General features: G+C 71.5%; 47 protein-coding genes and 2 pseudogenes (1 of these 49 cut by a window edge). 25 read left to right on the top strand and 24 right to left on the bottom strand.

Going from position 1 to position 57,543, the window contains the following annotated elements:
* Positions 1–905, top strand: partial view of a pyruvate, phosphate dikinase gene (gene ppdK, locus ACQ0O7_RS27680; protein ID WP_430785860.1) — the 3' end only. The gene continues 1,774 nt to the left of window position 1, outside the view; the window shows 905 of its 2,679 coding nt (coding positions 1,775–2,679); the start codon falls outside the window, past its left edge; its stop codon occupies positions 903–905.
* Between the two features lie 313 nt (positions 906–1,218).
* A complete protein-coding gene (locus ACQ0O7_RS27675; RefSeq protein ID WP_430785858.1) occupies positions 1,219–1,620 on the top strand; it encodes a VOC family protein in 402 nt (133 codons plus the stop codon).
* Positions 1,621–1,624: 4 nt separating this feature from the next.
* Here the strand turns inward: ACQ0O7_RS27675 and ACQ0O7_RS27670 are convergent, their stop codons facing one another.
* The gene (locus ACQ0O7_RS27670) at positions 1,625–2,086 is read right to left on the bottom strand and encodes a DUF4259 domain-containing protein (protein WP_430785856.1); all 462 of its coding nucleotides are present in this window, start codon (positions 2,084–2,086) and stop codon (positions 1,625–1,627) included.
* A 371-nt stretch (positions 2,087–2,457) separates the two neighbouring features.
* Between ACQ0O7_RS27670 and ACQ0O7_RS27665 the strand changes: the two genes are divergently transcribed.
* On the top strand, positions 2,458–3,171 hold the full coding sequence (locus tag ACQ0O7_RS27665; RefSeq protein WP_430786295.1) for a YceI family protein: 714 nt from the start codon (positions 2,458–2,460) through the stop codon (positions 3,169–3,171).
* 232 nt (positions 3,172–3,403) lie between these two features.
* Here ACQ0O7_RS27665 and recQ read toward each other — a convergent pair whose 3' ends face one another.
* Genes recQ through ACQ0O7_RS27650 form a run of 3 tightly spaced genes read right to left on the bottom strand, consistent with a single transcriptional unit; the run spans position 3,404 to position 8,277 of the window.
* Positions 3,404–5,605, bottom strand: coding sequence for a DNA helicase RecQ (gene recQ / locus ACQ0O7_RS27660; RefSeq protein ID WP_430785854.1), 2,202 nt, complete (start codon positions 5,603–5,605; stop codon positions 3,404–3,406).
* Positions 5,606–5,641: 36 nt separating this feature from the next.
* Positions 5,642–7,558 carry a SpoIIE family protein phosphatase gene (locus ACQ0O7_RS27655; RefSeq protein WP_430785852.1) on the bottom strand — a complete coding sequence of 639 codons (1,917 nt, stop codon included), beginning with the start codon at positions 7,556–7,558 and terminating at the stop codon, positions 5,642–5,644.
* 50 nt (positions 7,559–7,608) lie between these two features.
* The gene (locus tag ACQ0O7_RS27650; RefSeq protein WP_430785850.1) at positions 7,609–8,277 is read right to left on the bottom strand and encodes a GTP cyclohydrolase II; all 669 of its coding nucleotides are present in this window, start codon (positions 8,275–8,277) and stop codon (positions 7,609–7,611) included.
* A gap of 113 nt (positions 8,278–8,390) precedes the next feature.
* On the opposite strand from ACQ0O7_RS27650, the gene ACQ0O7_RS27645 reads away from it, so the two are divergent.
* Positions 8,391–9,101, top strand: a complete 711-nt coding sequence (locus tag ACQ0O7_RS27645; RefSeq protein ID WP_430785848.1) for a RibD family protein — start codon at positions 8,391–8,393, stop codon at positions 9,099–9,101.
* Between the two features lie 215 nt (positions 9,102–9,316).
* On the opposite strand, the pseudogene ACQ0O7_RS27640 reads toward ACQ0O7_RS27645, so the two are convergent.
* The 5 genes and pseudogenes from ACQ0O7_RS27640 to ACQ0O7_RS27620 form a co-directional block, all read right to left on the bottom strand.
* Positions 9,317–10,234: pseudogene (locus ACQ0O7_RS27640) on the bottom strand (lysylphosphatidylglycerol synthase transmembrane domain-containing protein); the annotation flags it as partial.
* Between the two features lie 57 nt (positions 10,235–10,291).
* Complete coding sequence (locus ACQ0O7_RS27635) at positions 10,292–11,176, bottom strand: class I SAM-dependent methyltransferase (protein WP_430785846.1); 885 nt, start codon at positions 11,174–11,176, stop codon at positions 10,292–10,294.
* 451 nt (positions 11,177–11,627) lie between these two features.
* A pseudogene (locus tag ACQ0O7_RS27630) lies at positions 11,628–11,837 on the bottom strand (glycosyltransferase); the annotation flags it as partial.
* A gap of 1,106 nt (positions 11,838–12,943) precedes the next feature.
* Positions 12,944–13,342 (bottom strand): 6-pyruvoyl trahydropterin synthase family protein, encoded by a 399-nt coding sequence (locus ACQ0O7_RS27625; protein ID WP_430785844.1) that lies wholly within the window; start codon positions 13,340–13,342, stop codon positions 12,944–12,946.
* 58 nt (positions 13,343–13,400) lie between these two features.
* On the bottom strand, positions 13,401–14,363 hold the full coding sequence (locus ACQ0O7_RS27620) for a zinc-dependent alcohol dehydrogenase (RefSeq protein ID WP_430785842.1): 963 nt from the start codon (positions 14,361–14,363) through the stop codon (positions 13,401–13,403).
* A gap of 87 nt (positions 14,364–14,450) precedes the next feature.
* Between ACQ0O7_RS27620 and ACQ0O7_RS27615 the strand changes: the two genes are divergently transcribed.
* From ACQ0O7_RS27615 to ACQ0O7_RS27605, 3 genes are all read left to right on the top strand, one after another.
* Entirely contained in the window at positions 14,451–15,203 is a 753-nt protein-coding gene (locus tag ACQ0O7_RS27615) for a CDP-alcohol phosphatidyltransferase family protein (RefSeq protein WP_430785840.1), read from the top strand.
* A gap of 21 nt (positions 15,204–15,224) precedes the next feature.
* On the top strand, positions 15,225–16,481 hold the full coding sequence (locus ACQ0O7_RS27610; protein WP_430785838.1) for a hypothetical protein: 1,257 nt from the start codon (positions 15,225–15,227) through the stop codon (positions 16,479–16,481).
* A 909-nt stretch (positions 16,482–17,390) separates the two neighbouring features.
* On the top strand, positions 17,391–17,897 hold the full coding sequence (locus tag ACQ0O7_RS27605) for a hypothetical protein (protein ID WP_430785836.1): 507 nt from the start codon (positions 17,391–17,393) through the stop codon (positions 17,895–17,897).
* Positions 17,898–18,276: 379 nt separating this feature from the next.
* On the opposite strand, the gene ACQ0O7_RS27600 is transcribed toward ACQ0O7_RS27605, so the two are convergent.
* Positions 18,277–18,489 (bottom strand): hypothetical protein, encoded by a 213-nt coding sequence (locus ACQ0O7_RS27600; protein WP_430785834.1) that lies wholly within the window; start codon positions 18,487–18,489, stop codon positions 18,277–18,279.
* 232 nt (positions 18,490–18,721) lie between these two features.
* Between ACQ0O7_RS27600 and ACQ0O7_RS27595 the strand changes: the two genes are divergently transcribed.
* From ACQ0O7_RS27595 to ACQ0O7_RS27585, 3 genes are all read left to right on the top strand, one after another.
* Positions 18,722–19,087 (top strand): hypothetical protein, encoded by a 366-nt coding sequence (locus tag ACQ0O7_RS27595; protein ID WP_430785832.1) that lies wholly within the window; start codon positions 18,722–18,724, stop codon positions 19,085–19,087.
* Positions 19,088–19,188: 101 nt separating this feature from the next.
* Positions 19,189–20,079 (top strand): alpha/beta fold hydrolase, encoded by an 891-nt coding sequence (locus tag ACQ0O7_RS27590; protein WP_430785830.1) that lies wholly within the window; start codon positions 19,189–19,191, stop codon positions 20,077–20,079.
* Between the two features lie 123 nt (positions 20,080–20,202).
* Positions 20,203–21,132: an endonuclease/exonuclease/phosphatase family protein gene (locus tag ACQ0O7_RS27585; protein WP_430785828.1), complete on the top strand. Its 930-nt coding sequence runs from the start codon at positions 20,203–20,205 to the stop codon at positions 21,130–21,132.
* Between the two features lie 140 nt (positions 21,133–21,272).
* On the opposite strand, the gene ACQ0O7_RS27580 is transcribed toward ACQ0O7_RS27585, so the two are convergent.
* Positions 21,273–21,905, bottom strand: coding sequence for an HAAS signaling domain-containing protein (locus ACQ0O7_RS27580; RefSeq protein ID WP_430785826.1), 633 nt, complete (start codon positions 21,903–21,905; stop codon positions 21,273–21,275).
* Positions 21,906–22,044: 139 nt separating this feature from the next.
* On the opposite strand from ACQ0O7_RS27580, the gene ACQ0O7_RS27575 reads away from it, so the two are divergent.
* Both ACQ0O7_RS27575 and htpG read left to right on the top strand, forming a co-directional pair.
* Positions 22,045–22,938, top strand: coding sequence for an ABC transporter substrate-binding protein (locus ACQ0O7_RS27575; RefSeq protein WP_430785824.1), 894 nt, complete (start codon positions 22,045–22,047; stop codon positions 22,936–22,938).
* Positions 22,939–23,043: 105 nt separating this feature from the next.
* Positions 23,044–24,879, top strand: coding sequence for a molecular chaperone HtpG (htpG, locus tag ACQ0O7_RS27570; RefSeq protein WP_430785822.1), 1,836 nt, complete (start codon positions 23,044–23,046; stop codon positions 24,877–24,879).
* 383 nt (positions 24,880–25,262) lie between these two features.
* Here the strand turns inward: htpG and ACQ0O7_RS27565 are convergent, their stop codons facing one another.
* Positions 25,263–26,132, bottom strand: coding sequence for a PfkB family carbohydrate kinase (locus tag ACQ0O7_RS27565; protein ID WP_430785820.1), 870 nt, complete (start codon positions 26,130–26,132; stop codon positions 25,263–25,265).
* Between the two features lie 3 nt (positions 26,133–26,135).
* Positions 26,136–26,297 carry a hypothetical protein gene (locus tag ACQ0O7_RS27560; RefSeq protein WP_430785818.1) on the bottom strand — a complete coding sequence of 54 codons (162 nt, stop codon included), beginning with the start codon at positions 26,295–26,297 and terminating at the stop codon, positions 26,136–26,138.
* Between the two features lie 136 nt (positions 26,298–26,433).
* On the opposite strand from ACQ0O7_RS27560, the gene ACQ0O7_RS27555 reads away from it, so the two are divergent.
* From ACQ0O7_RS27555 to ACQ0O7_RS27540, 4 genes are all read left to right on the top strand, one after another.
* Positions 26,434–27,933 (top strand): DHA2 family efflux MFS transporter permease subunit, encoded by a 1,500-nt coding sequence (locus ACQ0O7_RS27555; RefSeq protein ID WP_430785816.1) that lies wholly within the window; start codon positions 26,434–26,436, stop codon positions 27,931–27,933.
* A complete protein-coding gene (locus ACQ0O7_RS27550; RefSeq protein ID WP_430785814.1) occupies positions 27,930–28,541 on the top strand; it encodes a TetR family transcriptional regulator in 612 nt (203 codons plus the stop codon). The genes ACQ0O7_RS27555 and ACQ0O7_RS27550 overlap by 4 nt, the downstream gene beginning before the upstream one ends.
* 85 nt (positions 28,542–28,626) lie before the next feature.
* Entirely contained in the window at positions 28,627–30,153 is a 1,527-nt protein-coding gene (locus ACQ0O7_RS27545) for an alpha/beta hydrolase (RefSeq protein ID WP_430785812.1), read from the top strand.
* A 10-nt stretch (positions 30,154–30,163) separates the two neighbouring features.
* Complete coding sequence (locus ACQ0O7_RS27540) at positions 30,164–31,618, top strand: GntP family permease (protein ID WP_430785810.1); 1,455 nt, start codon at positions 30,164–30,166, stop codon at positions 31,616–31,618.
* On the opposite strand, the gene ACQ0O7_RS27535 is transcribed toward ACQ0O7_RS27540, so the two are convergent.
* Positions 31,593–32,351, bottom strand: a complete 759-nt coding sequence (locus tag ACQ0O7_RS27535) for an SDR family NAD(P)-dependent oxidoreductase (protein WP_430785808.1) — start codon at positions 32,349–32,351, stop codon at positions 31,593–31,595. The two genes, ACQ0O7_RS27540 and ACQ0O7_RS27535, sit on opposite strands and share 26 nt — an antisense overlap.
* A gap of 97 nt (positions 32,352–32,448) precedes the next feature.
* Between ACQ0O7_RS27535 and ACQ0O7_RS27530 the strand changes: the two genes are divergently transcribed.
* The 4 genes from ACQ0O7_RS27530 to ACQ0O7_RS27515 all read left to right on the top strand — a co-directional run bounded on the left by ACQ0O7_RS27530 (position 32,449) and on the right by ACQ0O7_RS27515 (position 39,553).
* Positions 32,449–33,726 (top strand): glycosyltransferase family 39 protein, encoded by a 1,278-nt coding sequence (locus ACQ0O7_RS27530; protein ID WP_430785806.1) that lies wholly within the window; start codon positions 32,449–32,451, stop codon positions 33,724–33,726.
* A gap of 296 nt (positions 33,727–34,022) precedes the next feature.
* Positions 34,023–34,961 carry a DUF1152 domain-containing protein gene (locus tag ACQ0O7_RS27525; RefSeq protein WP_430785804.1) on the top strand — a complete coding sequence of 313 codons (939 nt, stop codon included), beginning with the start codon at positions 34,023–34,025 and terminating at the stop codon, positions 34,959–34,961.
* 186 nt (positions 34,962–35,147) lie between these two features.
* Entirely contained in the window at positions 35,148–35,525 is a 378-nt protein-coding gene (locus ACQ0O7_RS27520) for a hypothetical protein (protein WP_430785802.1), read from the top strand.
* Between the two features lie 5 nt (positions 35,526–35,530).
* Positions 35,531–39,553 (top strand): hypothetical protein, encoded by a 4,023-nt coding sequence (locus ACQ0O7_RS27515; RefSeq protein ID WP_430785800.1) that lies wholly within the window; start codon positions 35,531–35,533, stop codon positions 39,551–39,553.
* Here ACQ0O7_RS27515 and ACQ0O7_RS27510 read toward each other — a convergent pair.
* From ACQ0O7_RS27510 to ACQ0O7_RS27480, 7 genes are all read right to left on the bottom strand, one after another.
* Positions 39,550–40,542, bottom strand: coding sequence for a hemolysin family protein (locus ACQ0O7_RS27510; protein WP_430785798.1), 993 nt, complete (start codon positions 40,540–40,542; stop codon positions 39,550–39,552). The two genes, ACQ0O7_RS27515 and ACQ0O7_RS27510, sit on opposite strands and share 4 nt — an antisense overlap.
* Positions 40,539–41,858: a hemolysin family protein gene (locus ACQ0O7_RS27505; RefSeq protein WP_430785796.1), complete on the bottom strand. Its 1,320-nt coding sequence runs from the start codon at positions 41,856–41,858 to the stop codon at positions 40,539–40,541. Before ACQ0O7_RS27505 ends, ACQ0O7_RS27510 begins: the two co-directional genes overlap by 4 nt.
* A 151-nt stretch (positions 41,859–42,009) precedes the next feature.
* Positions 42,010–42,996: an aldo/keto reductase gene (locus ACQ0O7_RS27500; protein WP_430785794.1), complete on the bottom strand. Its 987-nt coding sequence runs from the start codon at positions 42,994–42,996 to the stop codon at positions 42,010–42,012.
* A gap of 62 nt (positions 42,997–43,058) precedes the next feature.
* Positions 43,059–44,270 carry a sensor histidine kinase gene (locus ACQ0O7_RS27495; RefSeq protein ID WP_430785792.1) on the bottom strand — a complete coding sequence of 404 codons (1,212 nt, stop codon included), beginning with the start codon at positions 44,268–44,270 and terminating at the stop codon, positions 43,059–43,061.
* A 7-nt stretch (positions 44,271–44,277) separates the two neighbouring features.
* Complete coding sequence (locus ACQ0O7_RS27490) at positions 44,278–45,090, bottom strand: S1C family serine protease (RefSeq protein WP_430785790.1); 813 nt, start codon at positions 45,088–45,090, stop codon at positions 44,278–44,280.
* A gap of 12 nt (positions 45,091–45,102) precedes the next feature.
* Positions 45,103–46,053: a VWA domain-containing protein gene (locus ACQ0O7_RS27485; protein ID WP_430785788.1), complete on the bottom strand. Its 951-nt coding sequence runs from the start codon at positions 46,051–46,053 to the stop codon at positions 45,103–45,105.
* Positions 46,050–47,039, bottom strand: coding sequence for an AAA family ATPase (locus ACQ0O7_RS27480; protein WP_430785786.1), 990 nt, complete (start codon positions 47,037–47,039; stop codon positions 46,050–46,052). Before ACQ0O7_RS27480 ends, ACQ0O7_RS27485 begins: the two co-directional genes overlap by 4 nt.
* Positions 47,040–47,154: 115 nt before the next feature.
* Between ACQ0O7_RS27480 and ACQ0O7_RS27475 the strand changes: the two genes are divergently transcribed.
* Positions 47,155–48,840: an ABC transporter ATP-binding protein gene (locus tag ACQ0O7_RS27475; protein WP_430785784.1), complete on the top strand. Its 1,686-nt coding sequence runs from the start codon at positions 47,155–47,157 to the stop codon at positions 48,838–48,840.
* Positions 48,837–50,543: an ABC transporter ATP-binding protein gene (locus ACQ0O7_RS27470; RefSeq protein WP_430785782.1), complete on the top strand. Its 1,707-nt coding sequence runs from the start codon at positions 48,837–48,839 to the stop codon at positions 50,541–50,543. The genes ACQ0O7_RS27475 and ACQ0O7_RS27470 overlap by 4 nt, the downstream gene beginning before the upstream one ends.
* On the opposite strand, the gene ACQ0O7_RS27465 is transcribed toward ACQ0O7_RS27470, so the two are convergent.
* Positions 50,495–51,196 carry a TetR/AcrR family transcriptional regulator gene (locus ACQ0O7_RS27465; protein WP_430785780.1) on the bottom strand — a complete coding sequence of 234 codons (702 nt, stop codon included), beginning with the start codon at positions 51,194–51,196 and terminating at the stop codon, positions 50,495–50,497. The genes ACQ0O7_RS27470 and ACQ0O7_RS27465 overlap by 49 nt on opposite strands.
* 44 nt (positions 51,197–51,240) lie before the next feature.
* Between ACQ0O7_RS27465 and ACQ0O7_RS27460 the strand changes: the two genes are divergently transcribed.
* Complete coding sequence (locus ACQ0O7_RS27460) at positions 51,241–51,846, top strand: hypothetical protein (protein ID WP_430785778.1); 606 nt, start codon at positions 51,241–51,243, stop codon at positions 51,844–51,846.
* Between the two features lie 250 nt (positions 51,847–52,096).
* Here the strand turns inward: ACQ0O7_RS27460 and ACQ0O7_RS27455 are convergent, their stop codons facing one another.
* On the bottom strand, positions 52,097–52,861 hold the full coding sequence (locus ACQ0O7_RS27455; protein ID WP_430785776.1) for a hypothetical protein: 765 nt from the start codon (positions 52,859–52,861) through the stop codon (positions 52,097–52,099).
* 145 nt (positions 52,862–53,006) lie between these two features.
* On the opposite strand from ACQ0O7_RS27455, the gene ACQ0O7_RS27450 reads away from it, so the two are divergent.
* Entirely contained in the window at positions 53,007–55,607 is a 2,601-nt protein-coding gene (locus ACQ0O7_RS27450; RefSeq protein WP_430785774.1) for a sugar-binding protein, read from the top strand.
* 56 nt (positions 55,608–55,663) lie between these two features.
* Positions 55,664–56,449, top strand: coding sequence for a S1 family peptidase (locus ACQ0O7_RS27445; protein ID WP_430785772.1), 786 nt, complete (start codon positions 55,664–55,666; stop codon positions 56,447–56,449).
* A gap of 136 nt (positions 56,450–56,585) precedes the next feature.
* On the opposite strand, the gene ACQ0O7_RS27440 is transcribed toward ACQ0O7_RS27445, so the two are convergent.
* Entirely contained in the window at positions 56,586–57,356 is a 771-nt protein-coding gene (locus ACQ0O7_RS27440) for an LLM class F420-dependent oxidoreductase (RefSeq protein WP_430785770.1), read from the bottom strand.
* Between the last annotated feature and the right edge of the window lie 187 nt (positions 57,357–57,543).

Below are 57,543 nucleotides of genomic sequence, written 5' to 3'. Positions count from 1 at the left end.
GCAGCGATGCCGAACGTGCCGAGGCGCTGTCCGCTCTCCAGCCGCTGCAGCGCGCCGATTTCCTGGAGATCTTCCGGGAGATGAACGGGCTGCCGGTCACCGTCCGGCTGATCGACCCGCCGTTGCACGAGTTCCTGCCGTCGCTGGAGGAACTCGCGGTCAAAGTGGCCGTCCAGCAGGAACACGGCGAGCCGGACGAGAAGGACGAACAGTTGCTGGCCGCGGTCCGCCGGATGCACGAGCAGAATCCGATGCTGGGGCTGCGCGGCGTACGTCTCGGCCTGGTCATTCCGGGTCTCTTCGCGATGCAGGTCCGGGCCATCGCCGAGGCCGCCGTGGCCCTCGCCGCCGAGGGCGGCAATCCGCGTCCGGAGATCATGGTCCCGCTGGTGGGCGCCGTGCAGGAATTGGAAACGGTGCGCGCCGAGGCGGAAAGAATCATCGCCGAGGTGGTCGGTTCCGCGAATGTCCGGATCCTCATCGGCACCATGATCGAGGTGCCGCGTGCCGCCCTGACCGCCGGCCAGATCGCCGAGGCCGCCGAGTTCTTCTCCTTCGGCACCAACGACCTCACTCAGATGGGCTGGGGTTTCTCCCGCGACGACGTGGAGGGCGCGTTCTTCTGGCGCTATCTGGAACTCGGCATCTTCGGCATCTCACCCTTCGAGTCGATCGACGCCGACGGTGTCGGCCGCCTGGTCCGCATCGCCACCGACGAGGGTCGCGCCGCCCGCCCCGACCTGAAACTGGGCGTCTGCGGCGAGCATGGCGGCGACCCGGATTCCGTTCACTTCTTTCATCGGGTCGGTCTGGATTACGTCTCCTGCTCACCGTTCCGCGTGCCGATCGCCCGCCTGGAGGCCGGCCGTGCCGCGGTGACCGCAGAAGGCTCCGACCACCGCTGACGGTCCGGCGGGCCGGTGGCGGTTCGCCGCGGCCCGCCGTTCCTCAACCCATGATTCGGTACGGAACGGGCAGCCCCGCCGAAATCCACGGCATCCGTGGCAGCCGCGCGAGGTCTGCGGCCCCACCGGACCGTGCCGCGACCGCCGGGCGTGAGCGTCACCTCACCGTCACCCCACCGGCCCGCCGCGCGTCCCCGTTCGTGTGCCGATTTACGGCTCGAATCGAGCCGTAAATCGGCACATGTCCTGACCCCGGCCACGGAAGCTGTCTAGCGTCCGAGGTGACGGAGTCAACGACGACGATGGAGCTGCCATGACGTCCCGCCTCAACCCGTATCTGTCCTTCGACGGCCAGGCTCGCGAAGCCGTCGAGTTCTACCGGTCGGTCCTCGGTGGCGATCTGAAGATCAACACGTTCGGCGAGTTCGGTGCGCCCGAACCGGCCGCCCGGGACCTGGTGATGCACGCCCAGCTGGACACCCCGGAGGGCTACACGCTGATGGCGTCGGACACGCCTCCCGGGATGGACTACAAGCCGGGCGAGAACATCACGGTCAGCCTGAGCGGTGACGACGGCGCCCTGCTGCGCGGTTACTGGGAGGGGCTGTCCGCGGGCGCCGAGATCCGGGTGCCGTTGGAGAAGCAGATGTGGGGTGACGAGTTCGGGCAGCTGGTCGACCGGTTCGGCATCTCCTGGATGGTCAATATCAGCTGACGCTTCACCCGGCGCCCGGTTCTAGAGCGCCCGGTTCCAGAGCGCCCGGTTCCGGGGTGCCCGATTCCAGGGCGTCGCGGACCGGGCGGAGGGCGGCCAGTGCCTTGGGCAGGCCGTCCTCCCACAGCTCCGGCCATTCCGAGTCGGCGCCGGTGATCCGGTCGAGGGCGCGCAGCGCGAGGTCCGGCAGATCGTCCGGAAGCTCCAGGGTGCCGCCGCCGGTCAGGAAATCCGGCGCGTACGGCGTGGTCAGCGCGCTGCCGCCGGGCTGCAGCGAGGCGATGACGGCCGCCGCGGCGATGGCCCGCTCGGCGGGGCCGCTGTCCAGATACGCGCTCTCGTGCAGCACTTCGCCGAGTGTCTCCCGGATCAGGGCGACACGCCGCTCGGGCTTGGTGTCCTGAAGGTCCCCACTCCAGTCGGCGGCGGTGTCGTTGTCGAACGGCCCGAAATCCCAGGCGCCCATTCGTGTCCCTCCGGTGGCTTCCGGGCGTTTGTGCCCACGAAATGATCACACATCGGTGGATCCGGATCATTCGGTGCCACACCTCCCCGCGTTGACGTGACTGTGAACACGGAGTGCTCATAAGCACGTCCTTACTTTCCGTGTCGTTCATCCGACGCCAGTGGGCAGTCCGCTTTGTGCGACGTTTCCGAATTGTCGACGGAATGGTGACTCGACGGCACAAAATCCGGGCCGATTTGTCGAGAAACGTCGATCTTGGTCGGGGGGTTCTGATGTGGCGGCCAACACGTACGGCATTCCTCGGGGTGACTCTGCGAACAATGAGCTGCATAGAATCGCGGCTGATCAGCAATCGGAGCCAGGGGGCTCGTATGCCGCGACGCGGCGACGATGGAGCCGAGGGGGAGAACTACGTGACCATCGACCGGCCGGTCCGGGACTGGCAGGGACTGCTAATTCCGGATCCAGGGGTGTACACGCTGGATGAAGCTCACAAACGCATCGGTTTTGTGGCGCAGCACATGATGGTCAGCCCGGTTCGCGGAGAATTCGCGAAAGGAACGGCGACGATCGTGGTGGCCGAGGATCCACTGCGATCGTCGATCAGTGCGTCCATTCGTGCGGACAGCATCAACACGCACAATCCGGAACGGGACGCGCATCTGTCCAGTCCGGATTTCCTGGACGTCACCCGATTTCCGACGCTTGAGTACCGCAGCACCGGGATCACCTGGGAGGCGGACAACGACCCGATCTTCAACTGGGCGCGGCTGCGGAACAACCCGCTCAGCCGTCGCGGCACGGTCGCGGATCTGCCGCCCGCCGCCACCCGGGCCTCCGGCCGCTTCGTGATCAACGGGCACCTGACGGTTCGTGACGTCACCCGGCCGGTGTCGATGAACATGGAGTTCGGTGGGGCCCGGCGTGACCCGTACGACCGGGACATCTTCGGTTTCAGCGCCTCCGCCGAACTCGACCGCGAGTCCTTCGGCCTGGTCTGGAACGTCGCCCTGGAAGCCGGCGGCGTCCTGGTCGGCAAAAAGATCCGCATCGAGATCGCCGGCGAGGCCATCCGCGAATCCTGACCGTCCAGGCGCGGGAGGCCGGCCCGGACGGGAAATCGGCCAGGATCGGGAAACCGGACCCGGATCGGGAAACCGGCCTAGGAGCGGGAGGCGGACCCAGAAGCGGGAGGCCGGTCCAGGAGCGGAAGGCCGGCCCAGGAGTGGACGGGCTCGGCCGGAAGGGCAGCCCGCGTCGAGAAGAGCGGACCACCCGCCGGCCGGCCCAGGGGGAGCGGCCGCCCGCGGTCAGAGGTCAGTACTCATAGGCGCCCGGATCGTCGTCGAAGTCGGGCTCCGGCGGCAACGGAATGGAATTCAGGTCGTCGTCCGGGCTGACCACGGCGGGACGCGATCGTGGCGAGGCCGACCGCGTGGCCTTCGCCTCCGGACGGCCGGCGGCGGAGGCCTCATCGGCGGCCGAGCCCGCCGATGGCGAAGGCGCCCGGCCCGGGGAGGAAGTGCCCGGGGAAGAAGTGCCCGGGGAGGAAGTGCCCGCGGAGGAAGCGCCCGGGGAGGAAGCTCCCGGGGAGGAAGCGACCCCAGAAGAGGAGCCCGCGGAGAACAACGCGGCGTCCGCGGAAAGAGCGTCCGCCGAGGTGCCCGCCTCGGCGGAACCGGCGACCGCGGCCAGCACCTGGTCGCCGAACTTGGTCAGCTTGCTCTGGCCCACCCCGCTCACCGTGCCCAGCTCGGCCAGGGTCTTCGGGGCCAGCGCCGCGATCGCCCGCAGCGTGGCGTCGTGGAAGATTACGTAAGCCGGGACGCTCTGCTCCTTGGCGGTGGCGCCCCGCCAGGCCCGCAGCCGCTCGAACAGGTCGGCGGCGGCCGGCGACAGATCGGCCGGGGGAGCGGTGGCCGCGGCGGTCCGCCCGGTGGACTTGGCGGCGGTCCGGGGTGCCGGCACCTCCCGGCGCATCATCACCTTCCGCTCGCCCTTGAGGATCTCGCTGCTGCGCGGGGTGAGGGCGATCGTCCCGTACTCACCCTCGACCGCCAGGAACCCGCCGGCGAGCAGTTGCCGCACCACGCCGCGCCACTCCACCTCCTTGAGGTCCGCGCCGATCCCGAACACCGACAGCTCGTCGTGCCGGAACCGGCTGACCTTGTCGGTCCGCTTGCCGAGCAGGATGTCGATGGACTGCCCGGCCCCGAACTTCTGCCCCCGCTCCTTCTGCAGGCGGAACACCGTGGACAGCAGTTTCTGCGCGGGCACCGTCCCGTCCCAGGAGGACGGCGGGCTCAGGCAGGTGTCGCAGTTGCCGCAGGTCTCGGCGGCGGTCTGGCCGAAGTAGGAGAGGATCTGCGCCCGCCGGCAGGTGACGCTCTCGCACAGGGCCAGCATCGCCTCCAGATGCTGGGCGGCGTTGCGCCGGAACGCGAGATCCCCGTCCGAGCTCTCGATCATCTTGCGCTGCTGCATGACGTCCTGCAGCCCGTACGCCAGCCAGGCGGTGGACGGCTGCCCGTCCCGCCCGGCGCGCCCGGTCTCCTGGTAGTAGCCCTCCAGCGATTTCGGCAGGTCGAGGTGGGCCACGAACCGCACGTCGGGTTTGTCGATGCCCATGCCGAACGCGATGGTCGCCACCATCACCAGGCCGTCCTCGCGCAGGAAGCGGGACTGGTTGGTGAACCGGGTCCGCGCGTCGAGGCCGGCGTGGTACGGCAGGGCGGGGATCCCGTTCTGGCTGAGGAACTCGGCGTGTTTCTCCACCGAGGCCCGGGACAGGCAGTAGACGATGCCGGAGTCGCCGGGGTGCTCGGTGCGCAGCAGGTCGAGCAGCTGACGGGACGGGCTGTTCTTACCGACGATGCGGTACTGGATGTTGGGGCGGTCGAAGCTGGCGGTGAAGTGCCGCGCGCCGGTCAGCTGCAGCCGGGTGGCGATCTCGTCGCGGGTGGCCGGGGTGGCGGTGGCGGTCAGCGCGATCCGTGGCACGTCCGGCCAGCGCTCGTGCAGCATCGACAGGGCCAGATAGTCGGGCCGGAAGTCGTGCCCCCACTGCGCCACGCAGTGCGCCTCGTCGATCGCGAACAGGCTGATCGTGCCCCGGTCGAGCAGACGCTGCACCCCGGGGGTGCCCAGGCCCTCGGGTGCGACGTAGAGCAGGTCCAGCTCGCCGGCCAGGAACTCGGCCTCCACCACCCGCCGCTCGTCCAGATCCTGCGACGAGTTCAGGAAGTTGGCCCGCACACCCAGGGTGCGCAGCGCGTCCACCTGGTCCTGCATCAGCGCGATCAGCGGCGACACCACCACACCGGTGCCGGGGCGGACCAGTGCCGGGATCTGATAGCACAGCGACTTGCCGCCACCGGTCGGCATCAGCACCAGCGCGTCACCGCCGGCGATCACGTGCTCGACGATGTCGCCCTGCTGACCACGGAACGACGGATAGCCGAAGACACGGTTGAGAGCGTCGGTGGCACTGGACACGGAGATCGGAGGGGCGTCAGTCACCCCGCGAAGTCTAGAGAGCCGAACCGAAGATCGGATTCACCCTGTGGATGACGGGAGTCCGACCAGGTCGAGGATCCTGCGGGCCGGCGTTCCGGGCCCGGCGATCAGGGTCAGCGGAGCCTTCCCGGCCAGGTGCTGGGCGGCCACCTCGTGCAGGGCGGCCACCCCGGCACTGGCCAGATGGGCGATTCCGGACAGGTCGACGGTCATCGGCACGGTGCCGCCACGACTGCGGCGCAACAACTCGGTGCGTACGTCCGGTGCCGTCTCGGCGTCCAGGGGGCCCGTCACGCGTACCCGGGCCTCGTCGTCGTTGATCTCGGTGATCGTCGCCGCGCCGTCCCGCGACCGCTCCGGCGCCGGCCTCTCCACCCCGGGCAGCAGCCGGGCCGGCCGCAGCAGCGGATGCCGCACCGTCGCCACCGTGCCGACCCCGCCCGGCTCGACCCGCAGGCTCTGCACCAGCTGGGCGGTCAGCGCCAGCCCGCGCCCGCGCGTCTCCCGCCGCTCCGGCACCCGCCAGCCGCCGTGATCGGTAACGGTCGCCTCGACCAGACCGGACGCCAGCAGCCGCATCCGGATCTCCACCACGTCCCGCCCGAACACCCCGCCGAACGCGTGCTCGATAGCGTTGGTGGCCAGCTCACCGACGGCATGCTGCAGCACGAACACGTCGTTCTCGGCGGCCCCGGCGGCGGCCAGCCAGGCGGCCATCTCACCGCGGGCGCCCCGCAGCGCGGCCGGCTGCGCCGGAAGATCGAGGACCAGCTCCGGTACGGCCGGAACCCGCTGAGCCGCCAGCAGAGTGATGTCGTCGGCGTGCCCACCCGCACGGACCAGCAGCTCCAGCGTCTGCGTGCAGACCCGCTCGGCAGCGGTCGCCGACGGGTCACGCAGCGCCCGCCCGGCCGCCGCGTCCGCCGCCACCTGGGCGAACTCGGCCTCCGGATCAGCCGCCGCACCGGGCCGTTCCAGAATGCCGTCGGTGTAGAGCAGCAGCGTCTCCCCGGGACCGAGCCGGGCCGTGCGCACCGGGAAGGAGCCGCCGGTGCCGAGCGGTGACCCACGCGTACCGGCAAGGAATCGGGCCTTTCCGGAGACCGGGATCACCAACGGCGCCGGATGGCCCGCCGTGCAGTAGGACAGCTCGCCGCTGCCCGGATCAAGAACGGACAGACAGACCGTTGCTGCGTACGCCGCCCGCACCCGCCCCGCCAGCCGGTCCGCAGCGGCCAGCGCCTCGCCGATGGTGGCCCCGGCGTCGAGTCGCTCCTGAAGCACCGCCCGCAGCTGGCCCATCACCCCGGAGGCGGTCACCCCGTGCCCCACCACGTCCCCGGTGACCAGCGCGATCCGCCCGTCCGGAGTGGTCACCGCGTCGAACCAGTCGCCCCCGGCCCGGGTATCCGAATCGGCCAGCAGATAGCCGGCCGCCACCTGCAACCCGGGCAGCACCGGAAGCCCGGCCGGCAACAGCTCCCGCTGCAGCGCGTCGATCACCGTCCGGCTCTGCTCCCACCGCCGGCGCAGCCGCTCCGCCTCCGCCTCGGCCGCCTGCCGGTCCCGGGCCAGGGCGGTCACGTCGAACGCCGCCCCGACCACCCCACGCAACCGGCCGTCGGCATACCGCCACGGCACGATGGTGAAGGTGGCGAACATCTCGTGCACCGACCCGTCCGGCTGATCCAGATGGGCCCGCCACTGTCGGCCACTGACCGGCTTACCCGTCCGGAACACCTCGTAGTAGGCGTCCACGAACTGCTGACCGGCCAGATCGCTGATCACCTCACGGATCGGCCGGCCCAGCACGGCCCGCCCCGGCAGCACCGCCCGGGTCGCCGCGTTGCACGCCACCAGCAGCAGGTCCGGGCCCTCGCACACGGCGACGATGAAGGGCAGCTGATCGACGGCGGCGATCATCGCCGCCAGATCGCCGGCCTCCGGTATGTCCACTCCCGTCACCATGCCATCGTGCCGGACCCACCGCTAGAAGGCTCCGGACGTCACTCGGCCAGGGGGAGGTCGATGGTGTGCGCGGTGTGCGAGGCCTTCACGCTCAGGTACCGCACGTTGGCCGCCGACAGGTGCACCCCGGTCGGGATCCGCTGCGTCACGTCGATCCCCAGCTCGGCCAGCTGACCGGCCTTGTCCGGGTTGTTGCTGAGCAGCCGCACCCGGTCCACACCGATGCCGAGCAGCATCTGCGCGGCCGCGGTGTAGTCCCGCTCGTCCTCACCCCGGCCCAGCGCCACGTTCGCCTGATAGGTGTCCAGTCCGTCGTCCTGCAGCGCGTAGGCGTCCAGCTTCGCGTACAGGCCGATACCCCGGCCCTCCTGCCGCAGGTAGAGCAGGAAACCACCCTGCTCGGCGATCCGCTCCACCGCCTCCCGCAGCTGCGGCCCGCAGTCGCAGCGCTGACTGCCGAACACGTCCCCGGTCAGGCACTCGCTGTGCGGCCGGACCAGCGGCGCCCGGCCACCGGCCGCCGACTTGGTCAGCGCCCGTTGCCAGTCACCCAGCCCGAGCGCGAGATGCTCCTTGCCATCGTCGAGCCCGTCGAACGTCATCACCCGCGCCGTCGTGGCGTAGCCGTCCGGGAAACGCAACGGCACGGTCACCTGCCGCCGGATGGTGGCCTTGGTGACTACCGTGACTGCCGGGGCTTCGAACATCGGTCCTCCTCATTGGTTCCCGCCTGACTCGGCGTACCCGCTGATGCACTGCCCGGAGATCGGCCCCCGCACACAGGGAATATGGTGGGGGCCGATCGCGGGAGGAATCATCGGTGGCTGAGCGTCCTTACATCCTGCTGAGTTGTGGCATATCCATCGACGGTTATCTCGACGATGCCACGGCGGAGCGTCTGCTCCTGTCGAACGAGGCGGACTTCGACCGGGTCGACGCGGTCCGCGCGCGATGCGACGCGATCCTGGTCGGCGCCGGCACCATCCGTCAGGACAATCCGCGGCTGCTGATCCGTTCCGCCGAGCGCCGCGCCGCCCGGATCGCCCGGGGTGAGTCTCCCGACCCGGTCAAGGTCACCGTCACCGGGCGCTGCGACCTCGACCCGGAGGCGTCGTTCTTCACCGCCGGCGAGGCCGGGAAGCTCGTCTACTGCGCCACGCCGTCCGTCGCCGAGGCCCGTGAGCGTCTCGACGGCCGGGCCACCGTGGTCGACGGCGGTGATCCGGTCGACGTGCGCCTGGTCGCCACCGACCTGGCCGCGCGAGGGGTGCGCAGGCTGATGGTCGAGGGCGGCGGGCACATGCACACCCAGTTCCTCACCGCCGGGCTCGCCGACGAGCTGCACCTGGTGGTCGCCCCGTTCTTCGTCGGCGACTCGCGGGCCCCGCGGTTCGTCCACGACGGGAGGTTCCCCTGGGGGCCCGGCAACCGGGCCGGTCTCGCGGAGATCCGCCAGATCGGTGACGTGGTGCTGCTGCGCTACGCCCTGTCCGATCGGTTCGACGGTCAAGCCGCGACACCACCGGAGTAGGCGGGCTGCCGCACCGGCAACGGCACGACGATCGCCTGCGGGGCCGTTGCCGGTGCCGCGACCACCATCTGCGGGGCTGCCGGCTCCATCGCGGCGACCACCTGCGGGAGCACCGGCTGCGCCGCGATGACCGTCTGCGGGGCTGCCATCCGCGGGGCTGCCGCCTGCGGGGCTGCCGTCCCGGGGCGCGGGTCCTTCTCGGCGCGGCGGTTCGCGACCAGCCGGACCACCAGGATCGCGGCGCCCGGAGCGGCCGCCACGAAGGCCAGGATCCCGTAGGCCACCGCGATCGTCAGACCCTGTGCGGCGCTCAGCCCGGCGGCGCCGAACGCCCAGGCCATCACACCCTCACGCGGCCCCCAGCCACCCACGTTGACCGGCAGGCCCATCGCGATCAGCGCCAGCAGCAGCAGCGGGGCCAGCTCCAGGACGGTCGCCACGCTGCCGGCCGCCTTCGCCGCCACCAGGAACGTCGCCAGATGCCCGGCCAGCACCGCCGCCGACGCCAGCAGCACACCCGGCCCGCTGCGCCGCGACAGCAGACCCGAACGGATCTCCGCCAGCCCGGTCCGGGCCGCGCCCGCCACCTTCGACCGCCCGCCGCGCAGCTTGCGCATCACCAGGCAGACCAGCACGCCGGCCGCCGCGACACCCGCGGTCGTCGCCGCGACCACCGGCCCGTGCGCCGTCAGCAGATCAAGGACCGGCGACGGTACGGTCACCAGCACCGCTGCCCCGACCAGCAGCAGAACGAGCTGCCCCGCCGTACGCTCCAGCACCACCGCCCGCACACCGCGGCCCAGATCGCCCTCACCCTTGCCGTGGCGCACCGCCCGGCCGACGTCACCGAGAATCCCGCCGGGCAGCGCCGCGTTCAGGAACAGCGCCTGGTAGTAGTCGGCCGTCGCGTCCCGCAGCGACAGCCGCATGCCCAGGCCGCGCGCCACCAGGCACCACCGCCACGCGCTCAGCACCGTCGTCGCGGCGCCGATCCCCAGCGCCGCCAGCAGGGCACCCGTGTCCAGCACCCGCAGCCCGTCGACAAACGCGCCGGTCCCGAGGCGCCAGAGCACCAGCGCCAGGATCGCGGCGCCACCCAGCAGTCGCAGCCAGGCCCAGATCGATCGGTTCACGTCCGTAGTCCCCTCGTCGCTTTCGAGGACTAATACGCCTGGCTCACGGCCCAGGGTTCACTCGAAGATCGCTAAAACATCCTTGTGACCCACAGAAACATGCGGAAGTGAACCCAGACGGCGCTCCAGGTAGTCGTCGAGTGCCAGGTCAGGGCGCTCCTCCCGGGCCGCGCCGACCCAGCCGCGCAACCACTCGGCGGTCAGCTCCGGGCTGGCCGGCCCGAGACGCCAGGCACTCGGCCGGACGGTCACCCGGGCCCCCCGCTCCTGGAAAGCGGCCGCCGCGACGGCCGGGGCGTCCGGCCCCAGCAGGCGGCGCCCCTCGATCTCGCGCCGCTGGTGGGTGTTGAACGCGGCCTCCACCTCGGTGTCGAGCGGGTCGTCCGGGGCCAGCCGCACCTCGCCGGTCACCGACAGGGTGAACAGCACCGCCACCCCCGCCTCCGCGCACACCCCGGCCAGCCGGTGCACCTCCTCGGCGGTGAGCAGGTCCAGCAGCGCCGAACAGGTGATCAGATCGGTGCCGGCCAGATCAGCCGGGGTCAGATCGGCGACGTCCATCCGCTGGGTGCTCACCGTCACACCTGGTGGCATCCCGGCGGCCGCCCGGTCCAGCAGCTCCGGGTCGCGATCCGTCATGATCCAGTGCTGGCCGTCGCCCAGGTGCGGGGACAGCCAGCGGCCCAGCGAACCCGTGCCGCACCCCAGGTCCCGCACCGTCCGGACCCCGGCCGGCAGCCGCTCGACCAACTCCATCGATCGGGCCGCCGCGTCGGCCGGCTCCCGCAGGCTCAGCCAGGTGGCGCTGAATTCGCCCCCGGTATCGCCCGGTGCCGCCTCTCCCCGGCCGGCCGGGCCGGCTCCGGGAAGCGTCCCGCCCTGCCGCCCGGTCCCGGTGACCAGGGCGTCCGCGCCTTCGATCGTGCTGTGCGCCTCGGTCATGTGTGCCTCCTCGGCTTACATCGCCTGTAATCGGGTTATCGCGGTACGCCGCGTCAAGGGTTCACGATTTCGCGGGTGTGTTCTCCAGAACATCCCGCAACCGCCGGGCGGTCTCGTCCCACCCGGTCAGCGTCCGCCGCCGGGCCATCGCGCTTGCCCGCCAGCGCTCCCGCAGCGCGGGATCGGTCAGCCAGGCACGCAGGACATCGGCCAGGGCCCGCGGGTCGTCCGGCGGAATCAGCCGCCCGGGGATCCCGCCATCGTCCGCGTTCCCCGTGGTACCGCCGGCCGTGTTCTCGCCCGTAGCACCGACCGTACCGTCGACCGTGTTCCCGATCGCGTTCCCCGGCGCGCTGCCGGCCACCCTCCCAGGCATGCTGCCGGACAGGGTCTCGTCCGCATCGCCGGGCGGGTTTCCGGGATCGCCGCCGGATGCGCCGTCAGGGCCGCTTCCGGGCGTGTCTCCGGGCGCTCGGCCGAGTGCCTCCGGGACGCCGCCGACGTCGCTGGCCACCACCGGGATGCCGCGGGCCAGGGCCTCGGTGACCACCATGCCGTAGGTCTCGGCCCGTGACGGCAGGACGAAAAGATCCGCGTTCGCGTACGCGTCGTCCAGCGCACTCCCGGCCAGCGCTCCCACGAACCGGACGCTGCGACCCGCCGCCTCCTCATCCTCATCCTCCTCGGGCGAGGCTTCCCGCTCCTCGGGCGAGGCTTCCCGCCAGCCGGCGTGATCCGGCGTACAAGTCGCGTCCGGCCATAGCGGTGGCGTCTCGGCCAGGAGCAGAGTTGCCGGTGGGGCCAGATCCAGCTGGGGGCCGTTCGGCGGGGAGGTTTCCGGCGAGGCGTGGTTCAACGAGGGGTGGCTCAACCAGGCTTGATTCAGCGGGGAGATGTCCAGTGGGGGGATGCGGCCGGCACCGGCGACGGTGCAGGTCCATGACAGGTCGGGGAGGAGGCTCAATGCGGCCAACAGCACGTCCTGGCCTTTGCGGTGGGTCAGCGACGCGACGTTGAGGAGGCGGTGACCGCTGGGGGAGGGCGCGGCAGGCGGGGCCGGGGCGACTCCCGGGGGGATCGCGTGGACGCCGGAGACGGCGTGCAGTTCCTCGACGCGGCGGGCCGCCGGGGTGCTGGTGGCGATGACGGTCGCGGCCAGGCTGAGGGTGCGGGACTCCAGGGCGCGGAGTTCGGCGGCGTCATCGGCGGGCAGGCCGGTCTCGTCGCTGAGCGGCAGGTGTACCAGGACGGCCAGGCGCAGACGGTCGGCGTGCGGCTCCAGGACGTCCGGGACACCACCTGCGACGAGGCCGTCGAGCAGCACGATCGCGCCGTCGGGCACGGCTTCGAGGACGTCGGCGAGAGCCTGACGAGCGGTCGGCTCCGGTCGCGGCCAGGCCCCGGGCAGAAGCCGCTCGTGGACCTCGAAACCAGCAGCCGTGTCGTGCCCGCTGGGTGTGCCATGCCCGGCTGGTGAGCCGAGCACGGTGGGCGAGTCATGCCCGGCGGCCGAGCCATGTGCGATGGGCGAGTCATGCCCGGCGGGTGGGCTGAGCGCGATGGGCGCGTCATGCCCGGCGCGCGGGTCATACCCGGCTGGTGAGTCACGCCTGGGCGACCCGTGACCAGCGAGTGAGCCGGTTTCCGGGGATGAGGCGGGGGCGGGGGTTCCGAGACGGCGGAGTACCTCGCGGTCGTAACGGTTGCCGCCGCTCGGTGCTGCCGGGTCGTCGAGACCACCCGGCAGCACCGCGTACAGCGGACGACTCACAGAGCCCGCTCGTAGCTCGCCCATGCGATGTGCGACTCGTGCAGGGTGACCGAGATGCCGGTCAGCCCGGTGGCGCCGGGTCCCAGCTCGCCGGCCTGGGCGCGGACGGCCAGACGGTCGGCGATGATCTTGGCGAGGAACTCGGTGGACGTGTTGACGCCGGAGAACTCGGGGTCGTCGTCCAGGTTGCGGTAGCTGAGCCCGGAGCAGATGGTGTGCAACTGCTCGCTCGCCCGGCCGATGTCGACCACGATGTTGTCGTCGTCCAGCTCCGGACGGCGGAACGTGGCGTCGACGACGAACGTGGCGCCGTGCAGGCGCTGCGCCGGGCCGAACACCTCACCGGAGAAGCTGTGCGCGATCATGATGTGGTCGCGGACGGTGACGCTGAACAAGGGCTCATCTCCTATTTCTCGGTTCGAGGCGGTACTACGGGTACCCGCCCCGGAAAGATCAAATCGGGTAGTCGACGACGTGGCAGAGGGCTTTCAGGCTGCCGTCGGCGAGAGCGGGCAGCACTGTCGGCAGGTCCTCGAACGGGCTGTGCCCGGTGGTCAGCGCGTCGAACCTCGGATCTTTCAGCAGTTCCAGGGCGGTCTGGAAACGCTGGGCGTAGGTCCGGTGGCGTGTCGGGGCGATACCACCGACCTGCGAGCTGCGGATCGTGAGACGCTTCGAGTGGAAGAATTCGCCCAAAGGCACCGAGATGGCGTTGTCTCCGTACCAACTGAGCTCGACGACCGTACCCTCGGATCGAAGAAGTTCCAGGCTCTTCCGGAGCCCGGCCTCGGTGGCGCTGGCGTGGATCACGATGTCCCGATCGCCGGCCGCGTCGTCCGGGTGGGCGAAACCGACGCCCAGTGCCGCCGCCACCTCGGACCGCGCCGGGTCGACGTCGATCAGCTGGACGTCGGTCGCCGGCAGCCCGGCCAGGACCGCGGCCACCGAGGAGCCCACCATGCCTGCGCCGACCACGGTGATCCGGTCGCCGATCTGCGGCGCCGCGTCCCAGACGGCGTTGACCGCGGTCTCCACCGTCCCGGCGAGCACCGCGCGGGCGGCCGGCACCTCGTCCGGCACCACCGTGACACTCGACGCCGGCACCACGTAGTGGGTCTGATGCGGGTACAGGCAGAAGACGGTCCGCCCGATCAGCTCGGGCACTCCCGCCTCGACCACGCCGACGTTGAGGTACCCGTACTTGACCGGCGCCGGGAAGTCGCCCTCCTGGAACGGCGCCCGCATGGCCGCCCACTGGTTCTCCGGAACCCGCCCCTGGAACACCAGAGTCTCCGTGCCGCGGCTCACACCCGAGTGCAGTGTGCGCACCCGAACCTCGCCCTCCGCGGGATCCGTCACCTGCTCGGCGCGTATCTCGCCGGTTCCCGGGCAAGTCAACCAGAACGATTTCGCCAAGGATTCGTCCTTCCACACCTGAACCAAAACTCCCCGTAGAGCGTGTCAATCGGGGACAGCAGCTAGACCCTACGTCCAGGAGGAACGGTGACCATCAGTACCGCCACGACCACGATGAGCCCGTCCAAGGCTCCGCTGGCCGGGTTCGCCGCCCAGCTCCTGCTGCTGGCGGTTCTCGCGCTCACGGTCGGTCTCAGCACGTGGGGGTGGCTCGCCGGGGTGGTTTTCGGGGCGGTGCTGTGCGGGCTGCTGAAGGTGGCGCTGCACCGGGCCGGCATGACCACCATCGGATGGGCAAATTCGGTCACGCTCGGCCGGGCGATCCTCACCGGCGGGGTCACCGCGATGGTCGTCGGCTCGGACGCCCCGGCCCTGCTGATCGTCGCGATCGCCGCCGTGGCGCTGGCCATGGACGGCATCGACGGCCAGGTGGCCCGCCGCACCGGCACCACCACCGCCCTCGGCGCGCGTTTCGACATGGAGGTCGACGCGTTCCTGATCCTGATGCTGAGCGGCGCCGCCGCGATCGAGTACGGCTGGTGGGCGCTCGCCATCGGCGCCTTCCGCTACCTGTTCGTGGCCGCGTCGTGGGCGCTGCCCTGGCTGAACGCCGCGCTGCCGCCGAAGTTCAGCCGCAAGGTGGTCGCCGCCCAGCAGGGTGTGATGCTCGCCGTGGTGGTCAGCGGCCTGCTGCCGGCCGCCGTCGCGGTGTTCGCCCTGGCTGTCGCGCTGGCCAGCCTGACCTGGTCGTTCGGCCGGGACATCGGGTGGCTCTACCAGGCGTCCCGGGTGCGTGCCGTCTGGACCGCGCCGCGCGCGCACGCCCTGGCGGCTCGCTGAATCGGATATAGCCTTCTATGAATGGACCGGAATCTCTTCACCGAGCGGCTCCGGCAGGCGGCTGAGGCGGCACGGCAACTCGCCGCCCCGAGCCTCGTCGAACAGCTGCCTCAACAGTTGACCCTTCTCGTCAGATTCAACATGTCGTACGGCGAACGGCACTTCCCGTCCGACGACGGCCGTGTCGAACGGCTCCCGATCGACACGGCGGCCCACCGGCTGTGGCGCGACGGCCGGGTGCCCGAATGGATCGACGTGGCCGTGACCAGCGAGACCGGCACCGCCACCATCGTCGAGCTGACCTGCTGCGGCCGCTATGCCAGCCCCGGCCGCACCCCGTTCCACGTGGTCGGCCCGGTGCGGCCGCCAGCGGACCGGCGCCCGTTCAGCATCCACCACGACTTCGAGGTCCGCGACGCCGACAGCCTGCACCGCCTGACCGAGATCGCCCACCAGGTCCGGCGGCTGTTCATCGACACCGATCTGGATGTGCCGGTCCCTGCCGGCGTCCGGCTGGTCCGCGACACCCGCTGCCCGCACGGTTCCCTGGCCGCCTATGCCGGCCGGCCCGAGCTGAGCGTCCTGCAGATCGAGGCGCCCGGGCACTTCACCCTGGACGGCTCGCCGATCCCTGCCCTGACCAGCCTGCAGATCAAAGGCCTGCCGTCCCGGCCGTGGGGGATGCGGGCGCTGCCCACCCTGGCGCCGTCGCTGGTCCAGCTTTCCCTGTCGGCGGCGGGCGGCCTGTGGGCCGAGGGGCAGATCCCGATTACGGTACGCGAGATCGAGCTGGCCGGAACCCACCTGGTCATCGGCTCCTCCGGCACCCACCCGCAGCCGTCGCCGGGCCATCGCCCCGCCCCGTCCGCCCAGCCCGCTCCGGATCCGCGGCCTGTGCCGGAGCCTCGCCCCTCGTCGGACGATCTCGCCGCCTCGCCTCCGTTCCGGCTTCCGCCCCGCCTGGACTCGCTGGGCCTGCACTTCTCCGGCGGTCTCCCGGACCTGACCCCGCTGGACGGCCTCCATCAGGTGAAACACCTGTCGTTGCGCGGGACTCCGATCGCGGCCGCACTGGCCGACACCCTGATCACCCGGCTGAGCCCGGCCCGTGTCGACCTGACCCACACCCGCCTCGGCCCGACCGATCTGGATCGCCTGGAGTCGAGCCATCCCGGTGTCGAGCTGCTGCCTCGCCGGGGTCCGCTCCCGCCCTCCGTCTACGAGGGCATCACGATCCCGCTGAGCCAGTCCCTACCCCAGCCACCACACATCATCTGACTCGGGCGAACGACCGCGTGGTGATTTCCGGGGCGCTCCGCGCCGGAAATCACCACACAGCAGTCCGTCCTGTTCCCCACTTCCGGCACGCCCCACAGTCCTCCTCCCAGCCCAGAATCTGGTAGATCTGCCACTCCCCACAGCCTTGCTCTCGGCCGCCTGATTGCTTGCGGTCAATCCCTCGCGCGGGCGACCCGCTCAGCAGAATCTTGGTGTATTTACCACCTTTTCCGGTGATAAAGCCACCAAGATCGGCCAGGGCGGGGCTGGAGGCGGACACTCGCGCGCGGGATTGACCGCGGACGGCCCAGCAGCCGGAAAACTCCTCTGAGTTGTCTTCTGTCCCGTGCCGCGCTCTGGTCGGCCCTCGCCGGGGCGCCGATTCGGTCCCAGATCTCGGAGGATCTGCCACCGGAAAGTGCCGGCCTCCTCGGTCGGTGACTCGCTCACGGTCGATCTCTTCCATAAGCGACCGCAAATCTGCGATCTTGGTCGATTCACTGTCGAGATGAGTCTTTCTCTGGGCTGCTGGCCCGTCCGCGGTCAATTCCCCGCGCGAGTGTCCGCCTTCCGGCCTCGGACCTGGCCGATCTTGGTGGATTTACCACCGTTTCCGGTGGTAAATCCACCAAGATCTGTGCACAAAGGGTCGTCCGCGCGAGGGATTGACCGCAAGTGATCAGGCAGCTGAGAACAAGAGTCATTTCGGTGGAAAATCGACTAATATATGTTCGGGCCGCCCGTGCGAGGAACTGGCCGCGAGCGATTTGGTGACCAGGAAAAGACCCAAATGACGGTAAATGAGCCAATGCGTGGGGAGATGTGTGCGGGGAGACGTGTGCGCGGGAAGATGACGGCGCATGGTCAGGCCGCCGTGGATGAGACTCCAGTGTGGTGACTTTCGGGCGGTTGATCACCGGCCTGGGCTGCCGCGACTGGGAGGATGTGATCGTGGCGGATTTCGATGGGTTGCTTCCTCGGCAACGGACCCCACTGGACTATCTCAACCTGGTTGACGATCCTCGGCTGGATCGCCATGGATTGACGCTGCTCGCGGCCAGCCCGTACTCCTTCGTCCGCGACGCCGTGGCCCACTCGCCGCGCGCCGACGCGGCGACGCTGGCCGCGATCCCGCTGGCCGATCTGAACCGCTGGACCCGCAACCGCGTTCTCGCCGCGATCGCCCGTCACCCGAACGCCAACCGCGGGACCCTGCTGCATGTGCTGCGCGAAACGTCGGCCGCACTCGAACGCCCTGGCGAACGCCCGTATGCCGCGGCCCTGGCCCTGGCCACCCGCCCCGAACTCGCCGAGGCCGAGGTATCACCCCTGATGACCAGGCCCAACGCGTCCCGGCGGATGGCCGGTGGCTTACGCCGAGCCTTGGCGACCCGAACCGCCGCGGTCCACCGCTAGGCGGCTGGCCGGCGGGCTCGGCTGACCCTGGCGACCCGAAACCGCTGTGATCCACCATCAGCCCGAGTGTGCCGAATCGAGCGGCTTCCGCAGCGAGGGCGGCTCACCCCGGATGGCTCTTCTTTGAACAATTCGCACGAGAGGCCACGGTGACGGTGAGGTGCGGAAGGTGATCTAGGAGGGCGGGGTTCACCACCGTGATCATGCCGACGCCGGCGGAGGCCGCGATGGTCAGCAGGTTGTCGGTGCTGTCGAGTTCGATCCGGTGCGGGCCGCGGTGACCGGGGGAGCCCTAACGGGAAGTGGTTCCGCGGATTCTGGGGATGTTGTGTTTACCGCGGGAGTCGCCGCGTTGCGGCCCGGTGAAATCTTTCGATGTCTATCGGATGTCCGCGCAGCCCGGTCCGTCGGCGAGCCCGTCGACGACGCGGTACCGCGAGATGTCGCCGTGCACGTAACCGGTCAGTTGTGTGATGGAGGTCGGCGTCTTCCCGGTGTTCATCAGGTACCCGACGATCGCGGTGTCCACGGTTCGGCAGGTGGCCTGGTCGGCGACGGATTGGGCGCGTGACTCCAGCTGTCGTGGGTTCAACGCAGCGTAAGAAACGCCGACAATACTCACTGCGATGGCACTGGTCATAGCTAGTTCGATCAAACGCACTACCGCAGGCTAGTCATGATCACTGATCGTAGGCCAGTGGACCTTTCGGCTGAGATCAACAACGCTGAGTGATGATCAGTGGGGCGAATGAATAGACGTGAGGCACCCGGAAGGTGGTATTTTGGTTACTCGCAGCAACGGTCTGATCACGCTGGAGGATCCCATGCGTCGTGCCGCTGTCGTTCTCGCCGTCGTTCTCGCCGGCCTCTGGATCGCCGCCCCCGCCCAGGCTTTCGCGCACAACGCCGTGCACAACCCGGCCCTGCACACGCTGCTCGACGGGCTGACACTCCTGGTCGCGTCCGCCCCGGTGTGGACGGCACTGCTCTGGGCCGGCGGGCGCCGCTGGCTGCTCGCGGCTCTGATCGGGGTGGTGCAGATCCCGGTCGCGGTCATCGGGTTCGTGCCGATCGCGAACCCGTACCTGCATCTCACCCTGTTCGGCATCGCCCTCGGGCTGACCGCCGTCTCGTTGCGGGTGGTCCGCGCCCAGGCCCGGGAGGCGGCAGCCGTTCCGACCGCCGGCTGAGGCCGGGCGAACATCGGATGGCCGGAACCTCTCAGAGTCCCGGTCATCCGATGTGATGTCGGCGTAACCTCGCCGTCAGTGAGCCTGCCCACAATGAACCCGTGGTGCACGAGACGATGATGCCGATCAACGGCATCGAGATGTGCGTGGAGACCTTCGGCGAGCCCACCGAGCCCCCGCTGCTGCTCCTGGCCGCGGACGCCAGCTCGATGGACTGGTGGGACGACGAGTTCTGCCGGCGACTGGCCGCCGGCGGCCGGTTCGTGGTCCGCTACGACCACCGGGACACCGGCCGGTCCACCTCCTACCCAGCCGGGGCGCCGGACTATTCGGGTGCCGACCTGATGGAGGACGCGCTCGGCGTGCTCGACGCGCTGCGCCTGCCGGCCGCTCACCTGGTCGGCTTCTCGTTCGGGGGCGCGCTCGCCCAGCGGATGGCCGTCCACCACCCGTCGCGGGTGCTCAGTCTGACGTTGATCGCCGCGGCCGTCGACGACATCGCGGCCGAGCCGGCGACGGTCACCCTGAGCTGCCCTCTCACGGTTTCCGCGTCCCGGGTCACCACCGGCTTGCGTACGGTCGAAGCCCGCCCGTCCACCGACGAGACCGACTGGTCGAACCGCAAATCCGCGGTGTCCCGCATGATCGACGAGGTGCGCGCCCGGGGCGGTCCGTTCACTCCGGAGGAACCACACCTGCGCCGCCTGGCCGAACGGGTCTTCGACCGCTCCACGGACCTGGCCGCCACCCGTCTCAACCACCGCCTGGCCGGGTACGGCCCACCGGTCCGCGATCTGCTGTGCACCATCGAGACCCCCACCGTCGTCCTGCACGGCACTCTGGACCGCCGCTTCCCCGCCGACCACCCGGAGGAGTTGGCCCGCAGCATCCCCGGAGCCCGCCTGGTCTGGCTGGACGGGGTAGGCCACGAACTCCCACCCCGAGCGGTCTGGAACCAGGTCCTGGACGAGATCCTCGACCTGGCCGCCTGATCGCTCCCGCCTACGCGGTCCGACGCTCTCCCGCGGACCAGGCCGGAATCGAGCGCCGCCTGGGCGGTGCCGAGGGCGGCCAGTGCGAACGGGCTGGTTGATCGGCTGTGCGACCATCGCCCGGTGCGGATCTCTGGCTCGGCCGGGACGGACCGGCTCGGCCGGCTGGTCCTCGTTCCCGTGGCGGTGCTCACCGCTGCTCTGCTCGCTCTTCATCAGGTGATTCCCGGCGGCCGTCTGCTGCCCACCTTCCTCCCGTGGCTCGGTCTGGTCGTTCCGGTGCTGGCCGGTTTCGCGCTCTGGCGGCGGTCCCGGCCCGCGCTGATCGCCCCGGTGCTGCCGTTGGCAGCCTGGCTGGCGGTCTTCGGCGGGCACCTGATCCCGGACGGCCAGACCCGGTCCGATCTGGTCGCGGTCCAGCACAACGCCAGCGACGAGAACCTCGACCCGGCCGGTACGGTCCGGACACTCCTGGCCGCCGGGCCCGACCTGGTGGCGCTGGAGGAGGTCACCCCCGAGGCGCTTCCGGCCTACCTCGCCGCCTTCCCTGCCGAGTACTCCCATCACGCCGCCCACGGCACCGTCGCGCTCTGGTCCCGGTTCCCGCTCGCCGAGGCCGCGCCGCTGGACATCCGGCCGGCCGCGTTCGGCCCGGACTGGAACCGGGGCCTGCGCGCGGTCGCCCGCACCCCACGCGGTGACATCGCCGTCTACGTCGCCCACCTGCCGTCGATCCGTCCCGGCCCCACCGGTCTCCGCACCGGGAACCGCGACGACAGCGTCACCCGCCTGGCCGAGGCCCTGAAATCCGAGCCGGCCGAACGCGTCATCCTCCTCGGCGACCTGAACGCCACCACCCGCGACCACGGCCTGGAACCGCTCACCTCCCTCCTGAACACCGACGAGTCCGACTTCGCCTTCACCTTCCCGACCGCCCTGCCGATCGCCCGCATCGACCACGTGATGGCCCGTGGGATGACCGTGACCGCGGTCCGGACCCTCCCGCGCACCGGCAGCGACCACCTCCCGATCGCCGCCGACCTGACCTCGTGACCTGTGCCGGTGACGCCCGCGCGCCTCTGACCGACCCCCGATATGTGCCGGCCGACGACGTGCGGCAGTGGACCCGGGACACGGCGGACCCCGCGTCCCGGGTGACGGCCGGACGGCGCGACTTCCGGCCGTGACTCTGATCAGAGGCTGCGTCGCAGGGTCAGGCCCGCCGCGACCGAGCCCACCGTCATCGCCAGGTAGAAGGCCACCACGCTGACTCCGGAGAGCAGCGAGACCGCGGTCAGCACCGACAACGCCAGGAACAAGCCGGTCGCCGGGCCGGCCACCAGCAGCCACGCCGCCGCCTTCTCGGTGCGGGTCCACGCTGGGGACCGGGACACGATCAGCATCGCCGCGGCCTGTGCCGCCCCGGGCAGCACCAGCGCCCCACCGGCCAGCAAGCCGATCGCCGCCCGCTCGGAGCCGCGACCGGTCCGGCCCGGTCCGGACGCCACGGACGACGGCGCGATCGCTGACGCCCCTGATGGCCCGGCCGGCGGAACAGTCGACGGCCCGGCTGGGGCGACCGGCAACCGTAGATGCGTCGGAGTGCCGCTTCGCCGGACCGCCGCGACCAACTGGTCGGGTGGGCCCAGCCGGCTCACTGCCTCGGATCGCCCGCCGACCAGGTCCTGGCGCATCGCCAGGTAGCCGGCCACGGTGTTCATCAGGTCGTCGCGGACCTCTGGTGGCAGATCCTCCCCGGCCGCCCACAGCTCGGCCAGATAATCGAGAACGAGAACGTCGCCGGTGGTCGGTACGGCCGTCGTCATGTCAGCCCCTTCATGCCCGTCGGGAACCGGTGCGGACAGTTTTCCCTCCGGGACCACCGGCGCGCATCGGTCCATGGTGGTACTTCCGGGCTTGCCATATCGGCCTCAGGTAGTACTCCGGGAGTATGAGAAGAGGAGGATGAGGAGCATGCGCCTGGTCTCCCTGCTGCCGTCCGCCACCGAGATCGTCTACGCCCTCGGACTCGAGGACGACCTGGTCGGCGTCACGTTCGAGTGCGACGAACCGGCCGAGGCCCGCACCACCCGGGCGGTGGTGGTCGGCGGGCGCGACACCAGCGGCATGACCCCCGCCGAGATCGACACCTACGTGCGGACCCAGCTGTCCGCCGGTGGCGATCTCTACACACTGCACGCGGACGCCCTCGCCGGCCTGGCCCCCGATCTCATCCTCACCCAGGACCTGTGCCGGGTGTGCGCGCTGCCGTCGGGGCATGTGGACGAGGCACTGGCCCATCTCGGCTGCCGGGCCGAGGTACTGTCGCTGGACCCGTACCGTCTGGACGATGTGCTCGACACGTTCCTCCAGGTGGCCGCGGCGGTGGGCGTACCGGCGAGGGGTGTCGACCTGGTCGTTGATCTGAAGGAGCGGCTGGGCCGGGTGGCCGCGGCGGTCGCGGGGCGGGACCGGCCGAGGGTGGCGGTGGTGGAGTGGGTGGATCCGCCGTTCACCGCCGGTCACTGGGTGCCCGACCTGATCGACGCCGCCGGGGGTGAGGCGGTCGCGGCCCGGCCCGGACAGCGGTCGGTGCCGGTCAGCTGGGCCGAACTGGCCGCTCCCCGGCCGGAGATCGTGCTGGTCACGCCTTGCGGCTACCACCTGGACGGTGCGGTCCGCCAGGCGGAGACGGTGGTCCGGCACTTCCCCGGCGCCCAGGTCTGGGCGATCGACGGCGACGGATTGGTGGTACGCCCGGGACCCCGCCTGATCAGCGGCGTCGAGGCGATCGCTGCCGTGCTCCATCCCGGAACCGTGCCGGAGGCGCCACCCGGGACCGTGCAGCGGGTCGCCTGAACGTCATCCACAGGAGCGAGTTATCCACAGGAGCGCGATCCGGCGAACGGCACCCGCCCCGGGCGTCCTACGATCGGGAGCGAACACCGGACATGACGGAAACGGGTGACGATGGAGACGTTGGAGTTCCAGGCGGAGGCGCGCCAGCTACTGCAGTTGATGGTCCACTCGATCTATTCGAACAAGGACATCTTCCTGCGGGAGCTCATCTCGAACGCTTCCGACGCGCTGGACAAACTGCGCCTGGCGAAGCTGCAGGACGGCCTCGAGGCGGACACCTCCGACCTGCACATCGAGATCGAGGCGGACGCCGAGGCGCGCACACTGACCGTTCGCGACAACGGCATCGGCATGACTCGTGACGAGGTCGTCGAGCTGATCGGCACGATCGCCAAATCCGGCACGGCGGAGCTGCTCGGCAAGCTCAAGGAGGCCAAGGAGAGCCCCGAGCTGATCGGCCAGTTCGGTGTCGGCTTCTACTCGACCTTCATGGTCGCCGACAAGGTCACGCTGCTGACCCGCAAGGCCGGCACCGAGGGCCACGGAACCCGATGGGAGTCCGAGGGCGCCGGCACCTTCACCATCGAGGACGCCGAGGACGCGCCGGTCGGCACCACGGTGACCATGCACCTGCGTCCCAAGGACGAGGACGACGCCCTCTACGACTACACCGACGAGTGGAAGATCAAGGAGATCGTCAAGCGGTACTCCGACTTCATCTCGTTCCCGATCCGCAAGGGCGACGAGGTCCTCAACTCGCAGAAGGCGCTGTGGGCGCGCCCGCGCAGCGAGGTCACCGAGGAGGAGTACCACCAGTTCTACCGGCACATCAGCCACGACTGGACCGACCCGCTCGAGATCATCACGATGAAGGCGGAGGGCACCTTCGAGTACGAGGCGCTCCTCTTCATCCCGTCCCGGGCCCCGCACGACCTGTTCCAGCGTGACGCCCGCCGTGGTCTGCAGCTCTACGTCAAGCGCGTCTTCATCATGGACGACAGCAAGGAGCTGATCCCGGACTACCTGCGGTTCGTCAAGGGTGTGGTGGACGCGGCCGACCTGTCGCTGAACATCTCCCGCGAGATCCTGCAGCAGGACCGGCACATCCAGATGATCCGGCGCCGGCTGGTCAAGAAGGTGCTGTCCACCATCAAGGACCTGATGACCAGCGACGCGGAGAAGTACGCGACGTTCTGGCGCGAGTTCGGCCGGGCGGTCAAGGAGGGTCTGCTCGCCGAGCCGGACAACCACAAGCCGATCCTGGAGATCGCCTCGTTCGCCACCACCGAGGGGACCGAGCCGACCACGCTCGCCGCCTACGTGGAGCGGATGAAGGAGGGGCAGGAGGAGATCTACTACCTGACCGGTGAGAACCGGACCCAGGTGGAGAACTCGCCGCACATGGAGGCGTTCTCGGCCCAGGGGTACGAGGTGCTGATCCTCACCGATCCGGTCGACGAGATCTGGACCGATGTGGTCACCGAGTTCGACGGCAAGAAGCTGCGGTCGATCGCCCGGGGGTCCGTCGACCTGCCCAAGGACGAGGAGAAGCCGGAGCCGGAGGGGGACTTCGGGCCGCTGCTCGGGTTCCTCGGGACCAAGCTGGAGGAGCAGGTCAAGGAGGTGCGGCTGTCGCATCGTCTGACCACCTCGGCTGCCTGCCTGGTCAGCGATTCCGATGACATCACTCCGGCTCTGGAGAAGATGTACCGGGCGATGGGTCAGGACGGTCCCCGGGTCAAGCGGATCCTTGAGCTGAACCCGAATCACCCGCTGGTTTCGGGGCTTCGGGCTGCTCATGAGCGTGGGGCCGATGATCCGGGGCTGCCGGATACCGCTGAGCTTCTCTATGGGACGGCTCTTCTGGCCGAGGGTGGGGATCTTGAGGATCCTGCTCGGTTCGCCAAGCTCTTGGCTGATCGGCTGGCTCGGACGGTTTAGGCCCCTGATCGGGGCGGTTTTGGGGGGGGGGGGGGGGGGGGNTCTTGGCTGATCGGCTGGCTCGGACGGTTTAGGCCCCTGATCGGGGCGGTTTTGGGGGCGGCGGTGGCCACTCCGGGCGGTCAGGCTTGATCCCTCCGTGGCCACCGCCGCCCCCAAAACCTCGGTTGGCCTTTTGCTTTCGGTCTGCCGGCTATCGAGACCTTTTGGGGGTACGGATGACGGGTTCGCGGCGAACGGGGCGTTCTGTTTCGTCCGCGTGAGGTTCGCGGTGGACCGGATCGTTCGGCGGGCGCCGGGCGAATGCGGTGGTTGTCGGACTGACGCGCGGGTTGTCGGACTGACGCGGTGGTTGCTGGGCTGATGCGGTGGTTTCGGGGGTGTCAGCCTGTGTGGTGGTGTTCGGGTTGGAGGGCCTTCAGCCAGGATCTGGGGCCTGTGTGGGCTACCCGGACTGCGGCTGTTGCGGAGGCCTGCGTGATTGCGGCCTCCAAGTGGGCGCCGTTGGCCAGGGCTACGGCCAAGGCGCCGTGGAAGGCGTCTCCGGCTCCGGCGGTGTCCAGCGCGTTCACCTGGGGGACGGGGACCTCGCCGGTTTCCCCTGCGGTGAACCAGCGGACCGGGGCGGGGCCGTGGGTGATCACGACGTGAGGGGCCGCTATCGCCCGGGCTGTAGCCTCGTCGCCGCTGGTGGTGGCTTGGGGGTGGCGGAAGTCGGCTGAGCAGGCGACTGTCTCGGCGTAGGGGAAGAGATCGGTGAAGACCGGGCGCCAGCTGCCGGCGTCTATCAGGAGGCGTCGGGCGGCTCGGGCGGCCGCCAGGGCCAGGGTGGGGTGATGGCCGTCCACCAGGGTCAGGTCTGCTTCCGGCAGGCCCCCGGCCGGCAACTGTGCCTCGGTGGCGCCGGCGTTGCGGCTCACGATGGTTCGTTCGCCTGTGGTGGCGTGGACCGTCACCGCGGAGACCGGCGGGGGAGTCTCGGCGTCGGGGGTGGCGTCCAGCACTGTGATGCCGTGGGACTCCAGGTCGGCTCTCGCCAGAGCGCCCAACGGGTGTCCGCCCAGTGCTGTCAGCAGGGTTATCCGAGTGTTCCGGGATCGGGTCAGGGCTGCTGCCGTGATCGCGGCGTTGGCTGCCGGGCCGCCAGCCGCCAGGTCCACCGAATCGGACTGGATCTTCTCGTCGGCGGCGGGGAAACGGGTCACCCGCTGGATCAGGTCGACTGTGGTCAAACCGGTGAAGAGCAGGTGCACGGGTCAGCCGCCGTTGAAGAGCTCTACGAAGAACGTGCCGATGTTGCGGAAGATGTCGGCCACACCCTGGCCGATGCCCCGGGCCACCTCGGCGGCCGGACCGGGGTTCGTGCCTATCCAGAAGACGATCAGGAACAGCAGGACCCAGCCGAGGATCTTCTTCATGGGATAACGATCCTCCGCGAGCCGCCGGTGCCGAATGCCACCCAAGATCGTGGCACAAGGTCGCAATGAGCGTGTCCTGGCGCGCCGACCGTACAGAATCTGGAAGTTGATTGCTTTTGGCAGTTACTCTCAAAACATGGTTGCTTTCAGGAACGAACCCGATCGGCGGCGGTGGTACGCGCTGGCGGCACTCGCGCTCGCCACCGTGGCGATCGGGCTGGACAGCACTGTGCTCAGCGTCGCGCTGCCGACGCTCGCCGACGACCTCGGCGCGACCACTGCCGACCTGCAGTGGTTCACCACCTCCTACCTCCTGGTGCTGGCCGCGGCGCTGCTGCCGGCCGGCATGCTCGGAGACCGGTACGGGCGCAAGAGACTCCTGCTGGCCGCGATGGTGATCTTCGGAGTGGCGTCGACGGCCTGCGCGCTGGCCGGGACCACCGGGCAATTGATCGCGGCGCGGGCGGCGCTCGGGCTCGGATCGGCGATCATCATGTCGCTGATCGGAGCCACCCTCACCGTCCTCTTCGACGATCAGGAACGGCCACGGGCGATGACCGTCTGGATCACCGCCAACGCGCTCGGCATCCCACTCGGGCCACTGCTCGGCGGCTGGCTGCTGGACCACTTCCACTGGGGATCGGTGTTCCTGATCAACCTGCCGATCGTCGCGCTGGGACTGGCCGCGGTGGCGTTGCTGGTGACCGAGTCGTACGGGGACCGCGGGCGCCGGTTCGACATCCCCGGCATCGTGCTGTCCACGACAGGGCTGGTGGTTCTGACGTACGGGATGATCGAAATCGGTGATCGGGGATGGAGTGACCGGACCGCCCTCGCCGCCGTCGTCCTCGGGGTCGTCGCGCTCGGCGCGCTGATCGGCTGGCAGCGCCGGGCCACCGCGCCGCTGATCGACCTGGCCCTGTTCCGCAACCGGTCGTTCACCGGTGGCACCCTGATCGCCACCATCGCCGGATTCGCGCTGTTCGGGCTGCTGTTCGCGCTGCCGCAACTGTTCCAGGCGGTCTATGGCGCGGACGCGTTCGGCACCGGGCTCCGCCTGCTGCCGATCATCGGCGGCCTGATGATCGGAGCGCGTGCGGGGGAGTGGCTGGCCGGGCGGTTCGGGCCGAAACCGGTGATCGCCTCCGGTCTGGCGCTGATCGCCGGGAGCCTCGCCGTGGGTGCCGCCACCACTACGGCGGACACCGGGTACGGAGCGATCGCCGCCTGGATCACCATGACCGGAATCGGACTCGGCTGCACCATGCCGGTCGCGATGAACGTCACCATCGGCACCCTGGACACCGAACGCGGCGGAGTCGGCAACGCGCTGATCCAGTCGATCCGGCAGGTCGGCAGCGCGATCGGGGTGGCCGTGCTGGGCATGGTCCTCAACGCCGGCTACCGCGACGGGCTGCCCGCCGGGGCGCCGGACGCCTTGCGGGACAGTGTCTCGGCCGGTGTCGCCGACGCCGGTGACTCGGTGACGCTCGCCGCGGTGCGGGACGCCTACGTGCACGGGATGAACGTGTCGCTGGCGGTCGCCGGCGTGGTCGCGGTGGCCGGTGTGGTGCTCGCGATGACGGTGCTGCCCGGCCGTACCTCGCGGAGAGGCCTGGCAGAATCGGTCCCATGACCGCACCCCCGACCGGCTTGCGTGAACGGAAGAAGGCGAAGACCCGGGCCGCCATCCGCGAGAACGCGATGCGCCTGTTCGAGGAGCAGGGGTTCGCGGCGACCACCGTGGAGCAGATCGCGGAGGCGGCCGAGGTCTCGCCGAGCACCTTCTTCCGCTACTTCCCGGCCAAGGAGGACGTGATCCTGGTCGACGACGTGGACGCGGTGCTGGTCGAGGGGATCCGCACCCAGCCGCCGGAGGTGCCGCCGGTGGAGGCGATCCGGGCGGCGATGCGTGCCGTGGTCAGCGAGATGAGCCCGGAGACGTGGGAGTTCGAGCGGCGGCGGCAACTGCTGGTGCTCGGCGTCCCGGAGTTGCGGGCCCGGATGCTGCAGCAGATGACCGGCTCGATCGACCTGATCGCCGGGGTGATCGCCGAACGGGCCGGGCTGCCCGCCGGCGACTTCTCGGCCCGGGTGGCGGCGGGCGCGGCGATCGGCGCGATGCTCTCGGTGCTGCCGGCGGACGGGATGGTCCCGGCCGAGGGCGTGACCCTCGGTGACTATCAGCGCATCGAGCAGGCGCTCACGCTGCTCCAGCAGGGTCTTCCGCTGGGTCCGCGGTAGGAGTCGGCGCGGCGGGCGAGACAGGGCTTGCATCGGCAGTCTTGAATGGTCGACGTCACTGTAGCCGAACACGTGAGGTTTGCCCGTGCGTCGCACCGCAGTACTTCTCGCCGTACCCCTGCTCCTGCTGGGCGTGCCGCAACCGGCCGCCGCGCAGTCACCGAAACCGTCGCCGACCATCGCCTGGGGCCCCTGCGCCCCCGAGGAGGAAGCCCCGGAGCGGGTGGTCTGCGCCGAGATCGACGTGCCCGTCGACTGGCGTAAGCCGAAGGGCCCGACGATCACCATCGCGCTCGCCAAACTGCCCGCCACCGACCAGAGCCGGCGGATCGGCCCACTGCTGATCAACCCGGGTGGGCCCGGCGGCTCCGGCGTGAGCTTCGCCTTCGGGGCCGCCGACTCGTTCTCGCCGGCGATCACCGACCGGTTCGACATCATCGGGTTCGACCCGCGTGGTCAGGCCCGCAGCAACGTGATCAACTGTGACAGCGACGCCGTCTCGGCGCAGGGCGCGCTGCTCTACCCGAAGAGCAGAGCCGAGTTCAGCGCACTGCGCGCGGCCAACAAGGCCCTGGTGCGGACCTGCAGCGAGCTGTCCGGGCCGCTGGTCGAGTTCGCCGACACCGCCAGCGTGGCCCGCGACATGGACGCCATCCGGGCCGGGCTGGGCGACCGGAAGATCAGCTACTACGGCGTCTCGTACGGGACGATGATCGGCCAGCAGTACGCGGAGCTGTTCCCCGAGCGGATCCGGGCGATGACTCTCGACTCGAACATGGATCACGCGCAGAACATCGTGAGCTACCAGAAGTGGGAGACGCTCGCGATGGAGGAATCGTTCCTCCAGTTCACCGCCTGGTGCGACCGGACCGAGACGTGCGCACTGCACGAGCGGGGCGCCCTCGCCTACTTCGACGAGCTGTACGCCAAGGCCGAAGCCGGTGAACTCGTCGTCGAGGACTGGCAGGTCACGCCGGAGGACCTGACCGGGCTGGTATTCGGCTACCTCTACGACCCGGCGAGCTGGTTCTGGCTCGCCGAGGACCTGCTCTGGGTCGGTGGCGAGTCCACCACCGTCGACGGGGCCCGGGTGCGCGGAGTGCCGGTGCCCAACGGGTACCTGCCGGTGATGTGCTCCGACTTCCGGTTCGAGGTCGGCTCCTACACCGCGCTGCGTGCCCTGGAGAAGGCCCAGAACCGGCTCGCGCCGCACACCAGATTCAACCCGCTGGCGTGGACCGACCTGACCGGATGCCAGAACTGGCCGTACGGCGTCACCAACCCGCCGCACCAGCTCAAGGCGTCCAAGAAGCTGCCGGCGATCCTGATCGCCAACAGCCGGTACGACGTGGCCACCCCCTACCAATGGGGCACCAGCCTGGCCAGGCAGCTGCCCAGTTCCACGTTCCTCACCTACGACGGGGTCGGGCACGGCACCTACTGGCTCAGCGGCTGCGCCCGGAATGCCATCGACACCTATCTGGTCGAGCGGCGTACCCCGGCCAAGGGCACCCACTGCCCGGCGGTCTTCCCGGAGCCGGCACCGATCAGCGCCAAGTCGGGCGTCCAGAACCCGCTCACGCCGGGATTGAGAGGTGTTACCGCGGGGTAGTCGTGGCCGCATGACGGAGACCATCACCGATGCGGGCACCGCCCAGCTCGTCGTTGCGGCGGTGCTCGGCATCGTGGCCGTCGTGCTGCTCATCGCCTGGGCCAAGTGGCATCCCTTCCTGGCCCTGATCGCCGGAGCCGGCGTCCTCGGACTCACCGCGGGCGCCGCTCCGGCGGACACCGTCGAGTCGTTCACCACCGGCCTCGGCACCACGGCCGGTGGGGTCGGCGTCCTGATCGCGCTCGGCTCCATGGTGGGTGCGCTGCTCGCCGAATCCGGCGGAGCCGACGGGATCGTGAACCGGATCGTCAACGGGGTCTCCGGAGCGGCCCTGCCCTGGGCCATGGCCGGAGTGGCGGCTCTGATCGGACTGCCGCTGTTCTTCGAGGTCGGCGTGGTTCTGCTGGTGCCGATCGTGTTGCTGGTCGCCCGGCGTACCGACGTGGGCCTGTTGCGACTCGGGATCCCGGCGCTGGCCGGTCTCTCCGTGCTGCACGGACTGGTCCCGCCGCACCCCGGGCCGCTCGTCGCCATCGACAGCCTGCAGGCCGACCTCGGGCTCACCCTGATGCTCGGCCTGGTCTGTGCGATTCCCACGGTGATCATCGCGGGGCCGGTCTTCGGGAACTTCATCGCCAAGCGGGTCCCCCTGCCGGTGCCCGCGACGGCCGGCGGCGGCTCCCTGGATGACGGTGACGCCGGGCGGCCGGCCGGTGGGCGGGACTTCGTCGACCGGGACGACATCGCCGACCCGGTCGCGCCCGGCAAGAGTGTCGACGAGCAGATCGGGCCGCGCCGCAACCCCGGCTTCTGGCCGGCCGTGCTGACCGTGCTGCTCCCGGTCGTGCTGATGCTCGCCCGCGGCGTCGCCGAACTCTTCCTCAACGAGGGCACCGCCCTCCGCGACCTCCTCGAAGTCATCGGCGAACCGGTGGTGGCCCTGCTCGCCGGCGTCCTCGTGGCGATGTGGGCGCTCGGCCGGCGCGCCGGATTCGACCGCAAGGAGACCAACGCGGTCCTCGGCGGGGCGCTGCCGCCGATCGCCGGGATCCTGCTCATCGTCGCCGCCGGTGGCGGCTTCAAGCAGGTCCTGGTGGACGCCGGGGTCGGCAACGTGATCGCCGACGCGGCCCGGGACGCCAACATCAACGCGCTGCTGCTGGGCTTCCTGGTCGCGGTCGGCATCCGGGTCGCCACCGGCTCGGCCACCGTCGCCACCATCACCGCGGCCGGCATCGTCGCCCCGCTCGCCACCACCCTGGACCGGCCCGAGGTGTCGCTGCTGGCCCTGGCGATCGGCGCCGGATCGCTGTTCTTCTCGCACGTGAACGACGCCGGGTTCTGGATGGTCAAGGAGTACTTCGGGATGACCGTCGGCCAGACCATCAAGACGTGGTCGGTGATGGAGACGATCATCTCGGTGGTCGGCTTCGCCTGCGTCATGCTCCTCTCACTGGTGGTGTGACGGTCACGGGCCGGGCCTCCGGGTCCGGCCCGTTGACGGCGCGGCCCCCGTCGACCGGCAGGACCGCGCCGTTCACGAAGCCGGGGGCCAGCAGGAACGCGACAGCGGCCGCCACCTCCTCGGCTGTCCCCGGGCGGCCGAGCGGATGCAGGGCGGCCATGTCGGCGTCCACACCCGGGTTCGCGGCCCGGAACTCCTCGTAACGGCCGGTCACGATCGACCCCAGGGCCACCGCGTTCGCCCGGATCCCGGCCGGCCCGTGATCCACGGCGACCGCCCTGGTCAGGCCCTCGACGGCGGCTTTCGCGGTGGCGTACGGCAGGGCGCCCCGGACCGGCCGCTGCGCCTGGTGCGAGGAGACGTTGACGATCGCGCCGCCCCGGCCGTACGACAGGAAGTGGTTGATCGCGGTGTGGCAACCGGTCACCGCGAGGGCCAGGTTCGCGGTGATCAGCTCCAGGACCTGGGGCGCGGTGCTGCCGGCCAGGCCCGCGTCCCGGAAGATCGCGGCGTTGTTGACCCAGCCGGTCAGCGGGCCGGCCCGCTCGGCGGTGTCGGCGGCACGCCGGGCGACCGCGGGGTCGGCGGCGTCCCCGGACACCAGGGTGACCCGGTCATGATTCCAGTCGAGCCGGTCGGCGACGTCCAGGACGATCACGTGCCCGTCGGCGGCGAGCCGTTCGGCGATCGCCCGCCCGATCCCCTGAGCGCCGCCGGTGACCACATATGTCATCAGTCCATCGTGCCGGGCGGGCATGGTGTCCGGAAACGGTGGTGCCTTTACAGTGAGCCGCGAGATGTGTCGATGACGGACCAGGGGGACCTTTTCGATGGCCGACGTTGTCTCCACCCGCGCGGACCGTGCGGAGGATGACGCCCCGGTGCCCGCCGCGGGTGATGCGGGACGGCTCGCCCGGCTGCGGGGTGCGGCAGCCGCGGCGGCCCCCGCCATCGGGCTGTACCTGCTGATCCGGCTGATCAGCCTCCAGGTGATGTATGTGCTGGCCGAGCACGCGCACGCCCGCGATCCGGACCGGGACGTCTTCCCGGACGGGTCGACCGGCAACCACTGGCAGAAGTTCACCTCGTTCATGGACGCGCTGCTGTCCTGGGACGCGCGGTGGTATACGAAGATCGCCACCAGTGGACTGGGCGGGCCGGTGGGTGCCGTCGACGCCGACGGTGTGCCGTACGAGCTGCGCCTGGTCTTCTTCCCGCTCTATCCGTGGCTGGCCCGGCCGCTCGCCGAGCTGCCGTTCGTCACCCCGGTCGGCGCGCTGCTGTTCATCTCGTTCGTGTCGGCGATCGCCGCGGCCTGGGGCCTGTACGCGATCGGCCGCCACGTGCACAGCCACAAGGTGGGCATTCTGCTGGCCGCGGTCTGGGCGGTCGCACCGGCCGCGATGACCCAGAACGGCGCGTTCACCGAATCACTGTTCACCGCGCTGTCCGCCTGGGCGCTGTACGCCGTGCTCAAGGAACGCTGGCTGCTCGCCGGCCTGCTCGCCGGGGTGAGCGGGCTCAGCCGCCCGACCGCCGCCGCCCTGATCGGCACGGTCGGCCTGGCGGCGCTGGTGGCGGCGTTCTCCCGGCGCGGGGGCTGGCGCCCGTACGCGGCGATGGTCCTCGCCCCGTCCGGCCTGCTCGCCTACCTGGCGTTCGCGTCCAGCAAGCTGGGCGGTGTCGGCGCGTACTTCGACATCCACGCCCAGACGTTCGGCGCCTGGTGGGACTACGGCGAGAACCACTGGAACATGATCACCGACATCCTGATCGGCGTCGACGACGACAACGCGGCCAAGCCGATCCGGGTGCTGTCGTTCCTCTTCATGGCCGCGTTCGTGGTGATGTTCCTCCTGCTGGTCAACCGGGCTCCGTGGCCGTTGACGGTGTTCGCCGCGGTGACCCTGATCCTGTCGATCGGCGGCCACGCCCACCTGTCGATGGCCGGCCGCCACCTGCTCCCCGCCTTCCCGATCCTGCTGGTCCCGGCCCTGGCCCTGGCCCGCTTCCGCACCCGCGACATCGCCGTCACGCTGGCCTTCCTGGCCCTGCTGTCCGGCTGGTACGCCGGCTGGCTCCCGTTCATCTCCGGCCAGGCCATCTAACCGAGATCAACGTCAACCCCGTCGCTCCGGTACGCCCGGGGAAGCCCTTCGCCGAATCCACGGCCCCCGTGGCCACCGCGCGAGGTCCGCGTCCCCCCGGGCCGACCCGCGACCGCCGGGCCGGATGCGGTGGTCACCGTCCGGGCCGCCGCGGCGTGCCGCTCCAGCCGGGCGGCTCGGCTCCGCCCCGGTAGGGGGGCACGAAATCCACCAGGATCGCGGCTCGGTGGGTCGCCCGCGGGGAAAACGGGGTGCGAGGGGAGGAGCCCGGTGGTGACCATGGGGTGGTGTGGGGGATGCCGTTCTTCGATGTGCTGGGTGATGCTCGGCGGGTGCTCATCGCGGGGGCCGGCGGTGGGTTCGACGTCTATGCCGGGTTGCCGCTCGCGCTCCGGTTGATGGCCGACGGGCGGAGTGTGCACTTCGCCAGTCTGTCGATCGTCAACCTCTACGGGCTGGACAAGAAGGTCTGGGTGGAACCCGGGGTCGCGGCCGTGGGGGCCGGGGACCGGCTTCCCGGGGACTACTTTCCGGAGGGGACACTGGCCCGGTGGCTGGAGCTGCACGGGCTGCCGTCCACCGTCCACGCGTTTCCGCGGACCGGGGTGCGGCCGCTGCGCAACGCCTACCGGCGGCTGGTCAGACGTCTCGACCTGGACGCCGTCGTGCTCGTCGACGGGGGCACCGACATCCTGCTGCGCGGGGACGAGGCCGCTCTGGGCACCCCGGTCGAGGACGCCACCAGTCTCGCCGCGGTGGCCGCCACCCCGGTGGCCGTCAAGGTGGTGGCGTCGATCGGGTTCGGGGTGGACGCCTATCACGGGGTCGACCACGTCCAGGTGCTGGAGAACATCGCCGCCCTGGACCGGGACGGCGCCTATCTGGGGGCGTTCAGTGTGCCGTCGCACGGGCGGGAGGCGGCTCTCTACCGTGATGCCGTCGAGCACGCCCGCGCACACACCCCGGGCCGGGCCAGCATCGTGAACGGGCAGATCGCGGCTGCCCTGACCGGTGCGGCCGGGGACGCGCCCGTGGAGGGGATCACCGGTGACGTGCCGTTGTTCGTCAATCCGCTGATGGCCGTCTACTTCACGTTCGACCTGGCGGGGCTGGCGGCCCGGTCGCTCTATCTGGACCGGATCCGCGGCACCGACGACATGCTGCAGGTCAGTCACCTGATCGAGCGCTTCCGGGACGAGATCGAGCCCCGCCCGCGCCGGGTGTTCCCGCACTGAGGGCCGGGCCGCCGTGGACCGTCGCATCCGCCCGGCGGCCGCCGGGCGGTCCGGGGCCGGGACGATCTCGCGGGGACGAGGCGGGGAGGTGTGGTCCGGCGAAGGGGATCCCGGAACGTACCGGATATCGATTCGGGAAAGGCCGGCCGGGTGGTACTACCATGGCGGCAGCCCCGGGAGGTTCCGATGTGGAGTCCGCAGCGGCGGATCGCCGTCCTCACCAGCCTGTCCGTGCTCGCCGGCACCGTGGTCGGCCTGCTCACCAACATCGTCACCGACCGGCCCGGCCCGGCCGTCGCCGGTGGGCTCGCGGTGGCCGTCGTCGCGGCCGTCGTCCTGGCCGTGCTCCAGGCCCGGGCCGGCACGCCCGGGCCGGACGCCGACCACGTGCAGCTCGCCGACCGGGGCCGGATCGCGGACACCCACGTCGACGTCGGCCCCGGCCAGGCCGCCCGCACCCGGCAGGAGGCCCGCGACGGCGGCTCCATCACCGGCAGCAGCATCGTGATCCGGTCCCATCCCGAACAGTCGCCGCCGCCGTCCGGCCCGGCCCTGCCGCGGTGAGCGCGGTGACCTTCGTCGACCGGGAGGACGCGCTGGCGGCGTACGACCGGTTCCTCGCCGGGCCGGCCGGGACGGTGCTGGCCTTCGCCGGCATGTCCGGCCTCGGCAAGTCCTACCTGCTGGCCGAGCTGACCCGGCGGACCGGCGCGGCCCGGGCCCGGGTGATCGACCTGGAGACGCTGGTGCTCGCCGGCGCGGTGCCCGGTGAGCCCGCCGACATCGCGTTCGCGCTCGCCGACACGATCGCCACGGTGGCCGAGGAGTGGGCCGGCGCCCGGTTCCGGCGGTACCGGGCGGCCCGGCAGCGCGCCGACACGGCCCTGGCCGAGGCGTACACGACGGTCCCCTCGGTCAGTCTGGTCGCCACCGACGGCGCCCGGCTGGACCGGGTCGCGGTCACCGTGGTCACCGACCCGGTGGCGGTCCGGGCCGCCGGCATCCGCTCACTGCACCGCGACCACCTGGCCCGCGCCCTCGCCGACGACCTCGCCGCCCACCGGACCACCGGGCGGGTGCTTCTGCTGGACAGTGTCGAACGGCTGCCCCACCTCGACGAGGCGGACGGGCAATCGTCCTGGTTCCTGGCCACCCTGCTGCCCCGGCTGACCGGCGCCGGACTGCGCGTGGTGCTGGCCGGCCGGGAGGTGCCGTCCGGCACCCCGACCGTGCCGCTGCGGGAGTGGGCGCCGGGCCACACCGCCGAACTGCTCGCCGCCCGCGGCCTCACCGACCCGGATCTCGCCGCCGCCATCCACCGCACCTGCGGCGGCCTGCCCGGCTGGGTGGACCTGGCCGCCGCCGCGGTGGACGCGGCCCGCGACTCCGGCACCGGCCTGACCGCCGACGAGATCGCCCGCCGGGCGGCCACCCATCCGGTGCGGCGCTGGCTGCCCGAGGTCTTCCTGGACCGGCTGCCCCCGGCCGTGCACGCCGTGGTGACCGCGGCGGCGGTGCCCCGGACGGTCGGCCGCGCCACCGTCGCCGCGCTGCTCGACGGGGTGCCGGACGGCGACGGCTGGTTCACCGCGCTGGACCGGTACGCGTTCGTGCGCACCGAGACCGCACCCGACGGCCAGGTGGTCCGCACCCTGCATCCGCTGGTGCGCACCGCGCTGCTGGAGAGCCTGCGCCGGGACGACCCGGAGACCCTGACCCGCCTGCACCGGCGGGCTCGCGCCCACTTCGCCCGGATCGGCTCCCCGGTCGACGAGCGGTACCACGCCATCGCGCTGCGCGACCCGGCCGCGCTGGCCGGCTGGCGGCTGTGGTGCGACGACGCGGTGGCCTCCGCCGACTTCGCCCGCGCCCGCACCGCGCTCGACCTGGTGCTCGCCCCGGAGCAGCGGGCCGTCCTGCTGACCGCCGACCCGGGCGCGGTCGTCGACGGCGAACTGACCGCCGCGGTGGTCAGCCGGTTCACCGGCCGCCGCGGGGAGGCCGCCGCGCACCTGGCCGAAGCGGAACGGCTCGGCGACCGGACCACCATGGTCACCGTCGCGCTGGAACGCGCCCGGCTGGCCCTCGGCGACAGCCGGATCGACGACGGGCTCGGCGAGGCCCGGGTCGCCCTGCAGATCGCCGAGGACCTCGGCCTGACCGGTGAGGCCGGCGACGCCCACGACCTGCTCGGCGACCTGAGCCTGCGGGCCGGGGACCCGGCCGCCGCCGAACGGCACCTGGCCGCGGCGATCGCCGCCCACCGGCTGGCCGGCATCCCGATCGGCGAGGCCAACGCGCTGCTCTCGCTGGGCGGCCTGGTGCTGCGCACCGGAAGCCACACCCGCGCCCGGGACCTGCTGACCGAGGCCCTGGCCCGCTACGTCGAGGCCGGCCGGCGCGGCGGGCAGGCCGACGCGCACCTGCTGCTCGGCCAGGCCGCCCAGTACGCCGGGGACGTCCGGGCGGCCGGCACCCACCTGCGGACCGCGCTGCGTCTCAACGAGGCGATCGGCGACGAACTCGGGACGGCCAACTGCCGCTACCGGCTCGCCGAGCACACCACCGGCACCGACCCGGCCGCCGCCGAGACCGAGTTCGGCGCGCTGCGCGAGGAATACCAACGCCTCGGCGACCGGCTCGGGGCCGCCAACGCGCTGCGCGGCCTGGCCACCGTCGCCCTGCGCCGCCGCGACTTCATCACCGCGGCACGATGGCTGGAGGAGGCCGAGACCGCCTACCGGGAGCTGGACTCCGAGTACGGCGTCGCGATGTGCCGCTACCTGCGCGGGCGCCTGATGATCGACACGTCCGACCCGTCCGAGGCGGCCCGGCTGCTCACCCTGGCCGTCGACGGGCTGAACCGGGTCGAGGACCGGCCGCTGCGCGCGCACGCCACCATGCTGCTGGCCACCGTGCACATCGACAGTGGCGCGGTCAGCCAGGGAGAGACGCTGCTACGGGAGGCCCGCGACGACATCGCCGCCACCCGGCCCGGCGACCTCGGGCCGCTCGACGAGGCGCTGGCCCGGATCGAACACGACCGGCGCGACACCGGCGACCGGCTCGGCGCGCTCGCACCCGGGCCGCGGCTGCTGCTCGACCTGATCGCGCTGGTGCACGTGGCGGACGCGTACTCGTACGTCATCGCCGGGGTCTGGGAACCGCTGTGGGGCCAGGTGTTCCCGGGCCGGCGCGGGCCCGCCCTCACCACCGCCCTGGGCGCCCTCACCGGGGCCGGGCTGATCACCGCGGTCACCGAGCCGACCCCCGACGTCGGCCCGGTCACCCGCTACTCCTTCGCCGACCCCGCCCTGCGGCCGCTGGCCCGGGACGCGGTCGACGCGGTCCGCCGCGACCTGATCAACGAGCTGATGACCGCCGCCTGGATGCAGGTCTTCCTCGGCACCCGGCACGCGCCGACCGGAGTCACCGAGCGGGCCGGGCTGGGCATCGCCCTCTACTCGCTGGAACGGCACGACCACGACACCGCCTGGACCGCACTGCGGGACACCCTGCCGATCGCGGCGCGACGGGGCGACACCCGGGAGGTGCTCGGGATGATGCGGGAGACCGCGATGCGGGCCGGCAATCCCGAGTGGTACGCGACGTACGCGGTGGCCGCCGCCGGTGACCTGGACAGCGCGGCCGGGCTGCTGGACGGCACGTCCGGCCACGACGACACGATCGCCGCCGAACTCCACCGCCGGCTGCTCGCCGACCACCGGCCCGCCGACGCCCTCACCCTGGCCGACACCTGGGCCGGACGGTCCGAGGGCGCCGCGCACGCCCGGTGGCTCGACCGGCGGGCCCGCAGCCTGTACGCCCTCGGCCGGCACGACGACGTGGTCACCGCGGTCCGGGAGGGGCTCGCCGCCGTCGACCGGTCGGCCGCCGGCCTCGACGACGCCGACCGGCTGCGGGTGTCGCTGCTGCACTGCGCGGTCGGCGCGGCGAAGGCGGTGCACGACTGGGACCGCTCACTGGACCTCAACGAGCGGATCCAGCACCTGCTGTTCGCGGCCGGCGCCGACGAGCACGAGCGGGCGTACTACCGGTTCAGCGACAACGCCGCCCTGATGGAACTGGGCCGCTTCGACGAGTGCGCGCAACTGCTGGACCGGGTCGGCCGGATCTTCGCCCAGCACGGGGACGAGACGATGACCGCCGCCGTCGACGGGGCCCGCGCCCTGCTGAACGCCCGGCGCGGACGGCCCGGGGCGGCCCTGGAACCGGACCGGGAGGCGCTGCGCCGGGCCTACACCGCCCGCGATCCGCGGGGCGCCGCCCGGCTGCACGTCAACTACGCCAACCATCTGCGCGCCGCCGGTGGTGAGGCGGCCGTCCGGGTGGCGCACCGGATCGCCGCCGCGGTCCTCTACGACCTGACCGGCGACGCCACCGAGGCGGCCCGGGCGATCACCGCGGCCCGCGCCGAGTCCACCCGGCCACCCGACGCGGACACCATCGCCGGGGTGCTGACCCGTGATCCCGGCGTCGACCTGCGGGCCCTGCTCGGCACGCTGAAACCGGACGCGGCCGACAGCGAGAACGCCGTCGGCCGCATCCTGCGATCCGTCCGCGAGGGTTAGGACACCGCCGCCGGGGTCGGCAGCAGCCGCTCGACCACGTCGGTCATGGTGGCCACCGCCGGGCCGTCCGGGGTGGTCACCACCACCAGGTGGTGGCGGGTGGTGCGCATGGTGGCGAGCGCCTCGTACACCAGAGTCGTGCTCTCCATCACCAGCACGTCCCGCATCACCTCGCCGGCCGTCCGGTCGTCCGGCTGGTCCATGGTGTCGCGCACGTGCACCACACCGACCGCCGCGCCGTCACGCAGCACCACCACCCGCAGGTGGCCCGAGTCGCGGGCCGCAGCCCGGACCGCGACCAGCGTGTCGGACGCCTCCACCGCGGTCAGCCCGCGCCGCGGGCCGGTCAGGTCGGCCAGGGTCAGCTGGTCCAGGTCGAGGGCGTCGGTGAGCTGCGCCGAGTACGACGCGTCCAGCGCTCCCACGTTCGCCGAGTGCTCCACCAGGTGGCGCAGGTCGGACGCGTTCTGGCCGGTGGCCACGGTGTCCCGGGGCTCGACACCGACCTTGCGCAGGCACCAGTTGGCACTGGCGTTCAGGCCGCGCAGCACCGGGCGGGTCAGCCACATGAACCCGCGCATCGGCAGGGCCAGGGCGATCGCGGTGTTCTCCGGGTGGGCGATGGCGTACGACTTCGGGGCCATCTCCCCGATCACCAGGTGCAGGAAGGTGACCACCAGCAGGGCCAGCGCGAACCCGGACGCGTCGGCGGCCCAGCCGGGTGCCCCCCACGACTCGAAGATCGGGGTGAGCGTGTGGCTGACCGCCGGTTTGGTGATCGCGCCGAGGCCGAGCGCGGCCGCGGTGATACCCAGCTGGCAGCCGGCCAGCAGCACGGTCAGCTCGTCGAAGCTGCGCACCGCCGCCCGCGCCGACCGGCCGGAGCGTTCCTCCAGGCGGTGCCGGCGGACCGCCAGCAGCGCGAACTCGGCGGCCACGAAGAACGCGCTGAGCGCGATCAGCAGGACAGTCACGATCACGACGGTCATCGGCTCTCCTCCGTCCGCACCTTCACCAGCGACGGCACGTGCCGTTCCAGTTCCATCACCTCGAGCTCCAGGGCCACCTCACCGAGGTCGACCCGGGCGGTGGCGCCCGGTGTGGGCAGCTCCCCGACCAGTTCGATGACCAGCCCGGCCAGGGTCTCGCTGTCCGACTCGGGCAGGTCGTGGCCGATGGTGCGCTCCACCTCGTCCAGCGGCAGCGCGCCGGTCAGCTTCCAGCTGCCGTCCGCGGCGGCCGGCCCGGCGACCGCGCCGGTGGTGGCGGTGTCGTCGTGCTCGTCCTCGATCTCGCCGACCAGCTCCTCGGCCAGGTCCTCGACGGTCACCACGCCGGCCAGGCCGCCGTGTTCGTCGAGCACACAGGCGAGCTGGGCCTTGCGCTCGGTCAGGGTCTGCACCACCCGGGGCAGCGGCATGGTCGTCGGGACCAGCACCGGCTCGCGCATGATGCCGGCCACCGTGCCGTCCCCGGACCGGTCGGCGGCGAGCAGATCGGCCAGGTGCACCACCCCGACCACGTCGTCGCGTTCGTCGAGCACCGGGTAGCGGGAGTGCCCGCCGGCCATCGTGGTCCAGAGCTCGGCCAGGGTCATCCCGGGCTCGACCACGTCGACCCGGGCCCGCGGGATCATCGCGTGGGCGGCGTCCCGGTCCGGGAAGTCCAGCACCCGGTCCAGCAGCACCGACAGGTCGGCGGGCAGGTCACCGGAGTCCCGGGAGTCGCTGACGATGTGTTCCAGGTCGCGGCGGCTGGCCGCGTGCTCCACGTCGTGCACCGGCTCCATCCCGAACAGCCGCAGCAGGGCGTTCGAGGATTTGTCGAAGAAGGCGATCAGCCAGCCGAACACCCGCAGGTAGATCTGGGTGGAGCGGGCCAGCCAGACGGCGACCGGCTCGGGCCGGGAGATGGCCAGGTTCTTCGGGAACAGCTCACCGAACAGCATCTGCACGAACGTCGAGAGCAGCAGCGCGAACGCGGTGCCGATCGCGATGCCGACACCGGACGGGACACCCACCCCGCCCAGCGCGGTGCCGAGCGACTCGCCGATCAGCGGCTCGGCGACGTAGCCGACCAGCAGGGCGGTGATGGTGATCCCGAGTTGTGCCCCGGAGAGCATGAACGAGGTGCGGCGGGTGACCGCCAGGGCCCGGCCGGCGGCGGCGTCACCGGCCGCCTCGCGGGCTTTGAGGCGGGACCGGTCCACCGCCATGTACGCGAATTCCTGAGCCACGAAGTAACCGGTCGCTGCGGTGATCACCAGGATCACCAGCAGTCCCACCAGCAGGGTCAGCACCCACACGGGGGCACGCTCCCCACTCGGTGGGACGGGGGTATCGGATGATGGTCGTCGTCCATCTGGTCGGACGTCCTCCTCTTGTCAGCAAGTGGCGAAAGTGTGCCAGCGTTTGCTGACAGCAACCTGGCAGTTCCGCTCCTGGCTGAGAGGCCCCTCAGTGACCGGTCATCCGCTCCAGGTGCTCCGGGTAGCGGGCGCCGAGCACCTCGACCGCCGCCGTGGCCTCGTCGATCTCCCGCAGGTCACCGGCGGTGAGGTCGAGGCCGGCGGCCCCGATGTTCTCGGCCAGCCGCTCCGGGCGGCGGGTGCCCGGGATCGGCACGATCCACGGATGCTGGGCGAGCAGCCAGGCCAGCGCGACCTGCGCCACCGTGGCGCCCTTGCGCGCGGCGACCGTCCGCAACAGCTCCACCAGGGCCAGATTCGCCTCCCGCGCCTCGGCGCCGAACCGGGGGATGGTGCCGCGGATGTCCCCGTCGGTGAAGGTGGTGCCGGCGTCGATCGCGCCGGTCAGGAAACCCTTGCCGAGCGGGCTGTACGGCACCAGCCCGATGCCCAGCTCCGCGCAGAGCGGCAGGATCTCCGCCTCGGGGCGCTTCCACCACAGCGAGTACTCGTTCTGCAGGGCGGTCACCGGCTGCACCGCGTGCGCGCGGCGCACCGTGGCGGCGGCGGCCTCGGACATCCCGAAGTGACGCACCTTGCCGGCCGCGATCAGCTCCCGGACGGTGCCGGCCACCTCCTCGATCGGCACGTCCGGGTCGACCCGGTGCTGGTAGAACAGGTCGATGCGGTCGGTGCGCAGCCGTTTCAGCGAGGCGTCGGCGACCGCCCGGATCCGGGCCGGGCTGCTGTCCAGCCCGGTCTGCCGGCCCGCACCGTCGAAGGCGAAACCGAACTTGGTGGCGATCACCACCTGATCGCGGACCGGCTGGAGGGCCTCGCCGACCAGTTCCTCGTTGACGAACGGCCCGTACACCTCGGCGGTGTCGACGAACGTGACGCCGCTGTCGACGGCGTGCCGCAGCAGGGCGATGTTGGCGTCCCGGTCCGGTCCGGGACCGTAACTCTGGCTCATGCCCATCGCCCCGAACCCGATGGCCGACACTTCCAGACCCGGCCCGAGCGTACGACTTCTCATCAGATCTCCCCTGGACGGTCATGGACGGGTTACCGGATCCAGCCAACCGCACCGGGCCGGATTCAGGGAGTCACCGGTGGAACCTGTACCGGCAGTGCACCCCGGAACGGGCTCTCCCGGGGTGGTGGCTCCGTGCCGGTCCGGTCCCCGGCCGGCAGCCACAGCACGAAGGTGCTGCCCACGCCGAACTCGGAGAACGCCGCCACCTGACCGCCGTGCGATTCGGTGATCTGCCGGACGATGGCCAGGCCCAGGCCGGTGCGCCGCTGCCGGGACGGGTTGGTGCCGGCGCCCCGCCAGAACCGGTCGAAGACCCGGGGCAGGTCCTCGGCCGCGATACCCGGTCCCTGGTCGGCTACGGCCAGCCACAACCACGATCGCGTACGCCCGGTCGCGACGGTCACCGTGGAGCCGGTCGGGGCCAGGCGTACCGCGTTGGACAGCAGGTTGCCGGCCGCCCGGCGCAGCGCGTCGGCGTCCCCGATCAGGTGCAGCCCGTCGGCGGTCCGGTACCGCAGGTGCAGTGCCCGGTCCGGCAGGAACGACTCCTCACCGGCCTCCCGGGCCACCACGCTCAGGTCGACGTCGGTGTCGGTCAGCGCGTCGGCGTCCCGCCGTGCGGTGGCGAGCAGGTCCTCCACCAGGCCGGACATCCGGGTGGTGGCCCGGTCGACGACGGCCACCGCCCGGTGCCGTTCCTCGTCGGTGGCGTCCGGCACGGTCAGGGTGGCGTCCAGGTGGGTGCGGATGATCGCGAGAGGGCTGCGCAGCTCGTGTGAGGCGTCGTCGATGAGCTGCCGCTGCGCCTGGAACGCCTGATCCAGCCGGTCCAGCATGGAGTCGATGGTGTCGGCCAGGTCGCGCAGCTCGTCACGGGGCCCGCGCAGGTGGATCCGCCGGGTCAGGTCGGTGGCCTGGATGTCCCGGGCGGTCCGGGTGATCGCCCCGACCGGGCGCAGCACCCGGCCGGACAGCACCCAGCCGATGCCGAGGCTGGCCAGGAACAGGGCGGGCAGGGCGATCACCGAGTAGGTGCGAAGGCTCTGCAGGGTGTTGTAGTTGACCGCCGCCTCGATCTGGCTGACGTCGGCCACGGTCATCGTCCCGACGTACTGCCGGTTGTCGTTGTAGACCTTGGCGGTGCGCTCGGTGATCGGCTGCGGTGAGGTGGTCTGCGCGACCGCCAGATAGGTGATCGCCAGGGTGACCCCGGCCAGCGCGAACAGCAGCGTCGAGTAGACCACCGTGAGCCGGAAGCGGATTGACCGGAACATGGACCGATCATCCCCGGGCGATGATGCCGTCGGCCACCTGGCGGGCCCGGTCGATCGGCACCGCGAACCCGATGCCGATGCTGCCGCCGCCCTCCATCGCGGCGATCGCGGTGTTCACCCCGATCACCTCGCCCCGGGCGTTGACCAGCGGGCCGCCCGAGTTGCCCGGGTTGATCGAGGCGTCGGTCTGCACCGCCGTCTGCCGGCTGGAACCACCCAGCCGGACCTGCCGGTCCAGGGCGCTGACGATACCGGCGGTGACCGTGCCGGACAGCCCGAGCGGGGAGCCGACCGCGAGGACCGGCTCGCCGACCCGGGTGCCGCTCAGGTCGGCCAGCGGCAGCGGCGCGAGCGCGGGGGAGGGGCCGACCCGCAGCACGGCGATGTCGTTGCGCGGGTCGGAGCCGACCACCTCGGCGGTGAGCCGCCGCCCGTCCGAGCCGACCACGCTGACCGCGCCGCCCCCGGCCACCACGTGATGGTTGGTGACCAGGTGGCCGCGGGTGTCGAAGACGAACCCGGAACCGGACGAGCCGCCGGTGCCGGTGCGGACCTGCACCGACACCACGCCGGGCAGCACCCGGGCGGCGGCACCGACCAGATCCGGGCCGGCCAGCGGGGTGATCTCGGCGGTCTCCTCCCGGGTGATGACGGCCGCCGCGGTTCCGGCGGCGCCGGTCACCAGAACTCCGGCCATCAGGTAGACCGGCCACTTCTTCGCCCGTTTCGCGGTGGTCATCTCGGCTGATACGGATGTTTCGCTGACGGGCGTGACGAACTCGGGCCCACGCGGTGTTCCACCCAGTCCGGTATTGCTCATGACGAGTCCTCTCTACGGAAGCCGGGCGAACCAGAACAGTGAGGCCAGCGCCGCGAGCAGGGCGAGCACCAGCCCGGCGCCGACGAACCGGGCCGAGACGTCCCGGATCTCGGTCCGCGTGCCGATGGAACTGCCGACATCGGCGTACGCGGCCCGCAGCTCGTCCGCGTCCTCGGCCGCGAAATAGTCACCACCGGTGGTGTCCGCCACCGCCTGCAGCGTCTGCCCGTCCACCGGCACCGGCGTCCCGTTGCGCATCGTCCCGGCGGCGGTGCCGAACGAGATGCTGTCCACCGGGATGCCCAGCTCGACGGCCCGCTGCGCGGCGGTCGCCGGATCCTGGCCCATCGTGTTGGCGCCGTCGGAGAGCACCACCACCCGGGCCGGCGGCACGTCCTGCCCGGCCTCGGCGTCCAGCGCGCGGATCGAGTCCAGCGACGCGGCGATCGCCTCGCCGATCGCGGTGCCACCCGGCCCGGCCACCCCTTCGGCGAGCCGGTCGATGCCACCGCTCAGCGCGGCCCGGTCGGTGACCGGCGGAACCAGCACCGAGGCGGCCCCACCGAACGCGATCAGGCCCACGTTGAACTGCTCGGGCAGCCCGCCGGCGAACTCGTGGGCGGCGGCGCGGGCCGCGGCCAGCCGGTCCGGGGCCACGTCGCCGGCCATCATCGAGCCGGACACGTCGACGGCCACCATCACCGTCGCCCGCTCCCGGGGCACCTGCGTCGCCGCCTGCGGCTGGGCGAACCCGGCGACCAGCAGGCCGAGCATGGCCAGGAACAACCCGGCCGGTACGTGGCGGCGCCAGCCCGGCCGTTTCGGGGCCACCCGGTCGAGCAGTCTCAGATTGGTGAACCGGACCGCGTACCGGCTGCGGCGGCGCTGGGCGACGACGTATCCGGCGGCGAGTCCGGCGACCGCGGCCAGCAGCCACAACCGTTCCGGGGAGAGCCAGGTCATGCCGCCACCCCCAGCTCGGTCTGACCGGGAGCGATCACCGGCGGCGTGATGCTCCGGAGGACCCGGTCGACGATGCTCTCCGCGGTCACCCCGTCGGCGATCGCGTCGAAACCCAGAACCAGACGATGCGCCAGTACGTCCGGCGCGATGTCCACCACGTCGCCGGGCAGCACGTAGTCGCGCCCGCGCAGCAGTGCCAGCGCCCGGGCCGCCGCGACCAGGCCGAGGGTGGCCCGCGGGCTCGCGCCGTAGGCCAGTTCACCGGCCAGTCCCGGATCGCGGGTGGCGCACACCAGCCGGACCACGAATTCGGCCAGGGCGTGGTGCACGAACACGTCCCGGGCCCGCTGCTGCAGGGCGATCAGGCGGTCCGGGTCCAGCACCCGGTGGGCGGCCGGCCGGGTGCCGCCCATCCGGTAGAGGATGCCCAGTTCGTCCTGCTCGGACGGGTAGCCGACCACCACCCGCATCAGGAACCGGTCCCGCTGCGCCTCCGGCAGCTGGTAGACGCCCTCGCTCTCGATCGGGTTCTGGGTGGCCAGGACCAGGAACGGCTTCGGGACCGGGTAGGTCCGCCCGCCCAGTGACAGATGCCCCTCGGCCATCACCTCCAGCAGCGCCGCCTGCACCTTGGCCGGCGCCCGGTTGATCTCGTCGGCCAGCACCAGGTTCGCCATCACCGGGCCCAGCTCGACGTCGAAACTCTCCCGGCCGGCCCGGTAGATCCGGGTGCCGACGATGTCCGACGGCACCAGATCCGGGGTGAACTGGATCCGGTGGAAACTCCCGCCGACCGCCGTCGCCAGGGTCTCCGCGGCAAGCGTCTTGGCCACTCCAGGCACCCCTTCGAGCAGGATGTGCCCACCGGCGAGCAGCGCGGTCATCAACCGCTCGACCAGGCGATCCTGCCCGACGATCACCTTCTTCACCTCGAACAGCGTCTGCTCCAGCAGCCGTACGTCGGCATCGGACGCGATGTCAGTCATGGGCGCAAGGACATCAGCCGGCACCGAAAGACCACCGAAGGAGACTGATGAGCTAATTTATATACGCGTATAAAAACCTGGGGGAGTGATGAGGCGACTGTTACGCCCGCACCTGGTGACCTTCACGACCGTCGTGCTGCTGCGAGTGGCCGGAGCCGTCGCCGGCCTGGCCCCGCTGCTCGCGATCGCCGAGATCGGCCGCGTCCTGCTGTCCGGCGGCCCGCCGGACCACGGCCACGTCCGGACCGCCGTCGTCCTCGGCGCGGCCGGACTGTTCCTCTGGCTGCTGCTCACCGGCGTGTCCGCCGGGCTCGGCCACCTGCTCGACGGCCGGGTCCAGCTGTCGGTGCGCCGCGAGCTGGCCGTCGTCCTCGGCCGGGCGCCGATCGGCTGGCTCGCCCGCCGGCCCAGCGGCGAGCTGGCGAAGGTGGCCGGCGACGACGTCCGGGCGCTGCACCCGTTCATCGCCCACACCCCCGGCGACCTGACCGCCGCGTTCGTGGTGCCGGCGGTGTGCCTGGCCGTGCTGCTGGCCGTCGACTGGCGGCTCACCCTGATCACCCTGATCCCGGTGCTGCTGGCGATCGCGCACGTGCCCCTGCTGATGACCCCGGCCCGGACCCGCGAGCAGGTCGCCTACGACGCGGCGATGGGCCGGATCGCCGCCGCTGTCGTCGAGTTCGTCGAGGGCATCGCCGTGGTCAAGGCGTTCGGCGGCGCCGAGCGGGCCCACCGCGGATTCCGCACCGCCGCCGACGACTTCGCCGACGTGTTCACCCGCTGGGTGCGCGGCGTCTCCGCGGTCGCCGCCGGGATGCAGCTGGCCCTGTCCCCGCCGTTCGTGCTGGCCGTCGTCCTGGCCGGCGGCACCCTCCTGATCACCTCCGGCGCGATGGCCCCGGCCGACCTGCTGCCGTTCCTGCTGCTCGGGCCCGTCCTGACCGCCCCGGTGGCGGCGCTCGGGCACGGCTTCGACGACATCCAGGCGGCCGGGCGCGCGGCCGGCCGGATCCGCGAGGTGCTCCGGGTGCGCCCACTGCCCGAACCCGATCGTCCGGTCGTGCCCCGGGACGACCGGGTCGAGCTGCGCGGCGTCCGGTTCGGCTACGGCGACGGTCCCGAGGTGCTGCGTGGCGTCGACCTGACCCTCGAACCGGGCACCGTCACCGCCCTGGCCGGGCCCTCCGGTAGCGGCAAGTCGACACTCGCCGCGCTGCTGCCCCGGTTCTTCGACCCGGCCGGTGGCACGATCCGCATCGGCGGCGCCGACCTGCGCGACATCGGTGAGCGTGAGCTGCACCGGCGGGTCGCCGTCGTCTTCCAGGACGTCCGGCTGCTGCGTGCCTCGGTCGCCGCCAACATCGGCTCGGCCGCGCCGCACGCCGGAGCAGACGACATCGTCCGGGCCGCCCGGCTCGCGCACATCCACGACCGGATCCTCGAACTGCCGCACGGCTACCAGACCGTCCTCGGCGAGGAGGTACGGCTCTCCGGCGGTGAGGCGCAACGCGTCGCGATCGCGCGGGCCCTGGCCGCCGGCACCCCGATCCTGGTCCTCGACGAGGCCACCGCCTTCGCCGACCCGTGGACCGACCGGGCCGTCCGCACGGCCCTGACCAGCCTCCCCGGCCGGACCGTCCTGGTGATCGCGCACCGGCCGGAGACCATCGCCGCCGCCGGCACGGTGGTGATGCTGGACGGCGGGGTGATCGCCGAGCAGGGCCGCCCGGCCGATCTGCTCGCCCGCGGCGGCCGGTTCGCCGACTTCTGGCACGCACGGCGAGGAGACCACACCCGATGATCCGGACCCTGCTGCGGGTGCTCGGCGACGAGTACGCCGTACCGATGCGCCGCACCATCGCCCTGATGACCGCCGCCGCCGTCCTGGAAGGCCTGCTCCACGCCCTGCTGCTACCGATCCTGCGGGCACTGTTCGGGGACACCCCGGCGGACGCCCGGCCGTGGACGCTCGCCCTCGCCGCCACCGTCGCCGGGTACGCGGTGCTGCGCTACGCCGCCGACCTGTCCGGCATGCGGGTCGGCACCACCATGCTGCGCGGCATGTACCACCGCCTCGGCGAGCACCTGGCCCGGCTGCCGCTCGGCTGGTACGACAAGGCCCGCGTCGGCGAGGTGTCGATGCTGGCCGGCCGGGGTCTGCTGGCGGCGATGGGCATCTCGGCGCACATGCTGTCCCCGTTCGTCACCGCCTGCGTGACCCCGGCGACCATCGCCGTGGTGATCACCGTGATCAGCCCGCGGCTGGGCCTGGCCGTCCTGCTCGCCGCGCCGCTGGTGGTGCTCGCCCACCGGTGGGCCGGGCGGCGGACGACCGAGGGCGAGGCCGTCGACGCCGCCCGCGACCGCGAGGCCGCCGACCGGCTGGTCGAGTTCCTGCGGGCCCAGCCGGTGCTGCGGGCCGGTGGCGGCGGGTTCGCCGAGCTGGACGACGCGCTGCGGGAGCTGGAACGGTCGTCGCGGCGGCGGACCCTGTCGGTGCTGCCCGGCGTGGTGGGGCTGACGCTCATCGTGCAGACCGTCCTCACCACCCTGCTGATCCTCGGCACCGCCCTGGCTCTCGGCGGTGACCTCGGCGCGGCCGAGGTGCTGACCGTCCTGGTGCTCGCCGCCCGCGCCGCCGACCCGCTGCTGTCGCTGTCCGACATCGGCGGCAGGCTGCGCGCCGCCCGCTCCGAGCTGGACCGGCTGGACCGGGTGCTGCGCACCGAGCCGCTGACCGAGGCGGCCCATCCGGTCCGGCCGGCGGGTTCCGGTCTGTCCCTGGAGGCAGTCGATTTCCGGTACGGGGACCGGCCCGTACTCGACGGGCTGACCCTGACCGTGCCGGAGGGGCGGCGCCTCGGTGTGGTCGGCCCGTCCGGCGCGGGCAAGAGCACCCTGCTCCGGCTGCTCGCCCGCTTCCACGACCCGGATGCCGGGACGATCCGGATCGGCGGCGCCGACGTGCGGGACATCGCGACGTCGGACCTGATGGACCGGATCGCCATCGTGTTCCAGGACGTCTACCTGTTCGACGGCACCATCGAGGAGAACGTCCGGCTCGGCCGCCCCGGCGCCACCGAGGCCGAGGTGCGGGCCGCCGCGTCGGCCGCACGCCTGGACGAGGTGGTCGAACGGCTGCCCGGCGGCTGGGCCACCCGGGTCGGCGAGGGCGGCACGCTGCTGTCCGGCGGCGAACGCCAGCGCGTGTCGATCGCCCGCGCCCTGCTCAAGGACGCGCCGATCGTGCTGCTCGACGAGGTGACCTCGGCGCTGGACCCGGTGAACGAGGCGGCCGTGCACGACGGCATCGACCGCCTGATGACCGGCCGGACCGTGGTGATGATCGCGCACCGGATGCGGACCGTTCAGCGCGCCGACCGGGTCGTCTTCCTCGACGGTGGACGGGTCGTCGAGGAGGGCGCCCACGACGACCTGATCCGCCGTGGTGGGCGTTACGCCGGTTTCTGGGCGGTCGGTGCGGCCCCGGTGGCGGGCGGCTGAGGCAGCAGCCCGTCGACGATCGCGCGCAGCCCCCGCCGGTGGGTGTCCCGGGCGTTGAGTTCGGCCCAGCGCCCGGACACCGCGGCCAGCCGCGGATGGGTGCCGGCGGTCAGCCCGGCGACGATCCGGTCCTCCCGGCCCCGCCCGGCCGGTGCCCGCCGCCGCGCGGTGGACCGCCGGATCACCAGGTCACCGACGATGTAGAACCACAGGGTGCGGTAGACGTAGACGGCCTCGTCATCGGAGCAACCGTGCTCGGCGGCGGCGTCGATCATCACCTCGACGATCCACAGCGCGGACGGGGCGATCAGGTCGTCGCCGGTCAGCACCTCGATGATCCACGGCCGTTCGGCGAGCAGCTCGTACAGCAGGATCGACGCCGCGACCAGCCGCTGTCGGGGATCCGCGGGGAACTCCGGCCGGGGCATCGCCCGCGCCTGCTCCTCCAGCACGTGCGCCAGCAGCTCGTCCTTGTCACGCACGTGGTGGTAGAGCGCCATCGGTGTGCTGCCGAGCTCGGTCGCCAGCCGCCGCATCGACAGCTTCTCCGGGCCCTCGGCCGCCAGGATCCGCGCCGCCGTGGTGACGATGGCGTCCAGGGACAGGCGGGCCGGCCGGCCGGCACTCCGGGGGCGGTCTCCGTCCACGGGCATCCGGACAAACTACCACCGGCCCCACCCCCGGTAGCATCACCGCCATGATCAAGCGACGACCGTGGATCGGGGTCCTCGCCGCCGCCACGGTGCTGGCCCTGGTGTCATTGGCCTCCAACGTGACGACGGAGAGCCAGCTGTCCGGCGAGGCGGACACCATCCTGGCGGTACGGTCGACGCTCAGCAGGTTGCTGAACGCCGGAGTGGTGTGGGGCGGCCTGGCGGTGCTGGCCGGCCGGCTGGTGCGCCGTCCGCTCCCGGCCGTCGCCGCCGGGGTGCTGTCCGGGCTGGCCGCCCTGGCCGTGCACTACGCCGCCGGGACGCTCACCGGCATGTTCGACGCGGACATCTGGCGGTACAACGCGCACTGGTTCGTGGCCGCGGCGGTAACCGGCGGCCCACTCGGCCTGGTCGGCGCCATCACCCACCGCGAGGACCGGTGGGGCCTGGCGGCCCGGCTGGTCATCCCGGCCGGCGCCGTCCTCGAACCGTTCGTCCTCGGCTGGTTCACCGCCCCCACACTCCTGCCCTGGCCGACGAGGGTGGCCGGCTACATCGCCGGCGCGGTGCTGGTGGCGGCCGGGGCGCTGGGTGGTCTCCGGGCGCTGTCCCGCCGCCGTACCGGAAGCCGGGTGGGGTCGCCGGGCTGAGCGGCGTGAGGCGGTGGACCAGACCGGCCTGGTCGTCGGGGACGTAGACGGCGCCGTCCGGGCCGGGAATCGCGTCGACGCCGCGGCCCCAGCGGGTGCCGCCCGGGGTCCGGGCCGGCCGCCGGGCGCCGGGCACGTTCGCCCAGACCTGGGCGGTCCAGCCGGTACGCGGGTTCAGCGAGCGCCCGGCCGCGGCGCCGGGGTCGACACCGCCGGCCCCGGCGATTCCCCAGCCTGGAACACATCGACGCTAATCGAAGTCGTGGCGGGATTCCGGATGGTCGAGCCGAGACCGGAGAGCCCGATAGGCCGGTACGGCGCCAGCACCCAGCCACCAGGTCCGCACCACCAGGAAAGGCAGAAGCGTCCCCTCGAAGGTGTGCAGGCGGCCGGTGTGCCGGCGCTCCCGGGTGCCCTCCATCGGCAGGGCCCGCACGGTGATCCACGTGTCGCGGGCCTCGACATCGACGACCGCCTCCCACGGCACGAAGTGCTCCAGAACCAGCGACCGGTGATATATGCCCGACGTCGTCAGCACGATCGTGCCCGGCGCGAGACGCAGCACCACCACGAGAAACCAGCCGACGAACACCGCGAACCCGCCGGCGACGACGGCCACCAGCCAGCCGATCACCCCACCACCGGCGGCGACCACCACGGCGAACCCGGCGGCCAGCAGGGCGGTGAGCAGCAGAGTCGCGCCGAGAAGGTAGTACGGCAGACGCGCGTACGGGAAAGCCGGCCCTCTCTCACCCGCCTCGGTGACTCCGATCCGGCGACCTCCGGCGGCGGCCCTGGGCGGCCGCAGGATGTTGATCCCGATCGCGGCGACGTGCCCGGCCAGCGCGGCCGCCAGCGCGAACCCGGCGCCTTCGAGCACATCACCGGCGCCGGCGGCGGCGACCGCAAGCAGCCCGGACACCAGCCCGGCGACAACCACACCCAGCACCCGGCCGGCGGACCGTCGCGGCCGTGGCCACCCGTCCGGCGGATCAGCGTTCGATCGCATTCGCATTCGCATTCGCCTTTGTGAGCCGTATCAGCATTGTCGAGGGGGTGTTCAGTGTGAACCTTTGTGTTCGGGTCTGATCGTTGTGTTAGTGCGGCTGACGGGGATCGATAGCTTGGGCGGGATCCGCTGTCGATCGGAACGAGGCGAAATGAGACGTCGGCGCCTGTCCGCTGTTGCTTCCGTGGGTCTTCTGGTGTGTGCGCTGGCCGTGCCCGCTCAGGCCGCCACCGCTGCCGGGGAGACCGTCGATGTGGTGGTCGACGCCGCCGACATCGACGCGGGTAATCGCAACGGGCTGACCTTCAAGGGTTTCGGGGTGCTGAGTGCCAACAGCACCAGCGCGCTGCTGCTGGACTACAAGGCGCAGCATCCGGCCGCGTACACCCGCCTGCTCCGGGTCTTGTTCGGTGGGGAACGGCCGATCATGACGCATTTCAAGATCGAGATGGGTAACGACCGGAACAACTCGACCGGGCCCGACCCGGCCACCAAACGGACCGCGACCGAGCCGGCGAACGTCGCCCGGGCGCCCGGCTTCCAGTTGGCCGCCGACGCCAAGAAGGTCAACCCGGATCTCAAGGTGAGCATCCTGCGGTGGAACGCGCCGGCCTGGGCGGACACCAACGACGAGATCTACCAGTGGTACAAGGAGACCATCCTGGCCGCCCACCGCCGGTACGGCTACATGGTCGACTACGTGAACCCCGGCGTGAACGAGGCCGTCGCCGACCTGGCCTGGACCAAGCGGTACGCCGAACTCGTCCGCACCGACACCACCGGCTTCCGGCCCGGCGAGGCGGACCTCTACCGCCGGATCAAGCTGGTCATCTCGGACGAGGCGGGCATCGGCAGCTTCGGCCCGGCCATGGTCGGTGACGCCGATCTGCGTGATGTGGTGGCGGCGGCCGGGTACCACTACAACACCGACGACGACAGCGGCGGCAACTTCACCCGGCTCGCCGACGAGTTCGACAAGGAGGTCTGGAACAGCGAGGCCCAGGCCACCTTCAGCAACTCGGCGCTGCGGCCGAACAACAACACCCCCGACCCGACGGTGCCCGGCACCGGCCTGGGCGGCTCCGGCAGTTCCCTGGAGATGGCCAACACCATCGTCAAGGGCTTCGTGAAATCGCGCCGCTCGCACTTCATCTACCAGCCGGCGATCGGCTCGTTCTACGAGGGCGGCCAGTACTCGTTCAAGGAACTCGTCTCCGCCCGCGACCCCTGGTCCGGCTGGATGCACTACGACGCCGGACTCGCCGTGCTCCAGCATTTCAGCAGCTTCGCGAACACCGGCTGGGAGAACGGGTCCGGCACCGCCGGGATCTGGCGGCTGATGCCCCGGGCCAGCATGTCCACCGCCACCGGCACCAACCCGGTGGTCGGGCGCAACGGGCTGCCCGACTACCTGACCATGGCGGCGCCGGACGCGACCGGGTTCTCCACGGTGATCGTGAACGACTCGGAGTATCCGCGCACCTACCGGATCACCCCGACCGGATTCCGGCTCGGCGCCCACCCCCGGCTGACCGCCTGGGAGACCCGCGCGGCCGGCCCGGGGCAGCGGTTCGACGCCAACTACAAGAGGCGCGCCGGGGTGCTGCGGGGCGATGCCGGGGGGACGTACACCATCGGGGTGAAGCCTTTTTCGATCGTCACCGTCACCTCGCTGGACGTGACCCGGGACCGGCAGTGGACGACGCCCCTGCCGGTCGACGGGAGACGTCCGGTGCTGGACGCCGATCCGCGGCGCGGTGTGCTGTGGGCCGACCGGTTCGACTATCGCGGCAAACCCGGCTTCATCGAGTCGCGCGGCGGTGACACCGGTGCCGACCCGCTGTACACCTGGGACCGCAACGGGGCGTTCGAAGCCGTCCGGACCAGCGACGACGGGTATGTGCTGCGGCAGCAGGTGGACCGGGCGGCCACCGGCGTCGGCCGGGCCTGGAACAGCGCCGACCCGATCACCGGCGTCGGGGATCTGCGCTGGACCGACTACCAGGCCGGCGTCGACGTGCGGTTCGAACGGGCGCCGGCCGCCGACAACTACGCGGCCATCGGCGCCCGGTCGACCGGAGGAGGCTCCTCGCACAGTCTCGGTGGAACGCCGTACGCGCTGCGGTTGAACTCGACCGGGACCTGGCAGCTGCAGCGAACCGGAACGATCATCGCGTCAGGCACGCTGGACGGCTTCGACGCGACCGCCGAACACCGGCTGGCGATCCGGGTGACCGGGGCGACGGTGACCGGTCTCGTGAACGGTACGCAGGTGGCCGTCTGGACCGATCCGGCGCCGTTCCTCTCCGGCCGGGTCGACCTGGCCAGCGGCTTCCACCACACCCGGTTCGACGATCTGCGCATCGAGCGGGTTCCCGGACACGCCCCGTACTACCAGCGGTACCACGACAACCTGGAGACCGGGAGATTGACGTACGGCGGGGTCTGGCGGCACACCAACGGCCGGGGGATGTTCGAGTACCACCGGACCGCGTCGATCAGCCAGGGCCCCGGCGCCACGATCAGCCACACCTTCACCGGCACCGGGCTCGACATCATCGGGGCCAACGACGGAACGGCACGGATTGACGTACGGGTGGACGGCGCCCTGGTCGCGGCGAACCAGCCGGCCCGATCGTCGACCAACTTCCAGCAGACCTTCGAGGTGGCCGGCCTGGCACCCGGCCGGCACACGGTGACCCTGGAGGTGGTCGCCGGAACCCTGATCGTCGACGCGGTCGGTGTGCGCTGACGAATTGGTTCCGGCCCGTCGTCAACCAAATAGGACACTCGGGTGTCAAACAGGATGTGAAACGACAAGAACGCTGGAAACGCATCCTGGTCGCCACGGCCGCGGTCACCGCCACCCTCCTGGCGGGGGCCGCGCCGGCCGCCGCGATCAGCGGCGGTGAACAGGCCGGCCCCGGAGAGTTCCCGTGGATGGTCCGGCTGCTGCCGGTCGGCTGCGGCGGCACCCTCATCCACCCGCGGCTGGTCCTCACCGCCCAGCACTGCGTCGACGAGCAGCCCGGCGACGGCTTCACCGTCGTCTCCGGCACCGTCGACGTCGAGGACCCGCACCGCACCATCACCAGCTCGGTGGCGATCCGCGGCGGCACCGACTGGTGGGACGGGCCGGACTGGGCGGTGGTCAAACTCTCCGAACCCCTGGACCTTCCCGTGGTACGCGTCGCGACCGCGCCCGCCGACCCGCAGACACTGACGGTGACCGGCTGGGGAAAGCAGCAGTGGGGCGGGGAACAGGAACGCTTCCTGCGTAAGGTCGACCTGCCGGTCAAACCGGACGCGGAATGCTTCGACGACCCGTGGTGGCAGGAGAACCCGGCATACCCGCGCGCGACGATCTGCGGCCGGGTCGTGGACCGGAAAAGCCACTGCGCCGGCGACTCGGGCGGCCCGGCCCTGCACCGGCTCCCCGACGGCTCGTGGGAACAGGTCGGCATCGTGAGCGCCGGCGGCGACTGCGAATGGGACAGCGACGAGGAGGCGGGCTCCCCGGTCTACACCGACGTCGCCTACTTCAGCCAGGACATCCAGCGGGCCGCCGACCTCCTGCTGTCCACCACCCCCTGACCGGAATCCAGGCACGCTTGCCAGGCCCGGACGCGACCGAAGTCCGTCCGGGCCGCGATCCGGCCTCCGTGGATTCCGGCCCGCCGATTCGGTGTACCGATGTCCTGTCCGCCGCAACCGGTGGAAGTGATCGGGACTACGCGTTGAGTTTGTCGCGCCAGGCGAGGAATTCGCGGAGTTCGGTCAGGTCGGGGGTGGGGCCGCTGGCGTTGATGGTGAAGAGGCGCACGCCCAGCTCGTACATCCGGTCGCGGTCCTCGGTCTTGCCCATCGTCGAGATCTCGATCTCGGCGGGGTCGCGGCCGATGTCGGCGCAGTGCGAGCGCAGAATGCCGAGTTTGCGTTCCAGGGTCTCGGGGTCGGAGAAGCTGTGCCAGATGTTCGCGTGCTTGGCGGTCAGGCGCAGCGTCTTCTTCTCGCCGCCGCCGCCGATCAGGACCGGGATGTCGCGGGTCGGCCTCGGGTTCAGCTTGGCCCAGCGGGATTCGATGCGGGGGAGGGCTTCGGCGAGGTCGTCGAGGCGGCTGCCGGCGGTGCCGAACTCGTAGCCGTATTCGGTGTAGTCGCGTTCGAACCAGCCGGAGCCGATGCCGAGGATGAGGCGGCCCTCGCTGATGTGGTCGACGGTGCGGGCCATGTCGGCGAGCAGGTCGGGGTTGCGGTAGCTGTTGCAGGCGACGAGAGCGCCGATCTCCACCCGGGACGTGGACTCGGCCCAGGCGGCGAGCATGGTCCAGCACTCGAAGTGCAGACCGTCCGGCTCTCCGGAGAGCGGATAGAAGTGGTCCCAGTTGAACAGGATGTCCACGCCCAGGTCTTCGGCCTCCGAGGCGGTGCGCCGGATGGTGGCGTAGTCCATGTGTTGCGGCTGCAGCTGCAGCCCGATGCGAACCGGCCTATCGATCATGTCGTCGAGCCTACGTCGCGGGGGCGTCCGGCACGGCCAGGTGGCCGAGGGATGCCTCGATCGATGGTGGCAGGGGGCGGCGGTGCCGCAGCGCCCACCGCAGGTCACGGACCACGTCCCACCACACGGACGGCTTTTCCCGCAGTGCGGTCCAGCCGATCACCCGGTACGAGTCGTGGGGGGGGGG

The organism is Actinoplanes sp. G11-F43 (assembly GCF_050589265.1).
GTDB lineage: Bacteria > Actinomycetota > Actinomycetes > Mycobacteriales > Micromonosporaceae > Actinoplanes.
The sequence above is the reverse complement of the archived record's forward strand: the minus strand, read 5'-3'. Positions and strand labels throughout refer to the sequence as shown.

Excerpts from the sequence above, each read along its gene's own strand:
- ACQ0O7_RS27560 (WP_430785818.1), bottom strand. The coding sequence starts at position 26,297 with ATGAAGAAGATCCTCGGCTGGGTCCTGCTGTTCCTGATCGTCTTCTGG.
- ACQ0O7_RS27465 (WP_430785780.1), bottom strand. The coding sequence starts at position 51,196 with ATGCCCGTGGACGGAGACCGCCCCCGGAGTGCCGGCCGGCCGGCCCGC.
- ACQ0O7_RS27495 (WP_430785792.1), bottom strand. The coding sequence starts at position 44,270 with ATGTTCCGGTCAATCCGCTTCCGGCTCACGGTGGTCTACTCGACGCTG.
- ACQ0O7_RS27535 (WP_430785808.1), bottom strand. The coding sequence starts at position 32,351 with ATGACATATGTGGTCACCGGCGGCGCTCAGGGGATCGGGCGGGCGATC.
- ACQ0O7_RS27530 (WP_430785806.1), top strand. The coding sequence starts at position 32,449 with ATGGCCGACGTTGTCTCCACCCGCGCGGACCGTGCGGAGGATGACGCC.
- ACQ0O7_RS27520 (WP_430785802.1), top strand. The coding sequence starts at position 35,148 with ATGTGGAGTCCGCAGCGGCGGATCGCCGTCCTCACCAGCCTGTCCGTG.
- ACQ0O7_RS27525 (WP_430785804.1), top strand. The coding sequence starts at position 34,023 with ATGCCGTTCTTCGATGTGCTGGGTGATGCTCGGCGGGTGCTCATCGCG.
- ACQ0O7_RS27485 (WP_430785788.1), bottom strand. The coding sequence starts at position 46,053 with ATGACCTGGCTCTCCCCGGAACGGTTGTGGCTGCTGGCCGCGGTCGCC.
- ACQ0O7_RS27500 (WP_430785794.1), bottom strand. The coding sequence starts at position 42,996 with ATGAGAAGTCGTACGCTCGGGCCGGGTCTGGAAGTGTCGGCCATCGGG.
- ACQ0O7_RS27670 (WP_430785856.1), bottom strand. The coding sequence starts at position 2,086 with ATGGGCGCCTGGGATTTCGGGCCGTTCGACAACGACACCGCCGCCGAC.
- ACQ0O7_RS27460 (WP_430785778.1), top strand. The coding sequence starts at position 51,241 with ATGATCAAGCGACGACCGTGGATCGGGGTCCTCGCCGCCGCCACGGTG.
- ACQ0O7_RS27650 (WP_430785850.1), bottom strand. The coding sequence starts at position 8,277 with ATGTTCGAAGCCCCGGCAGTCACGGTAGTCACCAAGGCCACCATCCGG.
- ACQ0O7_RS27480 (WP_430785786.1), bottom strand. The coding sequence starts at position 47,039 with ATGACTGACATCGCGTCCGATGCCGACGTACGGCTGCTGGAGCAGACG.
- ACQ0O7_RS27540 (WP_430785810.1), top strand. The coding sequence starts at position 30,164 with ATGACGGAGACCATCACCGATGCGGGCACCGCCCAGCTCGTCGTTGCG.
- ACQ0O7_RS27575 (WP_430785824.1), top strand. The coding sequence starts at position 22,045 with ATGAGGAGCATGCGCCTGGTCTCCCTGCTGCCGTCCGCCACCGAGATC.
- ACQ0O7_RS27510 (WP_430785798.1), bottom strand. The coding sequence starts at position 40,542 with ATGACCGTCGTGATCGTGACTGTCCTGCTGATCGCGCTCAGCGCGTTC.
- ACQ0O7_RS27555 (WP_430785816.1), top strand. The coding sequence starts at position 26,434 with ATGGTTGCTTTCAGGAACGAACCCGATCGGCGGCGGTGGTACGCGCTG.
- ACQ0O7_RS27455 (WP_430785776.1), bottom strand. The coding sequence starts at position 52,861 with ATGCGAATGCGATCGAACGCTGATCCGCCGGACGGGTGGCCACGGCCG.
- ACQ0O7_RS27490 (WP_430785790.1), bottom strand. The coding sequence starts at position 45,090 with ATGAGCAATACCGGACTGGGTGGAACACCGCGTGGGCCCGAGTTCGTC.
- ACQ0O7_RS27595 (WP_430785832.1), top strand. The coding sequence starts at position 18,722 with ATGCGTCGTGCCGCTGTCGTTCTCGCCGTCGTTCTCGCCGGCCTCTGG.
- ACQ0O7_RS27675 (WP_430785858.1), top strand. The coding sequence starts at position 1,219 with ATGACGTCCCGCCTCAACCCGTATCTGTCCTTCGACGGCCAGGCTCGC.
- ACQ0O7_RS27550 (WP_430785814.1), top strand. The coding sequence starts at position 27,930 with ATGACCGCACCCCCGACCGGCTTGCGTGAACGGAAGAAGGCGAAGACC.
- ACQ0O7_RS27580 (WP_430785826.1), bottom strand. The coding sequence starts at position 21,905 with ATGACGACGGCCGTACCGACCACCGGCGACGTTCTCGTTCTCGATTAT.
- ACQ0O7_RS27440 (WP_430785770.1), bottom strand. The coding sequence starts at position 57,356 with ATGATCGATAGGCCGGTTCGCATCGGGCTGCAGCTGCAGCCGCAACAC.
- ACQ0O7_RS27635 (WP_430785846.1), bottom strand. The coding sequence starts at position 11,176 with ATGACCGAGGCGCACAGCACGATCGAAGGCGCGGACGCCCTGGTCACC.
- ACQ0O7_RS27450 (WP_430785774.1), top strand. The coding sequence starts at position 53,007 with ATGAGACGTCGGCGCCTGTCCGCTGTTGCTTCCGTGGGTCTTCTGGTG.
- ACQ0O7_RS27665 (WP_430786295.1), top strand. The coding sequence starts at position 2,458 with ATGCCGCGACGCGGCGACGATGGAGCCGAGGGGGAGAACTACGTGACC.
- ACQ0O7_RS27610 (WP_430785838.1), top strand. The coding sequence starts at position 15,225 with ATGGACCGGAATCTCTTCACCGAGCGGCTCCGGCAGGCGGCTGAGGCG.
- ACQ0O7_RS27470 (WP_430785782.1), top strand. The coding sequence starts at position 48,837 with ATGATCCGGACCCTGCTGCGGGTGCTCGGCGACGAGTACGCCGTACCG.